This window comes from Ruegeria sp. AD2(2025) (genome assembly GCF_056542385.1).
Window position 1 is genome coordinate 1 of sequence record NZ_JBQFZS010000016.1, and the last position, 53621, is coordinate 53621.

General features: G+C 61.9%; 58 protein-coding genes and 2 tRNA genes. 27 read left to right on the forward strand and 33 right to left on the reverse strand.

What is annotated here, in order from left to right:
• The 5 genes from ACR1XV_RS20135 to ACR1XV_RS20155 all read left to right on the forward strand — a co-directional run.
• The coding region (locus ACR1XV_RS20135) for a hypothetical protein (protein WP_480534643.1) at positions 1-211 on the forward strand (211 nt) is incomplete at its 5' end.
• 244 nt (positions 212-455) lie between these two features.
• Positions 456-1205 carry a 5-oxoprolinase subunit B family protein gene (locus tag ACR1XV_RS20140; RefSeq protein WP_480534645.1) on the forward strand — a complete coding sequence of 250 codons (750 nt, stop codon included), beginning with the start codon at positions 456-458 and terminating at the stop codon, positions 1203-1205.
• Positions 1202-2197, forward strand: coding sequence for a 5-oxoprolinase subunit C family protein (locus ACR1XV_RS20145; protein WP_480534647.1), 996 nt, complete (start codon positions 1202-1204; stop codon positions 2195-2197). Before ACR1XV_RS20140 ends, ACR1XV_RS20145 begins: the two co-directional genes overlap by 4 nt.
• Before the next feature lie 12 nt (positions 2198-2209).
• Positions 2210-2971 carry a LamB/YcsF family protein gene (locus tag ACR1XV_RS20150; RefSeq protein ID WP_480534649.1) on the forward strand — a complete coding sequence of 254 codons (762 nt, stop codon included), beginning with the start codon at positions 2210-2212 and terminating at the stop codon, positions 2969-2971.
• A gap of 119 nt (positions 2972-3090) precedes the next feature.
• A complete protein-coding gene (locus tag ACR1XV_RS20155; protein WP_480534651.1) occupies positions 3091-4338 on the forward strand; it encodes a hypothetical protein in 1248 nt (415 codons plus the stop codon).
• Positions 4339-4406: 68 nt separating this feature from the next.
• Here the strand turns inward: ACR1XV_RS20155 and ACR1XV_RS20160 are convergent, their stop codons facing one another.
• Together ACR1XV_RS20160 and ACR1XV_RS20165 are read right to left on the reverse strand one after the other, a co-directional pair.
• Positions 4407-5792, reverse strand: a complete 1386-nt coding sequence (locus tag ACR1XV_RS20160; RefSeq protein ID WP_480534653.1) for a D-alanyl-D-alanine carboxypeptidase family protein — start codon at positions 5790-5792, stop codon at positions 4407-4409.
• A gap of 281 nt (positions 5793-6073) precedes the next feature.
• Positions 6074-6775 (reverse strand): HAD family hydrolase, encoded by a 702-nt coding sequence (locus ACR1XV_RS20165; RefSeq protein WP_480534655.1) that lies wholly within the window; start codon positions 6773-6775, stop codon positions 6074-6076.
• A 94-nt stretch (positions 6776-6869) separates the two neighbouring features.
• Between ACR1XV_RS20165 and clpS the strand changes: the two genes are divergently transcribed.
• From clpS to hemF, 4 genes are read left to right on the forward strand one after another with little or no spacing between them, the layout of a single operon-like run.
• The gene (clpS, locus tag ACR1XV_RS20170) at positions 6870-7211 is read left to right on the forward strand and encodes an ATP-dependent Clp protease adapter ClpS (protein ID WP_480534657.1); all 342 of its coding nucleotides are present in this window, start codon (positions 6870-6872) and stop codon (positions 7209-7211) included.
• A 9-nt stretch (positions 7212-7220) separates the two neighbouring features.
• The gene (locus tag ACR1XV_RS20175) at positions 7221-8183 is read left to right on the forward strand and encodes a class I SAM-dependent methyltransferase (protein WP_480534659.1); all 963 of its coding nucleotides are present in this window, start codon (positions 7221-7223) and stop codon (positions 8181-8183) included.
• Between the two features lie 37 nt (positions 8184-8220).
• Positions 8221-9021, forward strand: a complete 801-nt coding sequence (locus ACR1XV_RS20180; protein ID WP_480534661.1) for an SDR family NAD(P)-dependent oxidoreductase — start codon at positions 8221-8223, stop codon at positions 9019-9021.
• Positions 9022-9026: 5 nt separating this feature from the next.
• A complete protein-coding gene (hemF, locus tag ACR1XV_RS20185; protein ID WP_480534663.1) occupies positions 9027-9911 on the forward strand; it encodes an oxygen-dependent coproporphyrinogen oxidase in 885 nt (294 codons plus the stop codon).
• A 3-nt stretch (positions 9912-9914) separates the two neighbouring features.
• Here hemF and ACR1XV_RS20190 read toward each other — a convergent pair whose 3' ends face one another.
• The 4 genes from ACR1XV_RS20190 to modA form a co-directional block, all read right to left on the reverse strand.
• The gene (locus ACR1XV_RS20190) at positions 9915-10322 is read right to left on the reverse strand and encodes a hypothetical protein (protein WP_480534665.1); all 408 of its coding nucleotides are present in this window, start codon (positions 10320-10322) and stop codon (positions 9915-9917) included.
• 121 nt (positions 10323-10443) lie between these two features.
• On the reverse strand, positions 10444-11541 hold the full coding sequence (gene modC, locus ACR1XV_RS20195; RefSeq protein ID WP_480534667.1) for a molybdenum ABC transporter ATP-binding protein: 1098 nt from the start codon (positions 11539-11541) through the stop codon (positions 10444-10446).
• Positions 11538-12230, reverse strand: coding sequence for a molybdate ABC transporter permease subunit (modB, locus tag ACR1XV_RS20200; RefSeq protein ID WP_480534669.1), 693 nt, complete (start codon positions 12228-12230; stop codon positions 11538-11540). Before modB ends, modC begins: the two co-directional genes overlap by 4 nt.
• 4 nt (positions 12231-12234) lie before the next feature.
• Entirely contained in the window at positions 12235-12987 is a 753-nt protein-coding gene (gene modA / locus ACR1XV_RS20205; RefSeq protein WP_480534671.1) for a molybdate ABC transporter substrate-binding protein, read from the reverse strand.
• A gap of 186 nt (positions 12988-13173) precedes the next feature.
• Here modA and ACR1XV_RS20210 point away from each other — a divergent pair, with 186 nt between their 5' ends.
• The 3 genes from ACR1XV_RS20210 to ACR1XV_RS20220 all read left to right on the forward strand — a co-directional run bounded on the left by ACR1XV_RS20210 (position 13174) and on the right by ACR1XV_RS20220 (position 16110).
• Complete coding sequence (locus ACR1XV_RS20210) at positions 13174-14427, forward strand: aminotransferase class V-fold PLP-dependent enzyme (RefSeq protein ID WP_480534673.1); 1254 nt, start codon at positions 13174-13176, stop codon at positions 14425-14427.
• Positions 14428-14505: 78 nt separating this feature from the next.
• A tRNA-Val gene (locus ACR1XV_RS20215) sits at positions 14506-14581 on the forward strand.
• Between the two features lie 191 nt (positions 14582-14772).
• Positions 14773-16110, forward strand: a complete 1338-nt coding sequence (locus ACR1XV_RS20220) for a hypothetical protein (protein ID WP_480534675.1) — start codon at positions 14773-14775, stop codon at positions 16108-16110.
• Here the strand turns inward: ACR1XV_RS20220 and ACR1XV_RS20225 are convergent.
• Positions 16105-16341: a hypothetical protein gene (locus ACR1XV_RS20225; protein WP_480534677.1), complete on the reverse strand. Its 237-nt coding sequence runs from the start codon at positions 16339-16341 to the stop codon at positions 16105-16107. The two genes, ACR1XV_RS20220 and ACR1XV_RS20225, sit on opposite strands and share 6 nt — an antisense overlap.
• Before the next feature lie 212 nt (positions 16342-16553).
• Entirely contained in the window at positions 16554-16814 is a 261-nt protein-coding gene (locus ACR1XV_RS20230) for a hypothetical protein (protein WP_480534678.1), read from the reverse strand.
• A gap of 350 nt (positions 16815-17164) precedes the next feature.
• Here ACR1XV_RS20230 and ACR1XV_RS20235 point away from each other — a divergent pair, with 350 nt between their 5' ends.
• Positions 17165-17617: a hypothetical protein gene (locus ACR1XV_RS20235; protein ID WP_480534680.1), complete on the forward strand. Its 453-nt coding sequence runs from the start codon at positions 17165-17167 to the stop codon at positions 17615-17617.
• A 22-nt stretch (positions 17618-17639) separates the two neighbouring features.
• On the opposite strand, the gene ACR1XV_RS20240 is transcribed toward ACR1XV_RS20235, so the two are convergent.
• From ACR1XV_RS20240 to ACR1XV_RS20250, 3 genes are all read right to left on the reverse strand, one after another.
• A tRNA-Arg gene (locus ACR1XV_RS20240) sits at positions 17640-17716 on the reverse strand.
• Positions 17717-17738: 22 nt separating this feature from the next.
• The gene (locus ACR1XV_RS20245) at positions 17739-18215 is read right to left on the reverse strand and encodes a GNAT family N-acetyltransferase (protein ID WP_480534682.1); all 477 of its coding nucleotides are present in this window, start codon (positions 18213-18215) and stop codon (positions 17739-17741) included.
• Positions 18216-18527 (reverse strand): ETC complex I subunit, encoded by a 312-nt coding sequence (locus ACR1XV_RS20250; RefSeq protein WP_480534684.1) that lies wholly within the window; start codon positions 18525-18527, stop codon positions 18216-18218. It lies immediately after the preceding gene.
• A gap of 259 nt (positions 18528-18786) precedes the next feature.
• Here ACR1XV_RS20250 and uvrB point away from each other — a divergent pair, with 259 nt between their 5' ends.
• Complete coding sequence (gene uvrB / locus ACR1XV_RS20255) at positions 18787-20973, forward strand: excinuclease ABC subunit UvrB (RefSeq protein ID WP_480534686.1); 2187 nt, start codon at positions 18787-18789, stop codon at positions 20971-20973.
• Between the two features lie 48 nt (positions 20974-21021).
• On the opposite strand, the gene ACR1XV_RS20260 is transcribed toward uvrB, so the two are convergent.
• The 3 genes from ACR1XV_RS20260 to ACR1XV_RS20270 all read right to left on the reverse strand — a co-directional run bounded on the left by ACR1XV_RS20260 (position 21022) and on the right by ACR1XV_RS20270 (position 22528).
• The gene (locus ACR1XV_RS20260; RefSeq protein WP_480534688.1) at positions 21022-21429 is read right to left on the reverse strand and encodes a hypothetical protein; all 408 of its coding nucleotides are present in this window, start codon (positions 21427-21429) and stop codon (positions 21022-21024) included.
• A 268-nt stretch (positions 21430-21697) separates the two neighbouring features.
• Positions 21698-21988 carry an antibiotic biosynthesis monooxygenase family protein gene (locus ACR1XV_RS20265; protein ID WP_480534690.1) on the reverse strand — a complete coding sequence of 97 codons (291 nt, stop codon included), beginning with the start codon at positions 21986-21988 and terminating at the stop codon, positions 21698-21700.
• A gap of 186 nt (positions 21989-22174) precedes the next feature.
• Positions 22175-22528 carry an MmcQ/YjbR family DNA-binding protein gene (locus ACR1XV_RS20270; RefSeq protein ID WP_480534692.1) on the reverse strand — a complete coding sequence of 118 codons (354 nt, stop codon included), beginning with the start codon at positions 22526-22528 and terminating at the stop codon, positions 22175-22177.
• An 80-nt stretch (positions 22529-22608) separates the two neighbouring features.
• On the opposite strand from ACR1XV_RS20270, the gene ACR1XV_RS20275 reads away from it, so the two are divergent.
• The gene (locus tag ACR1XV_RS20275) at positions 22609-22839 is read left to right on the forward strand and encodes an aspartate aminotransferase (protein WP_480534694.1); all 231 of its coding nucleotides are present in this window, start codon (positions 22609-22611) and stop codon (positions 22837-22839) included.
• 60 nt (positions 22840-22899) lie between these two features.
• Here the strand turns inward: ACR1XV_RS20275 and ACR1XV_RS20280 are convergent, their stop codons facing one another.
• From ACR1XV_RS20280 to ACR1XV_RS20290, 3 genes are all read right to left on the reverse strand, one after another.
• Entirely contained in the window at positions 22900-23292 is a 393-nt protein-coding gene (locus ACR1XV_RS20280; protein ID WP_480534695.1) for an excalibur calcium-binding domain-containing protein, read from the reverse strand.
• Positions 23293-23358: 66 nt separating this feature from the next.
• Positions 23359-23766, reverse strand: coding sequence for a universal stress protein (locus tag ACR1XV_RS20285; RefSeq protein WP_480534697.1), 408 nt, complete (start codon positions 23764-23766; stop codon positions 23359-23361).
• 65 nt (positions 23767-23831) lie between these two features.
• Positions 23832-24158, reverse strand: coding sequence for an antibiotic biosynthesis monooxygenase family protein (locus ACR1XV_RS20290; RefSeq protein WP_480534699.1), 327 nt, complete (start codon positions 24156-24158; stop codon positions 23832-23834).
• Between the two features lie 131 nt (positions 24159-24289).
• Here ACR1XV_RS20290 and ACR1XV_RS20295 point away from each other — a divergent pair, with 131 nt between their 5' ends.
• The gene (locus ACR1XV_RS20295) at positions 24290-24976 is read left to right on the forward strand and encodes a hypothetical protein (protein ID WP_480534701.1); all 687 of its coding nucleotides are present in this window, start codon (positions 24290-24292) and stop codon (positions 24974-24976) included.
• 6 nt (positions 24977-24982) lie between these two features.
• On the opposite strand, the gene ACR1XV_RS20300 is transcribed toward ACR1XV_RS20295, so the two are convergent.
• The 4 genes from ACR1XV_RS20300 to ACR1XV_RS20315 all read right to left on the reverse strand — a co-directional run bounded on the left by ACR1XV_RS20300 (position 24983) and on the right by ACR1XV_RS20315 (position 30137).
• Complete coding sequence (locus ACR1XV_RS20300) at positions 24983-27268, reverse strand: glycosyl hydrolase family 28-related protein (protein WP_480534703.1); 2286 nt, start codon at positions 27266-27268, stop codon at positions 24983-24985.
• Positions 27269-27394: 126 nt separating this feature from the next.
• Positions 27395-27796: a DUF4864 domain-containing protein gene (locus ACR1XV_RS20305; protein ID WP_480534705.1), complete on the reverse strand. Its 402-nt coding sequence runs from the start codon at positions 27794-27796 to the stop codon at positions 27395-27397.
• Between the two features lie 48 nt (positions 27797-27844).
• Positions 27845-29419 carry a lysine--tRNA ligase gene (locus ACR1XV_RS20310; protein WP_480534707.1) on the reverse strand — a complete coding sequence of 525 codons (1575 nt, stop codon included), beginning with the start codon at positions 29417-29419 and terminating at the stop codon, positions 27845-27847.
• Positions 29420-29648: 229 nt separating this feature from the next.
• Positions 29649-30137 carry a hypothetical protein gene (locus ACR1XV_RS20315; protein WP_480534709.1) on the reverse strand — a complete coding sequence of 163 codons (489 nt, stop codon included), beginning with the start codon at positions 30135-30137 and terminating at the stop codon, positions 29649-29651.
• Between the two features lie 201 nt (positions 30138-30338).
• Between ACR1XV_RS20315 and ACR1XV_RS20320 the strand changes: the two genes are divergently transcribed.
• Positions 30339-30761 carry a tellurite resistance TerB family protein gene (locus tag ACR1XV_RS20320; RefSeq protein WP_480534711.1) on the forward strand — a complete coding sequence of 141 codons (423 nt, stop codon included), beginning with the start codon at positions 30339-30341 and terminating at the stop codon, positions 30759-30761.
• On the opposite strand, the gene dacB is transcribed toward ACR1XV_RS20320, so the two are convergent.
• From dacB to ACR1XV_RS20335, 3 genes are all read right to left on the reverse strand, one after another.
• A complete protein-coding gene (dacB, locus tag ACR1XV_RS20325) occupies positions 30758-32239 on the reverse strand; it encodes a D-alanyl-D-alanine carboxypeptidase/D-alanyl-D-alanine endopeptidase (protein ID WP_480534713.1) in 1482 nt (493 codons plus the stop codon). The two genes, ACR1XV_RS20320 and dacB, sit on opposite strands and share 4 nt — an antisense overlap.
• A 67-nt stretch (positions 32240-32306) precedes the next feature.
• The gene (locus ACR1XV_RS20330; protein ID WP_480534715.1) at positions 32307-32927 is read right to left on the reverse strand and encodes a nicotinate-nucleotide adenylyltransferase; all 621 of its coding nucleotides are present in this window, start codon (positions 32925-32927) and stop codon (positions 32307-32309) included.
• A gap of 32 nt (positions 32928-32959) precedes the next feature.
• Complete coding sequence (locus ACR1XV_RS20335; protein ID WP_480534717.1) at positions 32960-33343, reverse strand: MOSC domain-containing protein; 384 nt, start codon at positions 33341-33343, stop codon at positions 32960-32962.
• Between the two features lie 225 nt (positions 33344-33568).
• On the opposite strand from ACR1XV_RS20335, the gene ettA reads away from it, so the two are divergent.
• Together ettA and ACR1XV_RS20345 are read left to right on the forward strand one after the other, a co-directional pair.
• A complete protein-coding gene (ettA, locus tag ACR1XV_RS20340; protein WP_010442471.1) occupies positions 33569-35236 on the forward strand; it encodes an energy-dependent translational throttle protein EttA in 1668 nt (555 codons plus the stop codon).
• Between the two features lie 17 nt (positions 35237-35253).
• Positions 35254-35568 (forward strand): hypothetical protein, encoded by a 315-nt coding sequence (locus tag ACR1XV_RS20345; RefSeq protein ID WP_480534719.1) that lies wholly within the window; start codon positions 35254-35256, stop codon positions 35566-35568.
• Between the two features lie 75 nt (positions 35569-35643).
• On the opposite strand, the gene ACR1XV_RS20350 is transcribed toward ACR1XV_RS20345, so the two are convergent.
• On the reverse strand, positions 35644-36171 hold the full coding sequence (locus tag ACR1XV_RS20350; protein WP_480534721.1) for an REP-associated tyrosine transposase: 528 nt from the start codon (positions 36169-36171) through the stop codon (positions 35644-35646).
• A 328-nt stretch (positions 36172-36499) separates the two neighbouring features.
• On the opposite strand from ACR1XV_RS20350, the gene ACR1XV_RS20355 reads away from it, so the two are divergent.
• Both ACR1XV_RS20355 and ACR1XV_RS20360 read left to right on the forward strand, forming a co-directional pair.
• Positions 36500-36706, forward strand: coding sequence for a cold-shock protein (locus ACR1XV_RS20355; protein ID WP_170378838.1), 207 nt, complete (start codon positions 36500-36502; stop codon positions 36704-36706).
• Between the two features lie 166 nt (positions 36707-36872).
• Positions 36873-37427 (forward strand): L,D-transpeptidase, encoded by a 555-nt coding sequence (locus ACR1XV_RS20360; protein ID WP_480534723.1) that lies wholly within the window; start codon positions 36873-36875, stop codon positions 37425-37427.
• Here ACR1XV_RS20360 and ACR1XV_RS20365 read toward each other — a convergent pair.
• Both ACR1XV_RS20365 and ACR1XV_RS20370 read right to left on the reverse strand, forming a co-directional pair.
• On the reverse strand, positions 37424-38038 hold the full coding sequence (locus ACR1XV_RS20365) for an SOS response-associated peptidase (RefSeq protein ID WP_480534725.1): 615 nt from the start codon (positions 38036-38038) through the stop codon (positions 37424-37426). The genes ACR1XV_RS20360 and ACR1XV_RS20365 overlap by 4 nt on opposite strands.
• Positions 38039-38048: 10 nt before the next feature.
• Complete coding sequence (locus ACR1XV_RS20370) at positions 38049-38669, reverse strand: arylesterase (RefSeq protein ID WP_480534748.1); 621 nt, start codon at positions 38667-38669, stop codon at positions 38049-38051.
• A 68-nt stretch (positions 38670-38737) separates the two neighbouring features.
• On the opposite strand from ACR1XV_RS20370, the gene ACR1XV_RS20375 reads away from it, so the two are divergent.
• On the forward strand, positions 38738-39433 hold the full coding sequence (locus tag ACR1XV_RS20375; protein WP_480534727.1) for an ABC transporter ATP-binding protein: 696 nt from the start codon (positions 38738-38740) through the stop codon (positions 39431-39433).
• A complete protein-coding gene (locus ACR1XV_RS20380; RefSeq protein WP_480534729.1) occupies positions 39430-41958 on the forward strand; it encodes an ABC transporter permease in 2529 nt (842 codons plus the stop codon). Before ACR1XV_RS20375 ends, ACR1XV_RS20380 begins: the two co-directional genes overlap by 4 nt.
• A gap of 2 nt (positions 41959-41960) precedes the next feature.
• On the opposite strand, the gene ACR1XV_RS20385 is transcribed toward ACR1XV_RS20380, so the two are convergent.
• Positions 41961-42407, reverse strand: a complete 447-nt coding sequence (locus ACR1XV_RS20385; RefSeq protein WP_480534731.1) for an RrF2 family transcriptional regulator — start codon at positions 42405-42407, stop codon at positions 41961-41963.
• Positions 42408-42501: 94 nt separating this feature from the next.
• Here ACR1XV_RS20385 and ACR1XV_RS20390 point away from each other — a divergent pair, with 94 nt between their 5' ends.
• On the forward strand, positions 42502-43071 hold the full coding sequence (locus tag ACR1XV_RS20390) for a gamma-glutamylcyclotransferase family protein (RefSeq protein ID WP_480534733.1): 570 nt from the start codon (positions 42502-42504) through the stop codon (positions 43069-43071).
• Between the two features lie 145 nt (positions 43072-43216).
• Here the strand turns inward: ACR1XV_RS20390 and gltX are convergent, their stop codons facing one another.
• Positions 43217-44542 carry a glutamate--tRNA ligase gene (gene gltX / locus ACR1XV_RS20395; protein ID WP_480534735.1) on the reverse strand — a complete coding sequence of 442 codons (1326 nt, stop codon included), beginning with the start codon at positions 44540-44542 and terminating at the stop codon, positions 43217-43219.
• A 206-nt stretch (positions 44543-44748) separates the two neighbouring features.
• Between gltX and ACR1XV_RS20400 the strand changes: the two genes are divergently transcribed.
• Complete coding sequence (locus ACR1XV_RS20400; RefSeq protein ID WP_480534737.1) at positions 44749-45681, forward strand: MBL fold metallo-hydrolase; 933 nt, start codon at positions 44749-44751, stop codon at positions 45679-45681.
• Positions 45682-45685: 4 nt separating this feature from the next.
• Here the strand turns inward: ACR1XV_RS20400 and ACR1XV_RS20405 are convergent, their stop codons facing one another.
• The 3 genes from ACR1XV_RS20405 to ACR1XV_RS20415 all read right to left on the reverse strand — a co-directional run bounded on the left by ACR1XV_RS20405 (position 45686) and on the right by ACR1XV_RS20415 (position 49375).
• The gene (locus ACR1XV_RS20405; RefSeq protein ID WP_480534739.1) at positions 45686-47017 is read right to left on the reverse strand and encodes an NAD(P)/FAD-dependent oxidoreductase; all 1332 of its coding nucleotides are present in this window, start codon (positions 47015-47017) and stop codon (positions 45686-45688) included.
• A gap of 150 nt (positions 47018-47167) precedes the next feature.
• Positions 47168-47434 carry a hypothetical protein gene (locus tag ACR1XV_RS20410; protein ID WP_480534741.1) on the reverse strand — a complete coding sequence of 89 codons (267 nt, stop codon included), beginning with the start codon at positions 47432-47434 and terminating at the stop codon, positions 47168-47170.
• A gap of 282 nt (positions 47435-47716) precedes the next feature.
• Positions 47717-49375, reverse strand: coding sequence for an NAD+ synthase (locus tag ACR1XV_RS20415; protein ID WP_480534743.1), 1659 nt, complete (start codon positions 49373-49375; stop codon positions 47717-47719).
• A 150-nt stretch (positions 49376-49525) separates the two neighbouring features.
• Between ACR1XV_RS20415 and ACR1XV_RS20420 the strand changes: the two genes are divergently transcribed.
• On the forward strand, positions 49526-51016 hold the full coding sequence (locus ACR1XV_RS20420) for an MORN repeat-containing protein (RefSeq protein WP_480534750.1): 1491 nt from the start codon (positions 49526-49528) through the stop codon (positions 51014-51016).
• Between the two features lie 7 nt (positions 51017-51023).
• Here the strand turns inward: ACR1XV_RS20420 and ACR1XV_RS20425 are convergent, their stop codons facing one another.
• Positions 51024-51689, reverse strand: coding sequence for an SDR family NAD(P)-dependent oxidoreductase (locus ACR1XV_RS20425; RefSeq protein ID WP_480534745.1), 666 nt, complete (start codon positions 51687-51689; stop codon positions 51024-51026).
• 279 nt (positions 51690-51968) lie between these two features.
• Here ACR1XV_RS20425 and ACR1XV_RS20430 point away from each other — a divergent pair, with 279 nt between their 5' ends.
• Positions 51969-53537, forward strand: coding sequence for a 2-isopropylmalate synthase (locus tag ACR1XV_RS20430; protein WP_480534746.1), 1569 nt, complete (start codon positions 51969-51971; stop codon positions 53535-53537).
• Positions 53538-53621 lie beyond the last annotated feature (84 nt).

Consider the following 53621-nt stretch of genomic DNA (forward strand, 5'->3'; position numbering starts at 1 on the left):
ACCGTCTCTCCGATGCGTCTCAACCGTCTCTCCGGCCAGTCCAGCCACCGTCTCCGGTAAGCTCCAGCACCTCAGCAGCGCCGGTGAAGGGCGTTCTAAGGTTTACCGTCAGCCTCCGCAAGAAGAAAAACACAAAATGTGCAATTTTTTTGCCGATCACGATTTTACCTATATTTATCAGATATCTAACCCGAACCAATCGCCACAATGAACCCCACCTCCGGGGCACCCCGCCTGCGGAAACATGCCAGCACCTCCGGCCCGATACAGCGAGAACACCAGATATAGTAAGGCGACACCCCCCACCCACAACAGCGCCGACTCGGATCGGGTCAGGCGATTCATCCTACGCGAGGAAAAACCCGCGATTCTGCGGCGGGTGAGACCACTTCAAAGTCTTGCGCATCGCCGCCGGATACGGTCAGGTCGCACAAAGCCTCCGACGCGGAACGATGATGACCCAAGCCGATCCCTTTCCCATGATGCGCCCCGTCGGTCTTGATGGCCTGCTGATCACGTTTGCCGATACGATGACCGAACCCTCGAACCGCGCGGCGCTGGCCTTTCGGGGCGCGGTCGAAGCGTCGCAGATGGACGGTGTGCTAGAGACCTCGGCCTCGCTGGCGTCGGCTTATATGCGGTTCGATCCGCTCAGGTTGCCTCATGCCGAAGTCGAGGCCCGGGTGGGCGGACTGCTGGACAGTCGCGACTGGTACAACGCGCCCCTGCCCGCCGGGCGACGGTTCTGGCGGGTGCCGACGGTTTACGGCACCGATCTTGCGCCGCAGCTTGAGGACGCCGCAACCGCCGCCGGGCTGACGCCCGCGCAGGCCATCGAACGGCTGAGCCAGACGCGGGTGCGGGTTCTAACCATCGGCTTTGCGCCGGGGCAGCCCTATCTTGGCCCTTTGGGCCCTGAGTTCAACATTCCGCGCCTGAAAGAGCTGACGCCGATGGTGCCCGAGGGGGCTTTGGTGCTGGCAATCTCGCAATTCGTGCTGTTTTCGGGGCCGACGCCGACCGGATGGCGGCATGTGGGCCAGACCGCGTTTCGGTGTTTTCGACCGGATATGGAGCAGAGCTTTGCGCTCAACCCCGGGGATGAGATGCAGTTCATCCCCGTCTCGCGCGATAAGCTGGAAGAGATTCGGGCGACCTGCACCGACGGGACCGGCGGCGCGACCTGCGAGGAGATCGCGCCATGACGCTGATCGTTCATCGCATCGGTCCGGCCTGCACCGTTCAGGATATGGGGCGCACCGGGTATCTGGCTCAGGGGTTGTCGCGCTCGGGCGCGGCGGATGCTCTGGCCTTGCACGAAGGGGCGGCGTTGCTGGGGCAGAGCCCGGATTGCGCCGTATTGGAGATGGCGGGGATGGGCGGCACCTTCGAGGCGACCGCCCCGACAGCCATAGCGCTGACGGGCGCGCCGATGCAGGCCAGCGTCGACGGCAGCCCCGTGATGTGGAACGCCTCGCATCAGATGGAGGCCGGGCAGCGGCTGGAGATCGGATCGGTGCTACAGGGCGGCTACGGCTATCTGCATCTGGGCGGCGGGATTGAGGTCGAGATGGTGCTGGGCTCCCGTTCGGCACATCTAACCGCCAGAATCGGACGCGCGGTTCAGGTAGGGGATACCCTGCCTGCAGCCGGAATCGGAAGAACCGGCGTGAAACTGCAGTCCGATGGCCGGTTCTCGGGCGGGCTGCTGCGGGTGGTGGCCAGTTTTCAGACGTCATTGTTTGATGACGAAACGCTAACGCGTTTCACCGACACCGATTTCCGGCGCGGAGCGCGGGCCAACCGGATGGGGATGCAGCTGGACAGCGACGGCGAGGGGTTTGCCGCAAAGGGTCAACTCAACATCCTGTCCGAGGTCATCACCCCCGGCGATATCCAGATGACCGGCACCGGCGCGCCCTTCATCCTGCTGCCCGAATGTCAGACCACCGGGGGCTATCCCCGCATCGCAACCGTCCTGCCCTGCGACCTGCCCCGCGCGGCGCAGACGCCCGCGGGCGGGCAGGTGCGGTTTCAGTTCGTTTCGCCAGAGCAGGCCATCGCGCTTCAGGCCGCGTTTGACGCCGACCTTGCGCGACTGCCGGGCCGCGTCGAGCCTCTGGTCCGCGACCCCCATGACATCCCCGATCTTCTGTCCTACCAATTGATCAGCGGAATGATCTCTGCCACCGAATAAGGAGTTACGCCCATGCCTCACGTCGATCTGAACGCCGATATGGGCGAAAGCTTTGGCCCGTGGAAGATGGGCGATGATGCGAGCCTGCTAAAGATCATCACCTCGGCCAATATCGCCTGCGGCTTTCATGCGGGCGACTGGGACGTGATGGCGCAGACGATGGCTCCGGCGGCCGAGAACGGTGTGGGTATCGGCGCGCATCCGGGTTTTCCTGATCTGCAGGGCTTCGGGCGGCGGAATATGAAAGTGCCGCATGACAGCTTGCGCAATCTGGTCCGTTACCAATTGGGTGCGGCGATGGGCGTGGCTAAGGCGGTCGGCACTGAAGTACGGCACCTGAAACTGCATGGGGCGCTGGCAAATATGTGCTCGGTCGATATCGACATGGCACGAGCCTGCTATCAGGGCGCTTTGGATGTGGACCCCGATATCATCATCATGGTTCTGGCGGCCACGAAACAGCAAGAAGCCGTGCGCGAACTTGGCTGCAAATGGGTGGGCGAGATCTTTGCGGACCGCGCTTATAACGACGACGGGACGCTAGTGGATCGGTCCCTGCCCGGCGCAGTGATCCATGACCCGGCGCTGGCAGGGCCGCGTATCCTGAACATGGTGCGCGAAGGCGCGATCATCACCGAATCCGGCAAGCGGTTGGAGACCTCGATCGACACGATCTGCCTGCACGGCGACGGCCCCACGGCGGTTCAGATCGCCCGGTCCGTGCGCGAGAACCTGATCGACGGCGGTGTCGAGGTCACCAAATTCATCCGCTGATCACCCGGGCCTAACCTGCGGCCCCCATGTCCGGGGTGTTGCCCGGGCAGGCCCAAGCGCCTAGCATGGGGCCAAGTGCATGTTCTGACTGCCACAAATCTGCGCATGGAGATGAGCCAATGTCATTCGACCTGATGTCCTATGAACCCCGGGGCGACAAGAAGAACTCGGACTTTTTCACCGAATACCTGCCGAGGATTTACGAGCGCCGCACCAGTTCAGGCATCGCCGATCAGGTCGGCGCGATGCGCGCGATTGTCATCCAGGTCGAACCCGACGCGCTGTTTGACACGCTGGTCGAGCTGTATGTGATGACGCCCTACCGCCACACGGCCAGCTATCTGGGGCGGACGCACAAGTTTTCGGTGCTGCATTCACATCCCGATTACCCGGCACTAATCGTGATGGCCCCGCTCAGCCCCGCGTTCGAGGATTTCATTCCCCGTATCAACCGCATGTACCCGCTGGCGCGCAGCACGCCGCAAACGCGCTATGTGGGTGAGATTTACGGGGCCGCCGACCTGAAGGCCCTGACTGGCACACTTGAGGATCAGAATATTCGGTTCGAATATTCTGGTGACACCGAAAACCCGTTTTATACACTGGAGGGCTTCCGCTTTACCACGCCGTCGGATTTCACCTGCAATCGGGTGGGATACTCGACACTGGATTTCAACGACACCGACAGTCTGGGGCTGGGCGACCGGGTGCTGCTGAGCGATGCCGAACAAGCCCGGCTGGATCAGGCAGCAGGTTTTGGCGCAGACAGCAAGATCGCGCCTCTGATGCTGGGCATCGACCATCTGGCCACGCGGGTGCTGGCGGGGGAACGCGAGGACGCGATCCTCGAATTTCTGACCATGGTGCCCTATTACTTTTGGGGCGCGTACAACATCTTCGACATGAACTCGTCGACCAACGTGAACCGCAACGCCAATGTGGATGACGACAAGAAGTCGCCCGCGAAAGTGTTCACCGCCAACAACACGCCCTCTTTCGTGAATTCCTTCGCCAAGCTGCCGATGCCCACCGAGGATTTCGTACGCAATTTCGGGCGCCGCCTGCATCATATGGCGGTCGAAATTCAGGACGGCGATCACGGCGCGGGCGAAAAGAACGTCGATTTCGTCGTGAACACGCTGAAAGACAAAGGTGTGCCCTTCCTCGCGCATGTGGTGGGGGAATGCAAAGACGATCCGAACCTGAAACAGATCTTCTCGAAACACTCGAAACATACGCTGCTGATCACCGAGTATATCGAGCGGTGTCACCACTATGACGGCTTCTTTACCAAGGACAATGTGGCCGCCCTGACAGCCGCCGCCGGGCAGGATGAGCAGTATCAGCATGGCCATGTGTTCGACTGATCAGACATAAAAAATGGGCTGCGAGAGTATCGCAGCCCAGAGCCATCCAGGAGAGAATATGCCGGGTCTTATGACGGCCCGATCATGAAACAGGTGACATTGCGCGCCTGCAGCCTGCGGCAGGCCAGATCGGCCTGTTCGCGGGTCATGCCCTGAAATGTCGCGTCAAAGCCGCGCGCGCTCTGGTTCACTTTGCGCAGCGTGCCTTCCAGCGTCGTCATTTCCGACAGGGCGGTTTTCAGCAGGACCTTCTCGGCCTCGTATCGCGTGGTATAGCGGCCCACATTGACGCCCCACAGATGCCCGCCGGATGTGGACAGGCGGGTGACGACCTCGGGCTCGGGTTCGGGCTGCGGCGCAGGTTGGGCCGAGGCCAGAACAACCTCGTCGGGCCGCGCTTCGGGGCGGGTTGCATCGTTGGGGGCAATATCCGCCGCCGCGATGGCTGCGGCAATGCCGTCCTTAATCCGCGCGCCGTTTTTCTCGGCGGTATCTGCGACCGAACCGGCAACCTGAACTGCCGCAACCGGACGCAGGACCGGACGCAGCACCGGACGCAGGCTGGACTTGGGTGGACCGGCTTGCGCGACCTGAACGGTCCCGCCGATGCCGGTGTTGCCCGCATAGGCAGGCCGCGCCGGTTTACGGATCGGCGCACGCGAGGGGGCACGGCGGAAACCCATATCCAGCAGTTCAGCAACGCGTGCATTGCGCGAGGCACCCGATTTGCCGCCAAAGACGGTGGCGATGATACGTTCATCCTTGCGCTTGGCCGAGGCCACAAGGTTGAAACCGGCCGCGCGTGTATACCCTGTCTTGATCCCGTCCGCGCCACGATAGGCGGCCAGCAAACGGCGGTTGGTGTTCGGAACGGTCTTGATCCCGGCATGGGTCGATTGGCGCGAGAACAGGTTGTAGTATTGCGGGTAATCATACAGCAGATGACGGCCCAGTGTGGTCATGTCGCGTGCTGTCGACAGGTGGCCCGATTCGGTCAGGCCATGAGCATTCTTGAAGGTGGTCCGGCTCATCCCCATCGCCTTGGCGGTGCGGGTCATGCGGCGCGCAAATGCGGCCTCGGACCCGCTGAGCGTGATCCCGATGGCCGTGGCAGCGTCATTGGCCGATTTCACCGCCGCCGCGCGGATCAGATAACGGAACGCAATCCGCTGCCCCGCCCGAAGACCCAGTTTCGAGGGCGGCTCGGCCGCGGCTGCCTTGGTGATGCGGACCTGTGTGTCCAGCGTGATCTCACCATTCCGGACCGCCTCAAACGCGATATACAGCGTCATCATCTTGGTCAGCGAGGCCGGGTGCAGCCGCGAATCCGCATTGCGCGAATGCAGCACCTCACCGGTGCGCGCGTCGATCACCATGGCCGCATAGGGGGCCGCGATACCGGGAAGTGGTGCAAAAGAAAGCAACCACAGAAATGCTATAAGGAATAAGCCCATTCGGGCCGGAACTGTCCGCCGAATCTGCACGATCTTTGCCTCTGTCTGCCTCGCACCGCCGGGTTTTCCCGGTCGGCAATTCTTATTGTAATACCAATCAGGCTAACACAGAGACGCCCTTAAAGAAACTGAAAGCTGCGTGACCGGGGATCATATTTCTCGCCCGCAGCGCCCTATATCTGGTGGTTCAAAACGCAGCGCACACCAGACCGGCGATTGCGCCGAAATTCAGGCAGGCGACACCTTCGATTTTCCGGAAACTGCGGCGAAACGGCAACAGATCAGGAAATCCCGCCCACCAGCGCCGCCAGATCCCCCAGATCGCGCAGTTCGCGAAACCGGGGATTCGTCACCGGCGCTTCGGCCTGCTCGATCTCCCACACCAGCCCATGAGGCACATGCACCCCCCAGCACCCGGCCTGAATCGGGGCCACCACATCCGAGCGCATCGAATTGCCCACCATCATCGACGCCGCAGGGCCATCCCCGTGCTGGGTGAAGATCGCGCTGTAGGTTTGCGCGGTTTTCTCCGAGACGATCTCGACCCCGTCAAACAGCTCTCCCAACCCCGATTGGGCCAGCTTGCGTTCCTGATCGATCAGATCGCCCTTGGTGATCAGCAGAACCCGGTGCGTCGCGGCCACCGCCTCGATCGCCTCGCGGGCGTGGGGCAGCAATTCGATGGGATGGGCCAGCATCTCTTGCCCCGCTTCGATCAACTGCCGGATCACCTGTGCCGGAACCCGGTCCTCGGTCACTTCGATGGCGGTTTCGATCATCGACAAGGTAAAGCCTTTGATCCCGTAGCCATAGTGCCGGATGTTGCGCTTTTCAGCGGCCAACAGGCGTTCCATCAGATGATCCCGCTCGGCATGATCGGCCAGCAGCGCGGCAAAGTGATCTTGTGTCAGTTGAAAGAACCGCTCGTTATGCCACAATGTATCATCGGCATCGAACCCGATTGTGGTCAGTTTGTCCTGCATCGCGATTCCGACTCGTTGCTCTTTTCTCTGGCCATGGTGACGTTATATAAGCCCTCAAACAAACCCGAAGCGTGAATCGGATTCTCTGACAGCAATGCGTGAACACCAGTGGATCATGTCTGACAAGGACGATCAGGACGACGACACGTCGGTCCTGCTGCAAACGCGCCCCAAGACCAAGCGCCCGCCGCTGTATAAGGTGCTGCTGCTGAATGACGACTATACGCCGATGGAGTTTGTGGTGCATGTGCTGGAACGCTTTTTCGGCATGACCCACGCGCAGGCGTTCGAGATCATGCTGACCGTGCACAAGAAAGGTGTCGCGGTGGTCGGCGTCTTCAGCCACGAAATTGCCGAGACCAAGGTCGGACAGGTGATGGATTTCGCCCGCCGCCATCAGCACCCGCTGCAATGCACCATGGAACGCGAAGAATAACGCGCGGCCATGTCTCCTCGCCTCGATCTTGCCTTGAACAGCGGGCTTTGCCTGTCGCAACCGCTGAGCGTGCTGGCCCCGACAATTGATCACGACCTGTCGGACCTGCCGCGCGAGACGCAGGTGGTGCAGCCGTTCAAGCCGTTTCATGATCATTTCGCCGCCCAAGGTTTTGACGCAACGCCCGAAGCGGATGCGCCCTGTCAGGATGCCATCGTCTTTCTGCCGCGCGCCAAGGCACTGGCGCGAGCGCTGGTGCATCAGGCCTGCAGCCGCGCCAGCGGCATGATCGTTGTGGACGGCGCCAAGACCGATGGCATCGACAGCCTGCTGAAAGACATCCGCAAACGGGTTGCGGTCGAAGGGCCGATCTCGAAGGCGCATGGCAAGATTTTCTGGTTCCAATCCAACGCCGAGGCCTTTGCCGACTGGGCCGCGCCCAAGGCCCAGATGGTCGATGGTTTCCGTACGGCACCAGGCGTGTTTTCCGCTGATGGTGTCGATCCAGCCTCGGCCCTGCTGCTGAAATCGCTGCCCGCCAAACGCGGAACCCGCATCGCCGATCTGGGCGCGGGCTGGGGATTTCTGTCCGCCAGCCTAGCCCATGACAAGCTGCACGCCCTGCATCTGGTCGAGGCCGACCACACCGCCCTCGCCTGCGCCCGCACCAATGTCACCGATCCGCGCGCGCAGTTCCACTGGGCCGACGCCACCACATGGCGCGCGCCCGAGCCGCTGGACATGGTGGTCATGAACCCGCCCTTCCACACCAGCCGCAGCGCCGATCCGGCGCTGGGTCAGGGCTTTATCGCCAGCGCGGCACGCAATCTGACCCGCAATGGCAGCCTCTGGATGGTCGCCAACCGCCATCTGCCCTACGAGACCACGCTGACCGAGACCTTCGCGCGTGTCGAAGAGATCGCCGGGGACAACCGGTTCAAGGTCTTCCATGCCTCTCGCCCTCGGGCGTAACCCCCGCTAACCTGCGCCAGACCTCAGGAGGATTCGCATGTCCTTTTCCATCGCGGGCAAGACCGCAATCGTTACCGGCGGTGCCAGCGGCATCGGGCTGGCCATCGGGCGGCACTTTGCCGACGCAGGCGCCAACGTCATGTTCGCTGATATGGACGAAAAACGTCTGGCCGAAGAACTGGGCGAACAGGCCGACGACAGCAACATCCGCTATTTCGCGGGCGACCTGCGCGAAAAGCTGACGATTGCCAACCTGCTTTCGGCGACGCTGGATGCGTTCGATCAGGTTGATATCCTGATCAACGGCGCGCGACAGGTGATCCCTTCGGACCCGCTGGATGCCGACGACGATTCAGTGCGCACGCTGTTGAACCAGAACCTGATGCCTGCGCTGCGGCTTAGCCAGGTGGTAGCCAAGCGGTTCATCAAGCAGGCAGGGGACAACGATGAGCACCCTGCGGGCTCGATCATCAACCTGTCGTCGATTGCCGCCCGGCGCACCCATCCCGACCTGATGGCCTATTCCGTGTCGACCGCCGCGCTGGACCAGATGACCCGGTCGTTGGCCGTGGCGCTGGCCCCAAACCGCATCCGCGTAAATTCCATCGCTCTGGGCTCGGTCATGAGCGCCTCGCTGCAATCCACCCTGAAAGAAAACCGCGACTTCCGCGACGATATCGAGAAACACACGCCGCTGGCCCGCATCGCCGCCCCGAACGAACTGGTCGAAACCGCACAATTCCTAGCCTCCGACGCGGCGGGTTTCATGACCGGGCAGATCCTGACCATCGACGGTGGCCGCACCCTGCTGGACCCCGTCGCAGCCCCGGCGCATTGATCCCCATGTTTGACACCGAAAAAAGCACCGCATCCGCCTGGTTCCGCCAGTTGCGGGATGAAATTGTCACGGCCTTCGAAGGGCTGGAGGACAGCCACGACACCGGACCCTTCTCGGACGCCAAAGCGGGCCGGTTCGAGGTTAAGGAAACCACGCGGCAATCCGACGATGGCTCGGACGCGGGCGGTGGGCTGATGTCGGTGATGCGCGGGGGCCGCGTGTTCGAGAAAGTGGGCGTCAACGTCTCGACCGTCTATGGCACGCTGGGTGATCGCGCGCAGGCCGCGATGGCGGCGCGCAAGGGCATTCCGGGGATGAAGGATGACCCACGCTTCTGGGCCTCCGGCATCAGCCTTGTGGCACATATGCAGAACCCGCATGTGCCTGCGGTTCACATGAACACGCGCATGTTCTGGACCCCGCATGCCTGGTGGTTCGGTGGCGGCTCTGACCTGAACCCCTGCATCGAATATGACGCCGACACCACCCATTTCCACGCCACCCAAAAGGCGCATCTGGACCCGCACGGGCCGGGGCACTACCCGCGCCTCAAGGACTGGGCGGATGAGTATTTCTATATCCCCCACCGCAAACGCGCGCGCGGTGTGGGCGGCATCTTCATGGATGATTACTGCACCGGCGATTGGCAGGCGGATTTCGACCTGACGCAGGATATTGGCCGCGCCTTCCTGCCCGCCTTTCTGCCGCTGGTCGAAACACGCCGGGTGCAGGGCTTCTCGGACGATGACAAGAACACCCAGCTTGTTCATCGCGGGCTCTATGCCGAATACAATCTGGTCTATGACCGGGGCACGAAATTCGGGCTGGAAACCGGCCATGACCCGGATGCGGTGCTCATGAGCCTGCCGCCGCTGGCCAAATGGGTCTGAGCCTCAGAACCCGAAATCCAGCAGGTTGTCATAGCAATACCCCTGCGCAGTCGCGGCGGTCATATTGGCCCCGACGGTCTTGACCGTGACCGAATAGGTCTCGGACGTATCGCCCCCCTCGGGCGGCGTCAGCGAAAACTGCACGGTGCGCACCCCCCGCTCATAGGGTTTCGAGATATAGATACGTTGCGTGGCCGAGGTCCGCAGGGTGCGGATTGCGTAGTCTCCGATCCCGCACCAATAGGCGACGGGGGCCGAGGTCCCGCTGGCCGAAACCTCATATGTGCCGTCCTGCAACGGCGTCACCGTGGTCTTGAACCCGGGCCGCAAACCGACGCCAAAGCCCGCCGCCTGCACCGCGACAGGGGTCAGGGCAATCAGAAACAGGCAGGCAGGTTTCAGAAATCGCATATCCATATACCTCTTACGCGCCATATCCCCTGGCGGGAAACGCCCCGGGGCAGGCCATTGACCTAACATGACAATATAACCGGCCCCGGCGCAACGTCCATGCTGCGCGGGCCCGGGGATGTCAGGGCAGGTCGACCCGCCCGCCCACATCCTGCGGGGCCAGCGCCACGGTCTTGATCACCGCATGGCACGGGCCGCCGATCTGCAACCCCAGCGCCGCGACCGAGCGGCGCGTCATCCGCGCCAGCACTACACCCGCCGGGGTACGCACCGACACGATGGCCCCGGGGCCGTCGCCCGACCGGATCGCCTCGACGGTGCCCTCAAGGATGTTCAGCGCTGAAAGACCCTCGGGCTTGCGGTTGGACAGGATCACATCCTGCGCCGGGATACGGATGCGCAGCGCGTCGCCCACCCGGTGCGGCAGGCGCGGCAGGAACAGGCGGGTCCCGCCCGCGTCAATCTCGCTCAGACCGTCATCATGATGGCGGACGACCCGCGCCTGCAGCAGCGCCCCCACCGCCCGAATGCCCGCCGGGGCCACCGACGGGTCGGCCAGCACCTCATGTGCCGGTCCATGGCGCAGCGCCCGCCCGTCCTGCAGCGCCACGACCGAGGTGGCCAGCCGCGCAACCTCGGCCGCCGAATGGGTGACATAGAGGATCGGCACCGCGACCTCGTCCCGCAGCCGCTCGAAATAGGGCAGGATCTCGGCCTTGCGCGCATCGTCCAGCGCCGCAAGCGGTTCATCGGCCAGAATAAGGCGCGGGCTGGCCAGCAGGGCGCGGCCAATGGCGACGCGCTGCTTCTCGCCGCCCGACAGCATTGCGGGGCGGCGGTCCAGCAGATGGCCGATGCCCAGCATCTCGATCACGCGGTCGGGGCTTTCGCGCTGCGCCCCCCGCGGGGCGAACCAGCGGCCATAATTCAGGTTCTGGCGCACGGTCAGATGCGGGAACAGGCGGCCTTCCTGAAAGATATAGCCCAGACGCCGGCGATGCGGCGGCAGCCATGCCCCCCGGTCGGTGTCGAACAGAACCCAGTCATCGACCGCCACGCGCCCGGCCTGCGGTCGCAACAGCCCCGCCACCGCATTCACGACCGTGGTCTTACCCGAGCCCGACCGCCCGAACAGGACCGTCACACCCGACGGCGCGTCGAAATCCAAATCCAGCGCGATCCCCGGCAACTGGTGGTGCAGGCGGACAGACAGGCTCATGATCCGCCCACCCGATCCGCCACGCGGCGACCCACATATTCCGACAGCAGCAGCGCGCCCATGGCGATGATGATCGAGATCACCACCAGCCGCGTCGCCGCCGCCTCGCCCCCCGGCACCTGCAGAAACGCATAGACCGCCGAGGGCAGCGTCTGCGTCTGGCCGGGGATGTTCGAGACAAAGGTGATCGTGGCCCCGAACTCTCCCATCGCCTTGGCGAAGGCGAGGATTGCACCAGCAATCACCCCGGGCAGAATCATTGGCAGCGTCACGGTTGCAAAGACCATCAGGCGCGAGGCGCCCAGCGTGGCCCCGGCCTGTTCCAGCTTGGGATCCACCGCCTCGATCGACAGCCGGATGGCGCGCACCATCAGCGGGAATGCCATGATCCCTGCAGCCAGCGCCGCGCCGGTCCAGCGAAAGGCAAAGACAATGCCCAGCTCGGCCAGCGGCCCGCCCAACGGCCCCTGAATGCCGAAGGTCAAAAGCAGCAGATAACCGGTCACCACCGGCGGCAGGATCAGCGGCAAATGCACCAGACCGTTCAACACCTGCCGTCCCGGGAACCGCCAGCGCGCCAGCGCATAGGCCACGAAAATCCCAAGCGGCAGCGTCACCAGCGTCGCCCAGAAGGACACGCGCAGCGACAGGCGCAGGGCTTCCATCTCTGCCGGTCCCAGCCAGCCCATCGCTTTACCCTTCGGGCAGGGAGAAACCCTGCCTCAGAAATTCCGCCCGCGCCGCATCCGATTGCAGATAGGCCAGAAACGCCTGCGCGCCTGGCTTCGCCGATACCGTCAGAGACGCCGGATAGATAATCGGAGGATGCTGATCCGCCGGGATGTCCCCGATGACCACCACCCGATCCTCGGCCCGCGCGTCCGAACGGTAGACGATCCCCAACGGGGCCGCCCCCGCCGCCACCAGCGCCAGCGCGGCGCGTACGTTGTCCGTCTGCGCGATCTGGCCCTGCACATCATCCCACAGATCCAGCCCCTGCAGCGCCGCCTTGCCGTAGATCCCCGCAGGCACCGCATCCACCAGCGCCATGGCCAGATAGCCGTTGCCCAGCCGGGTGGTCAGATCGAAACCCGACCCGACCTCGGCCTGTTGCGCGCCCGGCGCGCCAATCAGGACCAGCCCGTTGCCCAGCAGATCGACACGCGACGCTGCATCAATCAGCCCCTCTTGCGCAAGCACATCCATCCACTCCTCATTGGCCGAGATAAACAGATCCGCCGGAGCCCCCGCCTGTATCTGCCGCGCCAGCACCGACGAAGCCGCATAAGACACCGTAACCTTGTGCCCGGTTTCATCCTCGAACCCCGGCGCAATCGCATCCAGCGCGGTCTTGAGGCTAGACGCCGCGAAAACCAGCACACCCTCGGCCCGGACCGGGGCTACAAACAGCGCGCAAACAGCCAAAGCCGCGAGCAGACAGCGCATCTTGTGCCTCCGGTTCAAAGGGTTGCAATCCCCTTGGGCATATCGGAGGCGGCACGGGGCAGGCAAGGCCCTTTGCCCGCCCGACCATGGATGCGACCCGAACGGCACGCATTTGTGTCGCAATCGGGATTGATCCCCGCCCCACTTCAGGCCGATGCTGAGCCGATCACAGACAGGACCCGCCCCATGTTGCACCAGACCCCCGGCCTTATCGACGAAATCCGCGCGCGCTTTGCCCATGTGGACGCCTGCCCGTTTCAGGGCCCGCGCATCTTCTTTGAAAACGCAGGCGGGGCGCTGACGCTGAATTCGGTGGTCGAGACCTCGGCCAAATTCGCGGCGATCCCGGACAATCAGGGGCGAGACAACGCGGCCAGCCACGCGCTGGTCGAGATCATCAATCGCGCCAAGGCGGACCTGTCGGTCTTCATGAACGCGCCGACGGGGCAGTTCTTCGTTGGCGAAAGCGGCACCGAGCTGTTGTTCCGCATGATCCGCACCGCCTGCGTGAATGCGCCTGCGGGCGGCAAGGTGATCGGCAGTTCGATCGAACACCCCGCCAGCCGCAGCGCCGCCCGCCGCTGGGCCGGAATCGCCGGGCTGGACTACATCAACGTGCCCCATGACGACGCGACCGGGCTGGTAACGGCCGAAGATTACGCAAAGCACATGACGCCGGATGTAGCGGTGGCGACGATTCTGCACGCCTCACCCGTGACCGGCATGGGCATGGACGTGGCCGCCATCTCGCAGGCCATCCGCGCGGTTGCGCCCGAGTGTTTCATCATCGTCGACGGCATCCAGCACGCCGCCCACGGGCAGATGGATATCGACAGCTACGGCGTCGACGGCTATGCGATCTCGCCCTACAAAGTGTTCTCACGCCACGGATATGGCATCGCCTGGATTTCAGACCGCTTCACCGCCCTGCCCCACGACCAACTGATCGACGCCCCGGCTGAAGGGTGGGAATTCGGCACCCGCGACACCGGCGCTTACGCCACCATGTCCGACGTGATCGGCTATTTCGACTGGCTGGGCGGGCAGGTCTCGGACGAGGCCGACCGCGGTGACCGCATCCGCGCCGCCGGTCGCGCGATCCACGCCTATGAGACCCACCTGACCGACGCCATGATCAACGGCACCGGCAACCTGCCGGGCCTGCGCAACATGGACCACATCACCATTCTGGCCGGCGCCGACAACCCCGCGCGCGAAGGTCTGGTCTCGATCACCGTACAAGGCACGCCCTCCGCCGACGTCGTGACCCGCCTGAACCAACAGGGCATCCGCACCCATACCCGCAAGGCGGACCACTACAGCGGCAACGTGCTTGCACCGCTTGGCCTGAGCGACTGCATCCGCATATCGCTGTGTCACTACAACACCGAACATGAGGTCGCCCAGCTTCTGGCCGCACTCAAGGACATGGGCCCCTGAGGGCGACATGAGATAACGCAAGAAATTCTGCCCCACCCTCTTGCACCTGCGCACGGGCTTGGCTACATGACCCCTCACGGGTGATTAGCTCAGTTGGTAGAGCGCTTCGTTTACACCGAAGATGTCGGGAGTTCGAGTCTCTCATCACCCACCATCCCCACTGTCGGTATTGTTCGCAGCACCTTACAGCGCTGGTGCTTGCCCTTTGCGGTATGTAAGCCGCAGAATACGGGAATAATGTGCCAACTGCCGGCAAACGGACAGAAGAGTTGCAGGCCGTCTAAATACACGCAATGATTGTTTTGCATTCAAAACCGCAAAACAAAAAGATCGAGTATTTACAACATGAAGCCAGCCGACCTGCCCGAAAACGTCATTCAGGGCGAACAAGCCCGTTTGTTTCCCGTCCTAGCCACAACCTCCAAAGAAGGCCGCACAACGGCGATCATTCTGGCCTGTCTGACATTCGTGCAGGAATTCGGAGCGAAACTCCTGAGCAGCACAGGCCAGCGGCTTGGGTCCCGCGCTAAACTGACCAGCTATACCGAGGTCGTCTTCCGGAACCAGTCCTCGAAGGGCGGTGATCGCCCCGACGGGCTGATCGTGGTTACGGTGGGGTCCCGCCAGTGGAAGGCGCTGGTCGAGGCCAAGGTCGGAGCCGCCGAGTTGCAGGCCGAGCAGATCGAGCGCTACCGAGCCATTGCAAAGGAAAACAAGCTGGATTGCGTGATCACGATCTCGAACCAGTTCGCCACCTCTCCGGACACGCACCCGCTGGAAGAGGTGCGCAAGAGTCGGTCCAGAATTCCGGTGTTCCACTGGTCTTGGACGCATGTTCTCACGACCGCTGATCTGCTGCTCAGCACCGATGAGGTGTCAGACCCCGAACAACGCTTTCTGCTGAACGAGCTGCACCGCTTCCTCAGCCATGAAAGCGCGGGGGTGCGTGGCTTTGACCGGATGCCCAAGGAATGGTCGGACCTCAACAGGCTGGTTGCCAGCGGCGGTGTCATCCCGACAAAATCGGCCGAGGCAAATACGGTCATCACCGCCTGGCATCAGGAAACCCGCGACCTGTCGCTGATCCTCAGCCAGATGACCAAGACGACCGTGTCCGAAAAGCTGCCGCGCAAGCATCAGGGCGACCCTGCGCAGCGGCAGAAAGATGAATATGCCGAATTGAAGGAGACCTATATGCTCAGGTCAAACCTGACTGTCCCCGACGCTGCGGCCCCGGTCGAGATCGTCGCCGACCTGATGCGTAAGGTGGTCAGCGTGGGCATGACGCTGCGCGCGCCCGACGACCGCAAGACGACGAAAGCCCGGCTGAACTGGCTGCTGCGCCAGATCAGGACCGACCAGACCGAGGATCTCTACGTCCGGTTGCTCTGGCCCGGCAAAAGCGACCCGACGCAGAAACTGGTCTCGGATCTGAGGGAAAACCCCGATATCTGCGACGAGGGCAAACAGCATCTGGTGGCGCACGGGTTTCACGTGTTCCTCAGCCGCAGCCTTGGCGGGCGATTCGCCCAGCAGCAGAACTTCATCACCGATCTCGAGACCATCGTACCGGATTTCTACGGGCGCGTGGGGGCCGACCTGCGGGCCTGGCAAAGGCCCGCCCCACGCATTCGTCAGGACAGCGTCGGCGATGAGGATGAACAGGACACAGCGGCCCTATGATCCACACGCCTTGCCACGCTCGATAGCGGCAAGCTGGTCGAACATCTCTGCCCGCTGCGCGGCTGACAGGCTCGCGGGCAGGTACATCCGCACCGCACCGCTGCCGCAAGGCATGTCGAAGACAAGCTCGGCCGTGCGCGCGGCCGAGGTCATGGTCAGCTTGCCGACCCGACTGATGGCATCGTCGCCGGAGTAACCTCCGGCGGTGAAAATACTCTGACCATCTGGCATTGCGAACCCTCCCTGTCTGCCTGAACCTTATGTGGGAAGGCCGGGCGCATTGTCCAAATTAGGTTTTGTTAACAATGCGTCAGACGGCATCAGGCCCTGCCGCCCGGTTTCTGCCCTGCACGGGTCTTGCAGAACTAAAAATGGGCGGCCAGCGCCGCCCATCCATGGATTGGGTAAACTTCGGCTATGCGGCGCCGTCTAATTGCGCCGCGCTAGCGCCCGTCGAACTTGTCGAGCGCCGACGGATAGTTCCGGTCATTCCGCTCATCGCCGTTCGAGCTCTTGGACGAACGCGTACCGCCCGAGAAGCTGCCGGCATTCGTGGTGTCGGCACCGTTACCCCAGCCGTTATCTCCTTTTTTGGTCTCCGAAGGCGGATCAGGATCTTCGACCTCTTCCAGCGCAAGAACGGGCGCCGTGAACGCCAGAGACGCGGCGATAAAGCTGACAATAGCAAGTTTGGAATTTTGCATAATAAACCCCCAAAATTAGTTAACATGACACGGCCATGAACTCGAGACCGCGGGGCCAGCCTAGCGCGCCTGGATTGAACCCAACAGGAATGCGCCGTTCATGTTGCGTTAATCTTTCACCAGCCCGTTAGGGGCTTTCGGCGCCAACAACCCATCGGCTCAGCGCTTGATCGGGCTTTGCTGGCCAAACGGCAACGTGGTCTGACTATTCCGGTCAAGAAAAGCGGACGGGGCGTTTCGAACAAGATGGCTTCGCCAGCGCTTCATGCCAAGGAAAAACGGCACCCCGAACTGCAGTCGCCAGTCGGCCACCCGGCCTAGCACCCTGCAAAATCGAGACGAAATATGCTATGCTGGACGCGCTGATATTTAAGCAGTTTTCTTACCTTCGCATTCAAGCAGGAGAATTTTCCATGTACGTCAAGGCCCTATCTGTTTTTGCCGCTGCATTTTTCATCACCTGTTCAGCCCCTGACGGCGCCTCGGCCCAGCAATTCATGACTCAGGAACAGCTGCTGCTGGCCATTCCGGGATCAACCCTGCAGGGCAAGGACAAGAAGGGCGTGCCATGGGCGCAGGCCTATGCCTCGTCCAATGGCGGCAAGAAGAAAAAGGGGAAGATCGCTGGGAACTACGACGGCTCGATCTTTGAATCGAAATGGTATGTCGACGGCAACACGTGGTGCGAGGATTGGGGCAGCGGCAGCGAATGCTGGAATGTCGAACAGCTCGACCCCAATACCTTTCAGATGTGGAAGCTGAACGGCACCAAACACAACAAACCCTGGCGCAAGCAGAAGTGACGCTGACTGGGTGCGTGAAACATGGCGATCCCTGAAGGACTCGAACCCTCAACCTGCTGATTAGAAGTCAGCTGCTCTATCCAGTTGAGCTAAGGGACCGCTTGCGCCCTTCTTGCGGGTTTTAGCGGCGGGGTTCAAGAGCCAAGCGCATGAAGGCGCTGTTGGGGTCGTCCTCGTAGCCGAAGATTGGCGTGCAGTAAGAATATCCAAGGTTTTCATACAACCTGCGCGCGGCGTTGTATGCGGGCAGGTGCGCGGCACCGGTTTCAAGAACCAGGGCCGAGACGCCTTCGGACCGGGCCAGATCGGCCAGGTGGTCCATCATGACGCGCGCCAGCCCGCGCCCTCGTGCCTTGGACAGGATGTGGACCGATTTCACCTCGGCCGTACCATCCGGCAAAGATTTCAGCGCCCCGCAACCCAGCGGAAGGTCATCTTCGAACAGGGCCCAGAACCGCATCCCGTCACCCGTCAGGGCGTGGGCATCCATTGTATGATTGCTCTCGGCGGGCCCTGCGGTTTCGCTATGGGCAAAATGCGCTTCGACGACCGGCCGCAATGCGTCCGATGTCGGGTCAGCAAGCCTGATGTCGATCACTTAGTGGGTCCAGGGACCACGACGGTTGGTGGCGAAATTCTCACCATAGCCCCCAGCGCGCAGGTTCGGCTTGCGCTTGTGCGGTTCGCTGACCTGCGCATCAATCCCGTTGTCTTTGGCGTAGTCCAGCGCTTCTTCCTTGCTGTCGAATTTCAACCGCACCTGCGTCTGCGTGTCCGATGACGAGGTCCAGCCCATCAGCGGATCAACCTCGCGCGCCGAAGCCGGGGCATATTCCAGAACCCACTTGCGGGTCTTGGCCATCCCCGAGGTCATCGCGTTTCGCGAAGGCTGGTAAATCCGTGCGCGCATGTCGCCTCTCCGTACTCACTTGGCTGGCCCCGTTTATGCGCCACAGCGCGACCGGGGACAAGATGACAAATGTCGCGGTGCGCTGATGTCAGAACCTGTCATCAACCCGCGCTAGACCGGGCGCAATCCAAACACGGGGACAGCACGTGCCGCAAAAGTGCAGAAGAATACACGGATGCAGCCCGCATGACCCCCGATCCCCCCTTGCAGATGGACAAAATAAGAACAAATGTAAGGGCCTGATCCCCGGAGCCTGCCTATGCCCTACGCCCATTCCGACAAGACCCAGCTGACCGCCGACGATGTCCGCGCACGCCTGAAACTGGAAGGCGGCAAGCGTTTCGTGATGCATACGGAGTTCAACGCGGCAGGCGACCAGCCGACGGCGATCAAGGAACTGGCGCGCGGCGTTCTGGACGGTGAGCGTGATCAGGTTCTGCTGGGCGCGACAGGCACGGGCAAAACCTTCACCATGGCCAAGGTGATCGAGGAAACCCAGCGTCCCGCCATCATTCTTGCGCCCAACAAGACATTGGCGGCGCAATTGTACGGCGAATTCAAAGGCTTCTTTCCCGAGAACTCGGTGGAATACTTCGTCTCGTACTACGACTACTACCAGCCCGAGGCCTATGTGCCGCGCAGCGACACCTACATAGAAAAAGAATCCCAAATCAACGAACAGATCGACCGGATGCGTCACTCGGCCACCCGCGCCCTGCTGGAACGCGATGACGTGATCATCGTCGCCTCGGTGTCCTGCATCTATGGTATCGGCTCGGTCGAGACCTACGGGGCAATGACGCAAGACCTGAAGGTCGGGAATGAATACGACCAGCGGCAGGTGATGGCGGATCTGGTCGCCCAGCAATACCGCCGCAACGATCAGGCGTTTCAGCGCGGCTCGTTCCGGGTGCGGGGCGATTCACTGGAAATCTGGCCCGCCCACCTTGAGGACCGCGCGTGGAAGCTGTCCTTCTTCGGCGAAGAACTGGAACAGATCACTGAGTTCGACCCGTTGACCGGCCAACGCGCCGCGACGATGGAGCATGTGCGCGTCTACGCGAATTCGCACTATGTGACGCCGAAACCGACGATGCAGCAGGCGATCATCGGAATCAAAAAGGAGCTGCGCATCCGGCTTGATCAACTGGTGGGCGAAGGCAAACTGCTGGAAGCCCAACGTCTGGAACAGCGCACCAACTTCGATCTGGAAATGCTCGAGGCCACCGGCGTCTGCAACGGGATCGAGAACTACTCGCGCTACCTCACAGGCCGCGCCCCGGGCGAACCGCCCCCAACCCTGTTCGAATTCATCCCCGACAACGCCATCGTCTTCGCCGACGAATCCCATGTCTCGGTCCCGCAGATCGGCGGCATGTACCGGGGCGACTATCGGCGCAAATTCACGCTGGCCGAGCACGGCTTCCGCCTGCCGTCCTGCATGGACAACCGCCCGCTGAAGTTCGAGGAATGGGACGCCATGCGCCCGCAATCCGTCTTTGTCTCGGCCACCCCGGCTAAGTGGGAGATCGAGCAAACCGGCGGTGTCTTCACCGAGCAGGTCATCCGCCCCACCGGCCTTCTGGACCCCGAGGTTGAAATCCGCCCCGTCTCGATGCAGGTGGACGATCTGCTGGACGAGGTGCGCAAGGTCGCCGCCAACGGCTTCCGCACGCTGGTCACGACGCTCACCAAACGCATGGCCGAAGACCTGACCGAATACCTGCACGAACAGGGCATCAAAGTGCGCTACATGCACTCGGACATCGACACGTTGGAACGCATCGAAATCCTGCGCGACCTGCGGCTGGGCGCCTTCGACGTGCTGGTCGGCATCAACCTGCTGCGCGAAGGCTTGGACATTCCCGAATGCGGGCTGGTCGCCATTCTGGACGCTGACAAAGAGGGCTTCCTGCGCTCGGAAACCTCGCTGATCCAGACCATCGGCCGCGCCGCGCGAAACGCTGATGGCCGGGTGATAATGTATGCGAACAAGATCACTGGCTCGATGGAGCGCGCGCTGAACGAGACCAACCGCCGCCGCGCCAAGCAGCTCGCCTATAATCAGGAACACGGCATCACGCCCGAGACGGTAAAGAAGAATGTCGAGGACGTTCTGGCCGGTCTCTACGAAGGCGACGTCGACATGAACCGCGTCACCGCCACCATCGACAAACCGATGCACGGCGCGAATCTTGAGGCCCATCTGAACGGCCTGCGCGACCAGATGCGCAAAGCCGCCGAGAACCTGGAATTCGAAGAGGCCGCAAATATCCGGGATGAGATCAAACGTCTGGAAGCGGTCGACCTCGCCGTCGCCGACGACCCCATGGCGCGCCAATGGGCGGTCGAGAAGGCGTCCGAGGATGCGGTGAAATCGCGCGGCCGGTCAACGGCTGGCAGGCCGGGGCAAAGGGGTGGGAATGTGAAAAGGCGGAAGCGGTAGGATATCAAGCGGAGAAAGAACACCTATCACCGCTTGACCTTATTCGTATCAGTAGCTCACCCACCAATCATGCAGGTTGCGCTTACCTTCGCTGAACCGCAGATCGCGCCCAAGGAAGTATACTTTAGAGCAACGCTCGGGTCCACCAGATGTCTGAGACTGCCGACAGAGTTCGTTTCCCTTTACGGACCAGGTCCCCTTGTCCTCCCAGGACCCATCAAACGCAGAAGACGATTGCGTGCCGTTTTTCTTGAACGTCCAACTCCAATTGGAACTCTTCAGAGTTTTTCCAGAAACTATCTTCTCAATGGATGCGCCATCCATTTGCTTGGCACCCAGTTCGTTGAGTTGCGAAACCTTGGTCGCCTCAAGAAATGCTTTGTTGCTGTCTGCCTGAACAGCGCCGCCCAGCCCGAATGACACCACCATGAGCGCTGCAACTTTGAAAAAATCCATAAACAATACCTCCAAGAAACTACACGACGCGACTAAATAGTCTTGCCGCTTAAAGCCTAGCACAGTGTACTCAAATATCGAAAGGGGCCTTGTTTTCGGGATGGTCACAGCTTTACTTCTCTTGATCTCAACCACCTAAACTTCAAAGCCGCATCAAGCGTAGGATGGGTTTCCAACCCATCACCCCGAGGCAGCCTAGACGCATGATGGGGTAAAACCCCATCCTACACCGCCACAAAAAAGGGCGGGGAAACTCCCGCCCTGTCGCTCACCCCTTGTCCCAATGGGCAATCACATCATACCCAACCGGCGTCGGCGGACCTTCCATGAATTCGGCGAAATGGCCCCACAGCTCGGCCACCTTGGGCGCGTTTGCGTTCGAGGTCGCCTCGCTCTCGACCACCGAGACCACATAGCCCGAGCCGTCCTCGTTCATCACATTGGTAAAGCTGTGCATGCCAGGCATGCCCATGATTTCGGATTTCAGTTCATTCATTTTCGCCGTCGCCGCCTCGCGCGTGCCGGGCTTCATTTTGTATTGGGTAATACGTGCAAACATAACGTTCCTCCCTCGTCTGGCGAAATTGTCATAGGGCGCGACCGGAATGATCCCGCCGCGCGCAACCTAGCATGGAGGCACGAAATCTCGCATTGATACTTGTTGATTCAGGGTATTTTCAACCTGACACCTCAGCCGGGTCACCCCCCCGACACTTCAAGGTTGCAGCCCCAACCTGTTACAAGGCTAAATCCCCAACTCGGCCCGCGCCTTCTTGGTCAGTTTCGCCACCACCAGATCATAAGACGTCACGATATGCTCGCGCAGCGAGGCATCGCTCATGCCCCGTTCCTCATAGACCTGCAGCCATTTCATCCCCCGCGACGCCAGATATGGCGCGGGGCGGATGCCGGGTTCGTCGCTCAGCACCTCAAAAGCCAGATCGGTGGCCTTGAAGGTGAACGCATCCGCGCCCTCATGCCAGCCGCACAGCGCAAAGACCTTGCCGCCCACCTTCCACACATCCGCATTGCCCCATTGCACCACATGGGTGGTGGCCTTGAGGTCGGCGCAAAACGCGTTGAATTCATCCCGGGTCATGGGGCCACAGTGACGGCGACAAACCGCCAAGGCAAGGCCAGTTTACCCGCCCTTAACCTTGATCCGCCAAAGCTGCGCACATGCAGAACCAAAACTCTCCGCTCTCGCCCGAGGTCTGGCTGAAAGACCTGTTTGCCTCCAAGGCCGTACAACAGGGCGGCGTGATCCGCCGCAAGGCGCGCGATATCGAACGGTTCGCGGGGATGGAGCATTTCATGGCCGAGATCCACCGCCGCGGCTATCAGGTGGCCGAAAACTCGGGCCAGATCGTGATCTTCTGCAACCGCGCCCCGGTGCGCTGGCTCACCTGAGCCGCGCATCGCTTTCTTGAAAAGAAAGCGGCCCCGAAATCTTTTCAAGATTTCGGCAGCTCAGGGTTTCAGAAACTTGGCCGTCCCGACCGAACGCTGCTTGGGTACCTGAACCTCCGCCACTCCCGCAGGCGTGGGCCGCGCGCAGGCCAGACCGTCCCCATCAGGGTCATTTCGGGGATGATATCCCGGCTCGCCCACGCGAAACGGGCCGGTGCTGATCCTCCGCGAGGCATCGCAGCCCATAAGCGCCACAAGATGCACCACCGCATCATGGCGGTCATACTCGGTGACACGCATATAGACGCCGATCGCAATCAGCCCGGTCGTCACCGGCAGGGCCAGTACCATCGCCAGAATGCGCGGCACCGACAGCGCTTTCCGCCGCAGCGCCTCGGCACGGCGCTGCCGGCGCAAGCGGCGCGGGCTCAGCGGGGGATTGTCCTGTGTCATACCCCGACCCTGACAGCCCTATGTGGCAAAGCCATGGCCAAACTCACGGTCGGGCGCAAAAAAACCTCAGCGCACCACATGCACCGCGCATTTCGCGTGCCGCACCACATGAGTCGCCGTCGACCCCAGCAGCAGATCCTGCATCCCCGGCCGGTGCGAGGCCATGATGATCAGATCGGGCTTGTTCACCTCGGCCCAGTCCAGAATGGTGCGGCCCGAATGCCCCTCGATCACCAGCCCGGTGGCATTGGGCAGCCGCGCGGCCAGCGCATCCAGATCGGCCTGGATCGCCTTGCGCGCCTCGGACAGGTATTCGGCGGGCATGTACGAGATCGCGTAATCGGGAATATGCTCGACCACATGCAGCAACGTCACCTGCGCCTCGGGTGTGGCCAGCATTTCCGCCAGCTTCAGCGGGGCCGAGATATCCCGTTCGGCATCAAAGGAAATCGGGACAAGAATGTTGTGATACATGACGCACGCCTCCGTAATTGCGCAGCCATTCTGGCGCCTTAGCGGCAATCTGACCTTGATTCAGGTCAGGTATCGCCAAATGTTTCGGCCACATCGTACATGACCGGCTCAAAGCTCTTGCACAGCTCGTTCAGACGCCGGTTGCGCTCGCGCATGTCGGGGGTGCGCAGCATCGCCAGAAAATCTTCGCGCCGCTCCCATTGCGAGTAATTGGCGATCCGCGTCTGGGCGTCATTCACATGCAGACCGGCGGAAATGAACCCGGGCTGTTTCGAGATGAATGCAGCATAAGCATCAGTCAGCGCCTCTAGAAGGTCCTGGCAGGTGCCGGGGGTCATCTCGAAGGTGGTGATGACGGTCTGATAGCTGTTGGTCTTGGAAATCTGCGGCATGGGCTCCTCCTTCTTGGCTGACCCAAGCCTAGCACAGCTTTTGAAAACGCAATGTTTTTCCTGTCGGGCCCGGGGGCGCATCAGCAAAAAACTTTCTGATCGGTGACCCAAAAGCTAACGATCCGTTAACCATGTCCACCGATGCTGCGCCCATGGCACGTCTGGCGTTCATATCCGCTTTGTTTCTGACCCTCTGCGGCCCCGCGCTGGCCGGGGCCTGGCTACGCGATCAGGGGTCGGTCTTTACCGCCGCCGCGGTCACCGCCTTCCCCGATCAGGACGGGGCCTACAGGTACAAGGCGAGCCTCTATTCCGAATGGGGGTTCAGGCCGAACCTGACCATCGGGCTGGACGCAGAAGAGCATCAGGACCTCTATGGCCACGCCCTGATCTTTGCCCGCATCCCGGTGGCCGATTTCGGATCAGCCGGGCGGCTGGCGGCCGAGTTTGGCGCCGGCGCGCATCACCGGCAGCGCCGCACCTGGGCGCTCTACAAGGCCACGCTGTCTTATGGCAAAGGCATCCGGACGGGCCTCGGCGCGGGGTGGATCGCGCTGGATACGGCGCTGGAATACCGCACCCACGACGCACTGATCCGCAAGCTGGACTTTACCGCCGGCCTGTCCTCGGGGCGGCGGCTGGACCCGCTGCTGCAGATCGAAACCTCATACGTGCCGGGCCGCCCCTGGTACTGGAGCGCCCGGCCCGCGCTGATCTATCGCCCGAAAACCGGCAGCACCAGCTGGATATTCGGGGCCGAGAGGAACTCGGCCCGCGACAATACCGGGTTCAAACTTGCCCTCTGGCTCAGCTACTGACCCCGGTCAGCTGTCCATCCGCAAAATGGCCGAGACCGAGCCCTTCAGCGCCTCGGACCAGCGCAGGCGAATGTCGCGCTGACCCGATCCCTGCTTCAGCTCGACATAAGGCGCGGTATAGCGGCGCGAATTCAGCACATTCCTCAGCGACCCGATGGCCACCACCGCATCACAGCCCCGCGCCCGGCCCCCAAAGGGCAGCCGCTCTTGCGAGCTGATGGTCCAGGCCGAGGAATGCGAGCTTTGGGAATGACGCACCCGCAGCGGGCTCGCACTATGGACATCGATCCCGTGGAAGGTGTTGTTTTCAAAGCTGACATTGCTGTGGCGATCCGGGTCGAGATTGGCGAAACTGGTATCCACCCGCTCGACCCGCTGGGTATCGTCCCCGCTGACGCGGAACTTGTTGCCCGTCACCGTCAGCCCGTTCAGGAAATGCCCCGAGCCATAGGGGCGGATCACGAAATAACTGAACCAGGGGGCCACGTTGCTGGCATAGAAGATATTGTCGGTGACGCTCAGCGCGCTGAAGGAATAACCCGAACTGTAATCGGGGTCCTCGTCCCGCTCGTTGGTCCATTCGATAAAGCAGTTGTCGACATAGTTCTCGGCCACCGAGGAACTGTTATAGCCCCCGATCAGCACCAGCCCCGCGTTGCGGACACCGTTGGTCACGCCATCGCCCTGAAAGAAGTGGTTGCCCAGCACCAGATTATTGTCGCCCCCCAGCACCGCGAAATGATGAAACCGCGTCGCCCGGTTGTGGCGCAGCTTGACGTCATTGGCGTTGGAATTCAGCGCGATCGAGCTGCGATCGGCCACGTCCAGCCCCTCTTCGGTCGACAGGAACTGACACCCGTCGATCAGCATTCCCTGACAGCCATTCCCGATCGAGGTGATGCCGCGATCCTTGGGACGGCTGACAAAGCAGTCCTTCAGAACAAACGTATTGCCCCCCGGCGACAGGCGAATGGCGCTGCAGCGGCCATTGCACTGGAACTCGATCCCTTCCATGTTGAACTTCTGCACCGCGCTGAAGCCGCTGAAATCCAGCAGGTATTTGAACGCGGTAAAGGTAAAGTTCTGCGTCCCCGCCGCGTCATAAATCGGCGCGTTCAGCGTGATCTCACCGGCGTTGTCATCCTTTGAGCGCACATAGATTTCGCGCCCCACGCCGCTGCCGGTCACCAGCGATCCAACGGGGATATTGGCGATATTGGCCACGTTGGTCAGCGTACGGGAATCCGACGGATCATAGGTCGCGACCGAGGTGAAGGTCTCGGTATCCCAAGCCGCGCTGCTTTTGACATCGAACTGCCCGTTGCGCACCACCCGGCGGGTGGCATAGCCGGTGCGGTTGGGTACCGCCGCCGCCATGTCGATCGGCTCGCTCACCGACACCTTGCGCCCGCCCAGATCCAACGATTCATGGTCCGAATTGTTCAGCAGCGCCTGAAACGCCTTCTTGAAGGCCAGCGTTTCATCCCCGAAGGCCGAGATATAGGCGGGCAGATCAAAATTCTTGGTCAGCAGCAGCATCTTGTCATCGGGCATCGTCACGGTGCCATCGAATTCGATCTCGGACCCCAGAGAGGTGTTCTGATCCAACTGAAACACCCCCTGCGGCACATAAACCCTGCGCCCGTTCGCCGCCTGATCCGCCGCCTCGAACGCCGCGGAATCGTCGGTCGAGCCGTCCCCCACAGCGCCGAAATCGCGCACATCGACCACGCCGATCATGTCGCGCAGGAACACGCCGGTGATATCCTCGATCTCAAGGTCATCGACCCGCACCACGGCCCCGTTGCTGCCATCGATGTTCAAGCCAAAATAGCCATACAGCGCCGCCCGGCCCCAGGGCATGTCCACGCCCGGCCGCTGCCCGGTGCCGACGATCGCCGTGACCTCATGCACAGTGCCGTAACCCGTCAACTGCGTCGCCGGGCCCTGTTCCACCAGACCCGTCACATGCGTATCACCCGCGCCGCCAGCCCATCCCGCGATGCGCACCTCGGGCAAGGGGCCGCTAATCGCCTTCACCCGCGCCTTGATCTGCAGATAACAGCCCGGCAAAAGCTGCGTCTGACCCATATAGCGCAGCTGCTGCGTGGCCTGCGTCTTGTAGATCTCCAGACAGCCCGCAAAATCCGCATCCGCCGGAACAAATGCGCCCGATCCCGACCCGTCATAGGTCGGCGATCCCGGCGTGCCGTCGCCGCTGGACCATACCCCCAGACCATCCGCAAATGCGGGTGGCATGAACACGATACCGTCGGTGATTGCCTTGTTCATATGAAACCCCTTTCCAATCGCGCCATGCGCGCCAAAACCCGTGGCCCGGATGGTTTCCGGGCGCGAAGGTCTTGCTATCGAAAAGGGATTAACCGCCGCTCATATCACCGTGACGGTGGTGTTGCCTTACGCGGCGGGATCGGACTTGCCCAGAAGCTGCACACCATTGATCTTCCAGCCGCCTTCAAGGGGCACCATCTGATAGTCGAGGATATGCACACGGCCCTCGCCGTCCACGACCTTCACTTTCTGCCACAGGTCCCCGTTGACCTCGCGCAGGTCCAGAAACTGCACATCCGCAGGTCGCCAGACCATCGGATAGCCGCGCTGCACCATGGTCCCGAAATTCTCGGGCGTGCCGAACAGGCGCTGGATGTTGGGGCTGGCAAAGGTAAAGGCGGTGGCAAAATCATCCGCCTTGAACGCCTGTATCTGTGCCGAAATATTCGCCTCGATCTCGGCGCTTTGGGCAAACGCCCCCGAGGCCATCCCGGCACTAAAAGCAACAGCAAGCAGTAAACGACGCATGGGGCCACCTCCTGATGAAAGGGTAGCCCCACGCGGGATCAGGTCAAATCAGACCAGCTCTCCGGCCAGCGCCTTGTCGATCAGAGCGATGGTTTCAGACACGCCATAAAGCGCGATGAACCCGCCGAACCGAGGGCCCTGGCTGGCGCCCAGCAGCACTTCGTAAAGCGCGGTGAACCAGCCCTTCATCGGATCAAACCGCTCGCGCCCGATGGAATAGACCACCGATTGCAGCGCCTCATCCTCGGCGGGCCCGTCATAGGCTTCCAGCGCCGCTTTCAACGCCTCCAGCGCCTCGCGCTCTTGCTCCGTCGGCGCGCGATGCTTGCGCGTCGGTTTGACGAAATCGTTGAAGTAGCGCACCGCAAAACCCGCCGCCTGATCCAGATCGGGATGCGTCTCGGCCGTCGCTTCGGGCGCATAACGGCGAATAAAGCCCCACAGCGCCTCCTTGTCCTCGGCCCCCGAAACAGACGCCAGATTCAGCAGCATCGCAAAGGGCACCATCAACGTGGATGCGGGCACATCCCCACCGTGGATATGCCACACCGGATTGTTCAACTGCGCCTTCAGATCCTGCCCCGGATAGGCGCGCAACTGCTGATGATATTCATCATAGGCTTTCGGGATCACGTCGAAATGCATCCGTTTTGCGGTCTTGGGCTTTTGATACATGAAATAGGCCAGAGACTCGGTCGGCGCATAGGTCAGCCATTCGTCAATCGAGACGCCATTGCCGGACGATTTCGAAATCTTCTGGCCGTTCTCATCGAGGAAAAGCTCATACGAGAAATGTTCGGGCGCGCGGCCACCCAAGGCCCGGCAGATCGCGTCATAGATTTTCTCGTTGGTGGCGTGTTCCTTGCCATACATCTCGAAATCCACGCCCAACGCCGCCCAGCGCGCGCCGAAATCGGGCTTCCACTGCAGCTTGACATGGCCACCGGTGACGGGAACCGTCCATTCCTTGCCGGTCTCATCGTCAAAGGTGACCGTATAGGTCTCGGCGCAGACCTTCTTCATCGGCACATACATCACCCGCCCGCTTTCGGGATGCAGCGGCAGGAAGATCGAATAGGTCTGCTGCCGCTCCTCGCGCAGGCTTTTCAGCATGATCGCCATGATCTCGTCATAACGCTCGACCGCGCGCTTGAGCACTTCGTCAAACTGCCCGGATTCGTAGAATTCCTTGGCCGAGTAGAACTCATACTCGAACCCAAAGGTATCAAGGAACCGCCGCAGCATGGCGTTGTTATATTCACCAAAGCTCGGGTATTCGCCAAACGGATCGGGGACCGAGGTCAACGGACGCTGCAAATGCTGCTCCAGAATCTCGGGGTTCGGCACATTGGTTGGCACCTTCCGCATCCCGTCCAGATCGTCCGAGAAACAGATCAGCTTGGTCGGAATATCCGACAACGCCTCAAACGCGCGCTTGATCATGGTGGTCCGCGCCACCTCTCCAAAGGTGCCGATATGCGGCAGGCCCGAGGGGCCATAGCCCGTTTCAAACAGCACATATCCCTTCTCCGGCGCGCCCTTCTGGTACCGTTTGAGCAACCGCCGCGCCTCTTCAAACGGCCACGCCTTGGACGTCATCGCGGTTTCACGCAGGTCGGACATAGATTTGCTCCATCGGGATAAGCGCCGGACACCCCATGCACCCGGACCGGCCCCTGTTATTGTGCGGATGCAGCATGAGTCAATAAAGGCGCGGGGTTTTTCCTGTGTGCACACTTCTGGTTGCCAGCCAATGCATGGCTGATCTGATGCGCAGACCAAGATTGCATATCAGCGCGGGTTCTTGCTTGCAGCTTTGGGTGCTAAGCCGCAGCGACCGACAGACGATCGCCTAGCAGTCTTGCCCCCAGGACGCCCAGCACTGCAGTGTGTAATAGACAGAGTCGACCACCATCGTCACAGATTCAAGATGGGCGACGTCGGACCCATTCAAAGTCTGGTAATCAAACTGCAGGTCCCCGTTCTCGAGGCTCGGATTGCTCAGAGTGACGATTAACCCGACTTGCTTACCGCCGCTGGTTCCGGTCAAAGCCGCGTTGGGCGGATCGGATGCAAAGCTGTCCGCGCCCGCGCCCCAGTTTTTGACAATCGCGTCCACTGGCATGCTCATGGTGTCGCGATAAGGACGATCCGTAAAAAGAACGATCTGATCGTCAATTCCCTTCAGCACCAACTTGCCATTTTCAAGCGTCGCCGTGTCCGCGACCTCCATGAACAGCCAACTCTTCTGCTCGTCCGCGACAGCCGCAGCCGACGAGAAGACGATGCCCGCAAGCAGACCCTTAATGAGCAAATGGTTTTTCACGGTCTTCTCCTTCAATCTGATCCTCGTCGAGGCAGCCACAATTCATGGTGTGAATACTATCGGTTCATTTACCCTATGGTTGCAAGTTAAGACTGGTCTGGTCTCGACACGTCTTCGCCCCACTTTGGGACCATCCCCCAACCGAAAACAATCGGTTGAACCTCCCCGCCCCCCCTCCTATCGTGCGCCAACAGACCCAGTATGCAGGACGATCCGATGACCCAGCAGACCTCACCCTCCCTGTCCCCGCAGGATTGCCTTGTGGCGATCATGGTCGCGGTGTCAGCCTCGGACGAAAACATCCGCACCGCCGAGCTGGTCAAGATCGAGACCGCCGTGAACATGCTGCCGGTCTTCGCCGGCTATGACATCGACCGCATCCGCGTCGTCTCGCAGATCGTGTTCGACCTGTTCGAACAGGAAGAGGGGCTGGATGCGCTTTTCGGCCTGATCCGCGAAAACCTGCCCGAGCGGCTCAATGAAACCGCCTATGCGCTGGCCTGTGACGTGGCCGCCGCCGATGGCGCGCTGGCCGAGACCGAGCTGCGCCTGCTGGAAGAAATCCGCTATGAGCTGAATGTCGACCGCCTGCACGCCGCCGCCATCGAACGCGGGGCCCGGGCGCGGCACACGATCTAGCTGCCGTAGATCGACCCCCAGCGCTCAAGCAGCGCGCGCTGCAGCTTGCGCGACCTGTTGTTCCAGCCGCGCGCGCCCTGCGGCCGTTCGCGATTTGCGCGCGGGATGGTGGCACGATGATCCAGATCGGCGGTGAAGATGGCAAAGGCCATATCCGTCTTGCCATCCGCCGTGGTCAGATACCCGCCCAGACCCGAAACAAAATTCAACGTCCCCGTCTTCGCATCCACCTTGATCGGATGATCCCTGACCGGCCGCCCCTGGCTGTCGGCCAGCGTGAATGACCGCAACAAGGGCCGCAGCGTCGCCTCGTTGCCCACCGCGGCCAGCACCCTGACCAGCGCTGCAGGGTCCATGCGCGAGGCATCGCCCAAACCCGAGTGATCCTCCATCGCGATCCCGTCCGCACCAAAACTCTCTGCCGCCCATCGGTTCATCTCGGCGGCAGAGTCTGCAAGGCTCTGCGGTCTCACCCCGCGTGCCGTTGTGGCGGCCATACCGACCATCTCAGCGGTGATGTTGGTCGAGTACTTCAACATCCCCCTCAGAATACTCTCCAGCGGATCGCTCTGATGGACGACCAGCGGGGTCCCTTGCGGGGTCTGCTGGGTCACCTGAACCCGGCCCAACACAATGCCGTTCACCCGTGCCAGCGTCCGAAATACATCCCCCGTATAAAGCGCGGGCTTGCGCACCGGCAGCCAACGGGCCCCTTCGCTGCCCAGCGCACCCTTGGCCACCGTCCACCGATCCTGCCGCGCGCTTGGTTGATAGGTATAGATCGGCAGGCTGCGGTTCTCGACCTGCATCGTGGCCATATCAACAGACGGATTGTAACGGGCACTGCGCGCGTCCATGGTCACGTCATACCCGCTCCCATCCCGCTTCCACTCGAAATGCACCCGGTTGAAATTCAATGAAATCCCGCTGATCGCCGGGCTATAGCCCAGATGATCCGGTTGACCGGGGTCGATGCTGAATACATAAGGCAGCGCCCCGTCATAGACTTTGAATGCCCCGCGCACCTCGATTATCCCGGCCTCGCGCAAATTGGCCGCCATCCCGGCCAGCGCATCGGTGTCCAGCAGCGGATCACCACCGCCCGCAAGGATCAGATCGCCCTGCAGGATGCCATTCTCGACCGGACCATCCGCAATCAGCGCCGTCTCAAACCGATGCTCGGGCCCCAGCACATCCAGCGCATAAAGCGCCGTCAGGGCCTTGGCCACACTGGCAGGGGGCAGGCTTTCGCCCGCGCCATAGACCTCCAGCGGGGTGCCGGTCTTGACGTCGGCCACGGCAAAAACGACCTCCCCCTTGAGCCCCGCCGCCTGAACCAGCCGCTCGGCCCCGCTGGGCCGCGGCCCCCGCAGCACCGGCCGCAGAGAGACCGCCGGCGCCTCGGCCAGACCCGCGCCCGGCAGCGCCACGGCACCCAATCCAGCCAGAAACAAACGGCGTGAAATACGATCAACCATGGGTCTATTTGAATCCCAGAGCTTAAATGCAGACAATCACCAGATTAAGATTATGCGCTGATGGGAGTCATTCCGGCAACACCCCATCCCCCCAGATGCCGCGATTGCGAAGATCAGTTGAACTGACGTCAACCATCGGCACGTTCACGAAACACCACGCAGGCGCGTCAGCCCGCCCCAACAGATGCCGCGCCTGCCCATCAATGCGGTACTTCGCATAGATCCGCGCCGCCGGAGACATCCGGGCTGAGATCCGATCCCCCGACCGCGCCACCACACCGACGGGGACGCTATCCATGATCAACCGCCAGTCTTTCCAGCGATGAAACTGCGCCAGATTGTCGGCCCCCATCAGCCAGACAAATTTGACCTGCGGATAAAGCTGCTGCAACGCGGCCAGCGTATCCGCCGTCGCCCGCGTCCCCGTCAGCGCCTCGATATCGGTAACCTCGACCCGCGGATGCTGCATCACCGCCTTTGCTGCCGCAATCCGCTGCACCAAAGGCGCAGGCCCGCGTTCTTTCAGCGGGTTGCCGGGGGACACCAGCCACCATACCCGATCCAGCCCAAAGGCCTTCATCGCCTCGCGTGTGACATGCACATGACCCTGATGCGGCGGATCAAAAGATCCCCCCAACAGCCCCACGACCTGCCCAGGCCGCGCATATGGGATTTGGAAACGCTCCATCCCTAGCTGATGTTCAGAACTGTGCGTGGTTGTCAATCAACCGGCTGCACCACGTCGCCTAGGGCGACCCGCCCGGGCCGCACCACTTCGGCACACCATCCCCCATGCCCTCGCACGGCAGAATAGCCGCCCTTGCCCAACGCCTCCTCCATCCGACTGCACGGCGCGCAGATCACGGTAAAGCGTAAAATCGCCTCACCCACCTGCACCTCCCGCCCCTTGAGCGCCGACAGATTGATTCCGGAAACCACCAGATTGCGCCGCAGGATTTCGGGCACAACCGGCCCTTGGCCCAGATAAGACCCAATCGCCGCCAGATGCTCCTGCTGGATCAGAGTCACAGCGCGCTTGCCAACGCGAGCGCGGTCGCCGTCGAGGCCATCGGCGGTAATAATGCCTGTCTCAGTAGACAGCATTGTCACACGCCGTTCAGGTCGAACTCCGACCCACTCAAGCCGCCCCGGCTTCGCCCATCCTGCAATCAACTCTGACAGTTCTGACAAATTCCACTCCTTGTGCAATGCAGCGAATTTAGTCGCTTCAGCGTGCTAGCGAAAATCACAAAGCGACCAGCTTGCTCCGCCCGCCCCGCTCGGCTATCACACCGCCCAACCCAATTCCCCCGACCCAGAGGACGCGACATGGCCGCCTATCAATATGTCTACCACATGCAGGGTGTCTCCAAGACCTATCCCGGTGGCAAGAAGTGCTTTGAAAACATCCACCTGAGCTTTCTGCCCGGTGTGAAAATCGGTGTCGTCGGCGTCAACGGCGCGGGTAAATCGACGCTGATGAAGATCATGGCGGGCCTCGACACCGACTTCACCGGCGAGGCATGGGCCGCCGAGGGTGCAAAGGTCGGTTATCTGCCGCAGGAACCGCAGCTCGATGAATCGCTGACCGTCCGCGAAAACGTCATGCTGGGCGTGGCAGCGAAAAAAGCCAAGGTCGACCGCTTCAACGAAATCGCCATGGAGATCGCCGAGAATTACTCGGACGAACTGATGGAGGAAATGACCACCCTGCAGGACGCGATCGACGCCGAGAACCTCTGGGATCTCGACAGCCAGATCGACGTCAGCATGGAGGCCCTGCGCTGCCCGCCCGACGATGCCAACATCGCCAACCTCTCGGGGGGTGAGAAACGCCGCGTGGCGCTCTGCAAATTGCTGCTTGAAGCGCCCGACATGCTGCTGCTTGATGAGCCGACCAACCACCTGGACGCCGAGACCATCGCCTGGCTGCAACAGCACCTGATCGACTATAAGGGCACCATCCTGATCGTCACCCACGACCGCTATTTCCTGGATGACATCACAGGATGGATCCTCGAACTCGACCGTGGCCGCGGCATTCCGTACGAAGGCAACTACTCCGCATGGCTGGAACAAAAGGCCAAACGGCTAGAGCAGGAAGCCCGCGAGGACAAATCCAAGCAGAAAACCCTGCAGCGCGAATTGGAATGGATGCGTCAGGGTCAAAAGGCCCGTCAGGCCAAATCCAAGGCCCGGATCAACGCCTATAACGAGCTGGCCGAACAGTCCGAGCGCGAAAAGCTGACCCGTGCCCAGATCGTCATCCCCAACGGCCAGCGCCTTGGCGGCAAGGTAATCGAGGTCGAGGGCCTGTCCAAGCACATGGGCGACAAACAACTGATCGAAGGGCTGGACTTCGCCCTGCCCCCCGGCGGCATCGTCGGCGTCATCGGCCCCAACGGCGCGGGTAAATCGACCCTGTTCAAGATGCTCACTGGTCAGGAACAACCCGACAGCGGCACCATCACGTTGGGCGACACGGTCGAGCTATCCTATGTCGACCAGTCCCGCGATGACCTGAAAGACAACGACACCGTGTGGGAGGCGATCACCGGCGGCGCCGAAATCATCCAACTGGGTGACGCACAGGTCAATTCCCGCGCCTATTGCTCGTCCTTCAACTTCAAGGGCGGAGATCAGCAGAAAAAGGTCTCGCTGCTATCCGGCGGTGAACGCAACCGCGTCCACATGGCCCGCCTGCTGAAAGAGGGCGGCAACGTCCTGCTGCTCGACGAACCGACCAACGACCTCGACGTCGAAACCCTGCGCGCGCTGGAAGACGCACTGGTCGATTTCGCCGGCTGCGCCGTCGTCATCTCGCACGACCGCTTCTTCCTCGACCGGATTTGTACGCATATTCTGGCCTTTGAGGGCGACGCCCACGTGGAATGGTTCGAGGGCAACTTCGAGGATTACGAAGAGGACAAAAAGCGGCGGTTGGGGCCTGATGCGCTAGAGCCCAAGCGGTTGAAGCATAAGAAGTTTGCGCGGTGAGGAAGTGAGATAAGGCGATGGGTGGCTGTAAATATATACTTCACGTTTTTGCAGTGGGTTTCGCCCTTTCACTTACTTCTGTCCCTGTTGAAGCCGATTCTAACACTGCAGCAGCGCAGGAAAAATATGTCCTCTACTTGTCGAGGGATGACATGACACCATCGCAGAACGAAGTTCTTGCCGAATGCATGATCGAAAGGCTCTCGACTATGGGCAAGAAAATTTTGCTGTTGGCAAATTCGGAACGCGATGCAGAGATCGCTATGCTCGCTGCAGGACACAATCCTGCTGATGATGATTGCCTTGCAAAAGCTATGGCTGAGACACCGTAGGATGGGTGCTCGCACCCATCACTTCTCAACACTCCAATATACAACCGCATAAATTGATGGGTGAAATCACCCATCCTACGGCTCCCCAAACGCCCCTTCGGTGACAACACCGCTCCACTCCGGATCAACCCGACCCGCGTGGATATCACGATGGATCGACGAATACGGCCAATCGGTTGGATGCGCCACCAACCCATGTTTCACCGGATTGCCCCAACAATATGCCATATGATTGCGGTAATCTCGTTCGTCGCGGATACAATGCTCCCAATATCGGCGTTGCCAAATCCCGCGCTCCTGTTTGGCAACCTTGGACTCGCTTCGCGGACCAAATTCGCCGACGGCGCGCACAAATCGGCTTTTGATTAATCGCCACCGCGTCGAATAATCTGCATCCCCCGGCGGCAATGTCCACACCGCATGCAAATGATCCGGCAACACCACAAAAGCATCACACCAGAACGGTCGCTCTCTCTGCGTCACCGCAAAGGCCGCGCGCAGATGTGCCACCTCACGCACCAACAAATCCGACGAACGGTCGGCCAGAGACACGGTGAAAAAATACTTGGCCCCGGGAATACGTACCCGTCGATAATCGCCCATGCCCCAACCTGATCACGACGAGGGTTAACGGATTCTAAAGGCCCGCCCAGCCCGTCGGAGCAATAACTCCACCCTATGAATCACCCGAAAACCGATAACCAAACCCATCGGCGGAATTTTGTACAAGACAGACAATCGCCCCTCAAACCCTTGTACAAACCCTACAATCCGCCCTTGCCACACCGCCTGACCGATGCCATATCCAAGAGGCTTACGTTTTTCTATTTCGACCCACTGTCTCCTTCCACGGCGCTCAGTCACTCGATCCAGACCGACGACGCCAGGCTGCCGCAACCCCGTGGGCAGCACCAAACAGGAGACAACGGATATGCCCGCAGGCACCGTAAAATGGTTCAACACCACCAAAGGCTACGGCTTTATCGCACCCGAAGATGGCGGCAAAGACATCTTCGTACACATCTCGGCTGTCGAGCGTTCGGGCCTCACCGGCCTGGCCGACAACCAGAAAGTCACGTACGAGCTGCGCTCGGGTCGTGACGGCCGCGAAAGCGCCGACAATATCGAACTGGCCTAAGCCGTTCAAAGGGCAGGGTTTTTCCCTGCCCTTTTTCGGTGCCACACCGTTTGTGTGGCATGCAGAATACATCACATTTCAGTTATGCCACCCCGGCGATTGACCAAATCGGCTATCATTTCGAAACTAGCGTCATGATTTATTTGGTCATTTAGGGGAACAACCCATGTTCACACGCCGCGTTTTTCTGGCCGGAACTGCTGCCAGCCTGCTGCCGGGCTTTGCCTGGGCCAAAAAGGCTGTGGAATACGATCCAACACCGCAAGTCGTTAGAATCAAAAAACAATTCCAACCCGGTCAATTGCTGGTCGTGCCCCGATCCTTCTATCTGTATTACGTGACCGAGCCGCGCAAGGCGGTCCGCTACGGTTGTGGCGTCGGCAAGGCGGGGCTCGAGTTTACGGGCACCGCCACCATCGACGTCAAGAAGGAATGGCCCACCTGGCGGCCCACCAACGAGATGATCGAGCGTGATCCGGTCGCCTATGCCCGCTTCAAAGACAACGACTATGTCCAACCCGGCGGAGGCGATAACCCCTTGGGCGCGCGGGCTTTGTACCTGTTCCAGAACGGCGTTGACACCTATTTCCGCATCCACGGCACGACCCAGCCGCAGACCATCGGGCGGGCAGCGTCCAATGGCTGTATCCGGATGCTGAACGAGCATGTCATCGATCTTTATAATCGGGTTCCCATCGGAACCGTGGTGACGGTGGTCTAAGGGGCCGACCAGTCCACATCATCGGCCTGCTCAATTTGCAACCGCCCGTCGGGCCACGGGCGCGCGAGTTCTTGCGCCTGTTCCTCGGTTCCGGTCAGCCAAACCTGCACCGCATCGCGATCCAGCAGAACCCCCATCCGGTGATGAATGGGCTCGACATCCGCGTTCGGCGCGCAGGTCACGGCGGCCACCTGATCGACGCGCAGCCCGCCGGGTGCGGTCCAAACATCTGTAATCGCGGCAAAATACAGAATCGATCCATCCTTGGCCGCGATGCGCCACGCGGTTTTGCGCCGTTTCTCTCCGGTCCATTCATACCAGCCATCCACGGGAATGACCGCCCGCCCGACGCCATCAAAGGCGCTTTTGTCAAAGACGGTTTCGGAACGGGCATTGATGATCGTCTCCATAACCGGACGCCCGCGGGCATTGACGCGCCCCACCGGGATCATGCCCCAACGCATCAGCGACAGCCCCTCCGACGTCGACACCACGACCTCTTGTCCCGGCTGAATGTTCCGACGCGGGTGCTGCGGCGGCAGATCATCCGCGACACCCAGAGCCTCGGCGATCCCCGAGATCGGCCGTGTCAGAAAGAACCGTCCGGGCATCGCGCCCCTCCTATTTTGCGGCCTCCTCGGCGAGCACCAGCACCTCCGGCCCCAACGCCTCGACGATCAGAGACACGCCTTGCGCATTTGGGTGAATCCCATCCGGCTGCATGTATTGACGCGCTGCCGCCGGATCGCCAGCAGCTGTGAGGCCCGCAAAGAAACTCTCGGCATAAAGGGCATCGAACTGCTGCGCCAACTCGGGGTACATGGCATCAAAACGCCGCTTGTAGTCGGCCCCGTAATTGCCCGGGGCCTGCATTCCGATCACCAAAACCTCTACCCCGGATGCATCGGCGGCGTTCAGAATGGTTGTAAGGTTGGCGCGTGAGACATCCGGATCGATCCCACGCAGCAGATCATTGCCCCCCAACGCCATGATCATCCCGTCGACCTCGGGCGTCAGAGTCCAGTCCACGCGCGCGGCCCCTCCGGCAGTGGTGTCGCCCGAGACACCTGCGTTGATCAACCGCACGTCGGCCCCCTGATCCTGCAACCAGCGTTGCAGTTGCGGCACGAACCCATCCTGTTCGGGCAGGCCGTAGCCCTGCGTCAGCGAATCCCCCAGCGCTGCGATCACAATCGGCTCGGCCATCGCGGCACAACCGCAACAGATCAGCGCGACGGGCATCAAAGCCTTGCGCAATTTCCGTTTCACGCCATATCCCAATGGACCACACTCCCTTGCCAGGCGGACTGATGACGACACCTGTTCTTACCCTCCAAGATGCCGCTTTATCGCTGGATGGCAATGCCGGGCGCGTGGATATCCTGCATGATATCTCGCTGACCGTGAACAAGGGCGAGACGCTGGGGCTGGTTGGCCCTTCCGGTTCGGGCAAATCCTCGCTGCTGATGCTGATGGGCGGGCTCGAGCAAGCCACGGCCGGAACCGTCAGCGCCTTGGGCCATGATCTCGGCACCATGGGCGAAGATGCTCTGGCCCGGTTCCGACGCGATGCGATGGGGGTGGTGTTTCAGAACTTTCACCTGATCCCGACGATGACAGCGCTGGAAAATGTCGCCACCCCGCTGGAGCTGGCGGGCCACAAAGATGCCTTTGCGCGCGCCGAGGCCGAGTTGGACGCCGTTGGCCTGTCCCACCGCCGTGATCACTACCCGGCGCAACTGTCCGGGGGCGAACAACAACGCGTTGCGCTGGCCCGTGCGGCAGCCCCGCGCCCGCAGATCCTGTTGGCGGATGAGCCCACGGGCAATCTGGACGAAACCAACGGGGCTGCGATCATCGACCTGTTGTTCGGGTTACGTGACCGTCACGGCGCGACGCTTATTCTGGTCACCCATAGCCATACTTTGGCGCAGAAATGCGACCGTGTCATACGGCTGCGGGATGGCCGGATCGCCGAAGACACTCAACGCGAGGCAGCCGAATGAGCTTGCGCCTAGCTGGGCGTCTGGCACGGCGCGAGCTGCGCGGCGGGCTGCATGGGTTCCGGGTGTTTCTGGCCTGCCTCGCCCTCGGGGTCGCCGCGATTGCGGCAGTGGGGTCGGTCCGGCAAGCGATCCAAACGGGGCTGACGCAGGAAGGGGCCGCGTTGCTGGGTGGCGATGCGCAGCTGGAATTCACCTACCGCTTTGCCGATGATCAGGAACGCGCGTGGATGGAAAGCACGGCGCAAGCGGTCTCGGAGGTGGTTGATTTCCGCTCCATGGCTGTCACCGGCGATGGGGATCAGGCGCAGCGTGGTCTGACTCAGGTGAAGGCGGTGGATGACGCCTATCCGCTGCTGGGCGCGGTGCGCCTGCAGCCTCCGATGCGCCTGTCCGATGCTTTCGCCGGTACCGACGGCCTGCCCGGCGCGGTGATGGACCCGGCTCTGATCGACCGTTTGGGCCTTGGCATCGGTGACCGGTTCGCCCTTGGAACACAATCCTTCATCCTGATGGCCGCGCTGGAACACGAGCCGGACGGCGCGGCCGATGGGTTTGCTCTGGGGCCCCGTACTCTGGTCCGCACACAGGATCTGCAGTCCTCTGGCCTGCTTGCGCCGGGCACGTTGTTTTCCACCAAATACCGGCTTGACCTGCCGCCGGACGCAGAACTGGCTCAGCTGGCCGCGCGGGCCGGGCAATCCTTTGATGGCACAGGGATGCGCTGGACCGATGCCCGCAACGGCGCGCCCGGCATCTCTGAATTCGTGGGCCGCCTGAGCGCCTTTCTGGTCCTCGTCGGCCTCTCGGGCCTCGCGGTCGGAGGGATCGGCGTCTCCGCCGCCGTTCGCGCCTATCTGTCCGAGAAAACGGAAACCATCGCCACCCTGCGCACGCTTGGAGCGGATCGGGCAACGATCTTTCAGACCTATATGATCCAGATCGGAGTGCTCTCGGGCATCGGCATCCTGCTAGGCCTCCTCATCGGAGGCGCGATCCCGCTGTTAATCGCCCCCATCATCGAAACCCGCCTGCCCGTCCCCGCGGTCTTTTCGCTCTATGCCCGCCCCTTGGCCGAGGCCGCACTTTACGGCGTGCTGACCGCCTTCCTGTTCACCCTCTGGCCGCTGGCCCGCACCGAAGAGGTGCGCGCCGCGACCCTGTTCCGTGACGCGCTGTCAACCGCGCGCAGCCTGCCGCGCCCGGTCTACGTCGCGGCGACGGCCGTCGGTCTGGCCCTGCTGATCGGCGCAGCCGCGTGGTTCAGCGGATCGACATGGCTGACGCTCTGGACCAGCGGTGGATTGGCCGGAGCGCTTGTCCTTCTGGCGCTGTCGGCCCTCCTGATCCGCAGGCTGGCGCGGATCGGCACGCCTTGGGCAAGGGGCCGCCCGGCGCTGCGATGGGCCTTGTCCGCAATCTCGGACCCGCGTGAAGGGGCATCTTCGGTTGTCCTGTCGCTGGGCCTCGGGCTGTCGGTTCTGGCCGCGGTCGGACAAATTGACGGAACCCTGCGCAACGCCATCTCAGGCAACCTGTCCGACGTGGCCCCGTCCTATTTCTTCGTCGACATCCAGAAAGACCAGATGCCGGGTTTCACCAAGCGATTGGAAACCGACCCCGCTGTCAGCCGCATCGAAAGCGCGCCGATGCTGCGCGGGATCATTACCCGGATCAACGGACGGCCTGCCCGAGACGTGGCGGGCGATCACTGGGTTCTGGACGGCGATCGAGGCGTCACCTATTCGGACCAGCCGCCCCAGAACGCGCGCATCACCGACGGCACATGGTGGCCCGACGACTACGCGGGTCCGCCACAGGTCAGCTTTGCCGCTGAAGAGGCTGCCGAGATGGGTCTGAAACTGGGCGATGAACTGACAGTGAATATCCTCGGCCGCGACATCACCGCCGAGCTGACATCCCTGCGCGAGGTCGACTTTTCGACCGCAGGCATGGGGTTCATCATGTCGATGAACCCACAGGCCCTTGCCGGGGCACCCCACAGCTTCATCGCGACCGTCTATGCCGAGGAACAGGCCGAGGCCGCAATCCTGCGCGATCTGGCCGGGCAGTTCCCGAATATCACCGCGGTCCGGGTGCGCGATGCTATTGACCGCGTATCCGGCCTGCTGGCGGGGCTTGCCGCTGCCACGTCTTATGGCGCAGGCGTGTCGCTGCTGACCGGATTTCTGGTCCTGATCGGAGCCGCCGCCGCTGGCGAACCCGCGCGCCGGTACGAGGCGGCAATCCTGAAAACGCTGGGCGCAAACCGGGGCCGCATCCTGCGCAGCTTTGCCCTGCGCGCGATCCTTTTGGGGGCGGCTGCGGGCTGTGTTGCGCTGCTGACCGGCATCCTGGGCGGTTGGGCGGTGGCCACCTATATCTTCGATACCGGGTTCACGATCATCTGGCCCTCGGCGCTTGGCATCGTGCTTGCCGGAATCGTGGTGACTCTGGGCGCAGGTTTGGCTTTCGCGCTACGCCCACTCTCGGTCCGGCCAGCGCGCATCCTGCGCGCCAGCGATTGATCTCAGCGGGTGCAGGTGACGGGTTGCAAGATTTTCAGCAACTGGTCGTTGTCGCACACCAGCGCATCCAGCGTGATTTCATCAAGCGAGGCATAGAACACCTCGGCCGCGTCCTGCAGCGCCAGACGCAACCGGCAGGCATCGGTCAGCGGGCAGGTGTTATCGGCATCCGCGAAACACTCGGCAATCGGCAGACCGCCCTCGACATGGCGAAAGACCGAGCCGATGCGGATCTGATCCGCAGCCCGGGCCAGCGTCATGCCCCCGTTGCGACCACGCTGCGTGCTCAGATACTCCAGCTGGCTCAGCTGGTTGATCACTTGGGCCAGATGGTTTTCCGAGATGTTGCACACTTCGGCGATCTCGGATTTGGTGACCAGCCGATCCTGATGGGCGGCGCAATACATCAGCAGGCGCACCGCAATGTTTGTCCGTTTGGTAATCCGCATGTGGACCTCCCAAATTTCAAGATGCTGCCTTATTGCATGTCTCGTAAAAAGACTGTTTGACATACATCAATCGTCACCGAAGGATATGGCCCCCATGGCAGACCCTTATTTCTTTGGCTATGGAAGCCTCGTAAACCTGTCGACCCACGACTTTCCCGACCCTAGACCGGCACGGCTGAAAGGCTGGTGCCGCGCCTGGAGGTACACCGATCTGCGCCCGGTTGCCTTTCTGACTGCAATCCCGGACCCGGAGTCGGAAATCGACGGCATGATCGCGCATGTCCCCGAGGATGACTGGGCCGCACTGGATGAACGCGAATGGGCCTATGACCGTATCCCCGCCACGCAGGCCATCACGCACCCGCTGACACACGCAGTCGACATCGCAGTCTACGCCGTCCCGCAGCACAAGCATATCAAGCCCGACCAGCGGCACCCCCTGCTGCTCAGCTATCTCGATGTGGTGGTTCAGGGATATCTGCGCGCCTACGGCTCCGATGGCGCCGACCGCTTCTTTGCAACCACCGAAGGTTGGGACACCCCAATCCTGAACGATCGCGCCGCGCCCAGATATTCCCGCCACCAACAGTTGCACCCGGACGAAACCCGGCTTGTCGATGACCACCTCAACCGCCTCGGCAGCAAGATCATCCACCCTGCATAGCAAAAGGTGGAGGCACAACGGCCCGCCCCTTCTTCTGTTCAAAAATACTTCCGCCAGAAGGTGAGCGGCGTCCCGGAAACTGTCCACCGGACAGTTTCAGCCTCGAACGGGCGGAGCCCCGGTCTGCGCCACAAAGCGCGTTTCCTTACCCGCGTGCGCGGATAACCTGCAGCAAGGGCAACAGAGCCGCCATCTCCGGCCCACGCTCCATACCCGTCAGCGCCTTGCGCAACGGCATGAACAGGCCCTTGCCCTTGCGGCCGGTCGCCTCTTTCACGGCCTTGGTCCAGTTGCCCCAGGTCTCACCATCGAACGGGCCTTCGGGCAGCAACGCGACCGCTTCGGCAATAAACGCGCGGTCTTCGTCGTCGATCAGAGGCTCTGCCCCGTCGCGGCACAGCGCCCACCACCCTTTGAGGTCCGCCAGCGTAGTGATATTTTCACGCGCCATCGCCCAGAACGGCTCGGCCAGATCAGCGGGTACACCCGCCTCGGCCACAGCTTCGGCCACATCAGCCAGCGGCAGCGTCTGCAGATGTTTCGCGGTCAGCGGGAACAGGTCCTGCACATCGAACTTGGTCGGGGCAGCACCGAACCGGGTAACGTCGAACCCATCGATCAACTCGGCCATATCCGCACGCAGCTCAACCGGATCGGAGGACCCCAACCGCGCCATCAGGCTCAGCAGCGCCATCGGCTGCACACCCTGCTCACGCAGATCGCGCAGGGCCAGCGTGCCCAGACGTTTCGACAGCGCCTCGCCCTGCGGGCCGGTCAGCAGCGAATGGTGTGCAAAGCGCGGGCAGGTGCCGCCCAGCGCCTCGATGATCTGAATCTGCGTCGCCGTGTTGGTCACATGGTCCGAGCCGCGCACCACATCGGTCACGCCCATCTCGGTGTCGTCCACTACCGAGGCAATCGTATAAAGAACCTGGCCGTCGCCCCGGATCAGTACCGGATCGGACACCGAGGCAGCGTCGATCGAGATATCGCCCAGAATACCATCGGCCCACTCGATCCGCTCATGGTTCAGCTTGAACCGCCACACGCCATTGCCACGTTCAGCCCGCAGCGCCTCCTTCTCAGCCTCCGACAAAGCCAGCGCCGCGCGGTCATAGACCGGCGGTTTGCCCATGTTCAGTTGCTTCTTGCGCTTGAGGTCCAGCTCGGTCGGCGTCTCGAACGCCTCATAGAACCGGCTCATCTCGCGCAGCTTGTCCGCAGCCTCGGCATACCGGTCCAGCCGCTCGGACTGGCGTTCAACGCGGTCCCAATGCAGGCCCAGCCATTCCATATCCTGCTTGATCGCGTCGACATATTCTTCCTTCGACCGCTCGGGGTCGGTGTCGTCGATGCGCAGGATGAAGGTGCCGCCAGCCTTGCGGGCAATCAGATAGTTCATCAGGGCGGTGCGCAGGTTGCCCACATGGATGTAACCGGTGGGCGACGGGGCGAAACGGGTGGTGGTCATGGAAGTCTCCTGTTGGCGCGGCTCTTGTCACAGGACGGGCGAATTGTCCAGCGAATGACGAAGGGCGGCAGGCCCCGAAGATCGCGACATAAACAAAAATTAACACGTAATGTTCAACCACGCAGCCTAACTGTGCAGGGTATAAGGTGGCCGCAGGCCCCGACTGACCTAGCTGAACCCATTATGCTCTGACAGGGAGAACGAAGATGACCATCAAGATGACCCGCCGCGCGGCCCTTGGTACGGCTGCGGCTTTGCCATTTGCAACCGCCGCTGCCCCGGTTCTGGCCGCGGGGGCCGAAACCAAGGCCAATTCGACCATCGCGAAATCGTTTCAGTTGGGGGATTTCACCGTCACCACCCTGCTGGATGGCAGCCTGCCCCGCGACGGGGCGAAAGAAATTTTCGGCGGTGGCGCATCGGATGAAGACTTTGCCAAAGTCTCGGCCGAGAACTTCATTCCCGCCGACAAGGCGCATTTCTTCTTCACGCCGACGCTGGTCAACACCGGATCAGAACTGGTTCTGTTCGACACCGGGCTTGGGCAAGGCGGCATTCAGGCCGCTCTGGCGGATGCTGGCGTGACACCTGATCAGATTGATGTGGTCGTGATCACCCACATGCACCCCGACCATATCGGCGGCATGACCACCAACGACGCTGCCACCTTTGCCAATGCGCGCTATGTGACCGCCGCGCCGGAATATGACTTCTGGGCCGCGCAGGACGCAGGCAACCGCGTCGGCGATCTGGTCGCCGCCAAGGTCACGCCGCTGGCCGAAAAGATGAGCTTTATCGGCGACGGGGGTGAGGTCGCCTCGGGCATCACCGGCATGGCCGCGTTCGGGCATACACCGGGCCATATGGTCTATCATCTGGAAAGCAACGGTCAGCGGCTGATCCTGACCGCCGATCTGGCCAACCACTATGTCTGGTCCTTCGCCCATCCCGAATGGGAGGTGCGGTTCGACATGGACAAGGCCGCCGCCACGCAGTCGCGGCGCGATGTTCTGGGCCTGCTTGCCGCCGATAAGGTGCCAATGATCGGCTATCACATGCCCTTCCCGGCCGCAGGCTTCGTCGAAACCCGCGGCGACGGGTTCCGCTTTGTTCCGGTCAGCTATCAGATGATGGGCTGACGCCCTAATATCCGGGGTCCGGTCGCACTTTCGACCCGTCCGAGAAACGGGACAGGCGAAATGCGGCCGGGTCAACACAAGGCGTGGTCTGCATCACAAGATCGGCCACCAGTCGCCCGGCACCGGGGCCAATGCCAAAGCCGTGGCCTGAAAAGCCGGTGGCGATGAACAACCCCGGCATCTGATCAACGCCCGAGATCACCGGGATCGCATCCGGGGTTACATCGATCATCCCGGCCCAGCTTTGCACGATCTCTGCCGCGTCGAGCGCGGGCAGCGCCTTTCGGGCGCTCGCCCAAGCCTGACGCAGCGCCTTTTGCGAGGGTTCAGGATCCAGCGCCCTGCAATGCTCGAACGGGGTTACATCGCTGGGCAGCCAAGTGCGATCCTGCCGCGCCTCGGTCAGCCAGCGCCGCGACAGGCGGAAACGCAAGGATCGCCATTCCTGACGGAACGCGGGCAGGAATTGCCGAGCCAGACGAAAACTGTCAGGCACGATATCAACCGTGTTCTCATGCCCGGACGCGATCGTGTACCCGCCATCCGCGCGCTTGCGGATGGCAAAATCATCGCTCCACAGCGCCGCGCCGGGACCCGGTTCAGCCGGAGACGTCCGCATCACGGTGTTCAGCACTTTCAACTGCGGCAACGCGATCCCGGCATTGCCCGCAAACAGGCGCGACCACGCGCCGCCCGCCAGAACCACATGGCTGCAGGCGACGCGACCCCGTTCGGTGAAAACCCCTGCGATGCGCCCCGCCTGCATGTCGATGCTGCGCACCGCGCAATTGGTCATGATCGCCGCGCCGCGGTCCCGCGCCGCCTCGGCTATCGCCGGGGCCGCCCATTGCGGCTCGGCTCGTCCGTCTTGCGGCATATACAGTGCCGATGGCAGGGCCATGGTGTTGTCGGGCAAAAGGGCGTCCAGTTCCGACCCAGAGACTATCCGCGCGCCGGTCTGCAACCCGTCGACATGCCGCAACCACCGCGTCAAGTTACCTGCGCTGCGCGCGTCCGACGCACCAAACAGGATGCCGGATTGGGCATAACCCGTCTTGCGCCGGGTCCGCGCCTCTAACCCCTGCCACAGGTGAATGGATTGCAACATCAGCGGAATTTCACGCGGGTCGCGCATCCCCAGCCGCACCCAGCCCCAGTTGCGCGAGCTTTGTTCGCCCGCGATACGGCCTTTCTCACAGAGCAAGACCGAGACACCCCGCTCGGCCAGTTCGAGCGCGGTTGATACGCCGATAATGCCGCCGCCAATGACGACAACATCAACAAGCTTGGGAAGGGTGAAATCAGATTCGACAGGCGTCGGAGTCGGGCCAGGCATCAACCGCTCGGGATTAGGTCATCGCAGCGGCATCCAGCCCGATTGCGGATGCACTGACAATGCGCAACACAGGCGCACCCGAAGGTTTCCCCCAACCTGTGGCCATTCGGCCAAAGTGCGGTTCAAATCGTCGCGCGGTTGCTTCGTGGCTTAGGCCGCGCCGGACAGTTGCGCCCATTTCTGGCGCAGCACATCACCAAAGCCGGGCTCGTCCTGCACGGCGGGCGTTTCCTGCGGCTGCAGCGTCGGAAACTCGGTGCGCAGCGTTGGCTTTTCAACCACCGTCGCCGGTTTCTCCTCACTCAGAATATCCGCGATTGCCGCATCCAGCGCGTCCTCGTCCAGCTCACGCGGCGCTGACTCCATAGGCTTCATTTGCATCGGAGCATGAAGCGGTTTGTCGTACCAATAGTCCATATTACCACCAATACCTTTACCGACATCCCAAACACGGATGCCTCTACCCAGTTCGACACGTCCGGCCTTCGGTCCCCGTAATGCGGGCCATCCACCGGAATGCGTCACGCTTGCCCCATATGAGGCAAACCCCGGTCACAAATGTGGCAAAAAATGGGCCAATACGCAAGCCGCCGGCGTGGAACTATCCGATAAATAAGGAAAAATGAAAAACAATGCGAAACCCAAGTCTGCATTGCCCACAATTGCTCAACAATCAGATCTGAGAGGGGCCGTTCGCCCTCAACCCCGGTCGCGCCAGCGATTCACGATGGGATAGCGCCGATCCAGCCAGAAGGCGCGCGGCGTCAGGCGCGTGCCCGGCGCAGACTGGAAGCGTTTGTATTCGCTGATATAGATCAGATGCTCGACCCGTTCTGCCTCGGCCTTGTCGAACCCGGCGGCCACGCAATCTGCGACCGAGCCATCCTGATCCACCAGAATCTCCAGAATCGCATCCAGCACCGGATAATCCGGCAGGCTGTCGCTATCCTTCTGATCTTCACGCAGTTCCGCACTGGGCGGCTTGTCGATGACCGAGGGGCGGATGACCTCGCCGTCGGGGCCCATCATCCAGTCGCGATGATTGGCATTGCGCCAGCGGCAGGTCTCGAACACGCGGGTTTTATAGAGGTCCTTGATCGGATTATAGCCGCCGTTCATATCGCCATAGATCGTCGCATAGCCCACCGCGACCTCGGATTTGTTGCCGGTGGTCAACAGCATCTCGCCAAACTTGTTCGAGATCGCCATCAGCAACAGCCCGCGAAGGCGGGACTGGATGTTTTCCTCGGTCAGGTCCGCATCCCGCCCTTCAAACAGAGGGGCCAGCGTGTCGGTCACGGCGGCCCGCCCTTGCGAGATCGGCACGAAGTCATTATGCACGCCCAGCGCCTTGGCGACCGCCTCGGCATCATCCAGAGAGCTTTGGCTGGTATATTCCGACGGCAGCATCACGCAGCGCACATTCCCGGCCCCGATGGCATCCACGGCAATCGCGGCCACCAGCGCTGAATCCACACCACCCGACAAGCCCAGAACGGCCTTCTTGAACCCGGTCTTGCCCATGTAGTCGCGCAAGGATTGCACCATGGCGCGATAATCCTGCTCCCAGACATCAGGCTGGGGCACGACCTCGCCGCGCGCAATGCGCCAGCCGTCATCGCCGCGCAGCAGGTCGATCTGCTGCACCGCCTCGTCGAAGACCGGCATCCGAAACGCCAGCTCTCCGCCCGGGTTCAGGCCGAAGGTGGCACCGTCAAACACCTGATCATCCTGCCCGCCGACCATGTTCAGATAGATCACCGGCAACCCGGTTTCGACCGTCCGCGCCACCATGTGGTTCAGCCGGATATCGTATTTGTCGCGGAAATAGGGCGAACCATTGGGGATCAGCAGGAACTCGGCCCCGGTTTCCTCGAGCGTTTCGGCCACATCCTCGTGCCAGCCATCCTCGCAGATCGGGCTGCCGATGCGGATGTTGCCAACCGCATAAGGCCCGCCTAGGGGGCCAGCATCATACAGGCGGACCTCGTCGAAGACCGTCTCGTTGGGCAGGTGATGCTTCAGAACCTTGCTGACGATCCGTCCGCCCTTGAGGATCAGATAGGCGTTGTAAAGCTTGCCGCCCTCGACCCAAGGCCCACCGATGGCCAGCGCGGGGCCATCGGCACAGTGCTCGGCCAGCGCCTCGACCGCAGCCATCGCCGCCCGGTGGAACACTGGCTTCATCACCAGATCCTGCGTGTTGTACCCGGTGATGAACATCTCGGGCAGCGCCACCAGATCGGCCTGCGCCTCGCGCCCTTCGGCCCATGCTGCGGCGGCCTTGGCGGCATTGCCGTCGATATCGCCCACGGTCGGGTTCAGCTGCGCCAGAGTGATACGGAACCGGTCGGCCATTTTGCCCTCATGCCTTCGTCAGTCTTTCAGGGATTTAGCAGATCACAGCGCAAGTAAAAGGCAAATGCGGCAAAAGCCGTTGCCCTGCCCCCGGCGGTATCCTAGTTTTGCCCCTGACCAACACCAAGATACCCGCAGGCAGGTATGACCATGAACGCCATCCGCACCTCAATTGCCGCCGCAACGCTTGCCCTGCTGACGCAGCCCGTCCATGGCCAGCAGGACGGTCAGATCGTGATCGCCGATGACGATGTCGGCGGCGTATACGAGGGCACGTTTGAAAACGGCCTGCGCCATGGCACCGGCACCTATCGGCTGCCCAGCGGGTTCGAATATACCGGCCAGTGGGCCGAGGGTGAGATCCAGGGCCAGGGGATTGCGCGTTATGCCAATGGCTCGGTTTACGAGGGCAACTTTGTCAAAGGCCGCCCCGAAGGCCGCGGCAAGATCACCTATGCCGATGGCCAGACCTATGAGGGCGACTGGTCCGAAGGGGCCATCAACGGCACCGGAATTGCCGAATACACCAACGGGATGCGTTATGAGGGCGGATTCAGCGACGCCCGACGGCATGGTAAGGGCGTGCTGACCGGCACCGACGGGTATGTCTATGACGGCGATTGGGTCGATGGCCGCAAAGAGGGGGCCGCAAAGATCACCTATGCCGACGGCAGCACCTATGACGGCGGCGTCAAGGCCGGGCAGCGCCACGGTACGGGCAACCTGAACCTGGCGGGCGGCATGACCTATTCCGGCGACTGGGTCGAGGACGCAATGACCGGCATGGGGCGGCTGGTCTACCCCAATGGCGATGTCTATGAAGGCGACCTGACCGACGGGCGGCGTCAGGGCAAGGGCAAGGTGACCTATGCCAACGGCGCGGTTTACGAAGGCGATTTCAACGATGATACGCGCCACGGTCAGGGTATCTTTACCGGTCTCGACGGCTTTCGCTATTCCGGCGCGTGGGCCAATGGCCAGATCGCCGGGCTGGGTGAGGTCACCTATGCGGACGGATCGGTCTATATCGGCGATTTTCTGGACGACCTGCAGCATGGCAAGGGCCGCACAACCTATCCCAACGGCACCGTCTATGACGGCGACTGGGTGGCGGGCGTCTTCGAGGGCTCGGGCACCGCAACCTATCCCAACGGCACGGTCTACAAGGGCCAGTTCAAAAATGCCCGCAGCCATGGCACCGGCGTTCTGACTTTCGCAAACGGCTACCGCTATGAAGGGGACTGGGTGGATGGCGTCCGGCGCGGCAAGGGCAAGGCGACCTTTCCCGACGGCACCGTCTACGAAGGGGATTTCGACAATGGTGAACGCCATGGCAAGGGCACCCTGACGCGGCCGGGCGGTTTCACCTATACGGGCGACTGGGCCGCCGGCAAGATCACCGGCTTCGGCACGGCCACCTATGAGACCGGCGATATCTACGAAGGCCATTTTCTGGAAAACAAGCGGCACGGCGATGGCACCATGCGCTATGCGGGCGGTGAGGTTGAAACCGGTGTGTGGGACAACGACACGCTGACCTCTCAGCCCCAGCAGAACGCGCCCTCACCCGCGCCAGAGGCCGTGGCCCCCGAAACCGAAGACGCGCCCGAGACGACCGGGGCGGCCACGTCTGACGGCTAAGCCGCGCCTACCACGGCACAGGCTTTCCGGCCCAGTCAAAGAAACCACCTGTATCAGCAGGCGTCAGCCCGGCGGTGACGCCCAGCAGATTGCGCGCGGCCTCGTCCGGGTCAACGGCTGGGTGCCGCCCAAGATACTTGCGGGTGAACTCCGTTCTGACCGTCCCCGGGTGCAGCGCCACGCAGATGGCGTGGTTGTGCGTCCGCGCCAGTTCGATGGCCGCCGTGCGCACGATCTGGTTCACCGCCGCCTTGGCCGCGCGGTAGCTGACCCAGCCGCCCAGACGATTGTCGCCGATCGACCCCACACGCGCTGACAGCACGCCGACCACCGCCCGCCGGTCGCGGGGCAGCAGCCGCGCGGCCTGTTTCAGAACCAGCGCCGGGCCCACCGCATTCAGCGAGAACTGATCCATCATCGCCTGCGCAGACAGGACCCGCATGGTCTTTTCCGGCCCTGCCCCGTCGATCTCGAGCGCGCCTGATGCCAGGAGGATCAAGTCAAACGGGCCCGGAATCTGCGACAGGATGCGCTCGGCCACCTCGGGCACGCGCAGATCAAACCCGTCGGCCGAACGTGACAGCCGCGAAACAGCAATCCCTTGCGCCTCAAGCCGGGCACACAGCGCGCGGCCGATGCCTCCGGTCGCGCCGATGATCAAAGCGGTTTTCATGCCCTGACAGCTAGCGGTCAACGTGGCCCGATCAACGCCGCGCGCCCGATAAACCACACAGGCGCATTTTCTTTCTTTTCATTCGCGGCGGGCGCTGTATAACCTCAACCCCATGATCAACCGCGCAGATATCCCCATGACCGACGCCGCCACCCGCGGTGCGTCGCTGCGTGGCCTACTGATCCTAATCCGCCTCTGAGCGTGCCATCCGGCGCGCCCGCTCAGAGGAGGACGCCCGCGCGCCATTGGCTTTAGGACAGAAGAAGAAAGAGAAATCCCATGACCAACGTGACCGACCAAGACCATGTCTTGATCTTCGACACCACTTTGCGCGACGGCGAACAAAGCCCCGGCGCCACCATGACCCATGCCGAAAAACTCGAGATCGCCGAACTGCTGGACGATATGGGCGTCGACATCATCGAGGCCGGGTTCCCCATCGCCTCTGAGGGCGATTTCAAGGCTGTCACCGAGATTGCGCAGCGATCGAAGAACAGCCGCATCTGCGGGCTCGCGCGCGCCAATTTCGCCGATATCGACCGCTGCTGGGAGGCGGTGAAACACGCCAGTAAGAACCGCATTCACACGTTCATCGGCACCTCTCCGCTGCACCGCGCCATCCCGAACCTGACGCAGGACGAGATGGCCGAGAAGATCCATGAAACGGTCAGCCATGCGCGCAACCTGTGCGAAAACGTGCAATGGTCGCCAATGGACGCCACCCGGACCGAGTGGGATTACCTTTGCCGCGTGATCGAGATTGCAATCAAGGCGGGCGCAACGACGATCAACATCCCCGATACGGTGGGCTATACCGCCCCGATGGAATCCGCAGACCTGATCAAGCGCCTGATCGAGACGGTTCCGGGCGCGGATGAGGTGATCTTTGCAACCCATTGTCACAACGATCTGGGCATGGCGACAGCGAACTCGCTGGCCGCTGTCGCGGGCGGTGCGCGGCAGATCGAATGCACCATCAACGGCTTGGGCGAACGCGCGGGCAACACCGCGCTGGAAGAGGTGGTGATGGCGCTGCGGACCCGCAACGACATCATGCCTTGGAATACGGGCATCGACACGACCAAGATCATGCATATCTCGCGCCGGGTGGCGACGGTGTCGGGCTTCAACGTGCAGTTCAACAAGGCCATCGTCGGCAAGAACGCCTTTGCCCATGAAAGCGGCATCCACCAGGACGGGATGCTGAAGAACCGCGAGAACTTCGAGATCATGCGCCCCGAGGATATCGGCCTTTCGGGCACCTCTCTGCCGCTGGGCAAACACTCGGGCCGCGCGGCATTGCGCGACAAGCTGGAAACGCTTGGCTACGAGGTCGGCGACAACCAACTCAAGGACATTTTCGTGCGGTTCAAGGATTTGGCCGACCGCAAGAAAGAGGTCTTTGACGATGATCTGATCGCATTGATGACGCTGGACGACGATGATGACTATCTGCAACTGGTCTCGATGAAAGTCACTTGCGGCACCGGCGGGCAGGCGGAATCGACCGTCGAGATGGAGGTCGAGGGTGCAGATGTGACCGCCACCGAATATGGCGACGGGCCGGTGGATGCGACCTTCAAGGCGATCCGGGCGATCCATCCGAACAAGGCGCATCTGCAACTCTATCAGGTCCATGCGGTGACCGAAGGGACGGACGCGCAGGCCACGGTTTCGGTGCGTCTGGAAGAGGATGGCATGATCGCCACGGGTCAGTCTGCCGACACCGATACGGTCGTGGCCTCGGCCAAAGCCTATATCCACGCGCTGAACCGCCTGATCATGCGCCGCGAAAAGGCAGGCCCCGGCGCCGATGCGCGCGAGATCAGCTATAAAGACCTGACCTGATCAACGGGGAACACTCCCGCACCCGCGGGTGCCCGGCTGCGCCGAACCCCCTTGCGGCTTTGGGCCCGGCAGCGCGCCTTTGGC

What these genes read in the sequence shown, in the direction of transcription:
- ACR1XV_RS20140 (WP_480534645.1), top strand. Translation starts at nt 456, where the DNA reads ATGACCCAAGCCGATCCCTTTCCCATGATGCGCCCCGTCGGTCTTGAT.
- ACR1XV_RS20145 (WP_480534647.1), top strand. Translation starts at nt 1,202, where the DNA reads ATGACGCTGATCGTTCATCGCATCGGTCCGGCCTGCACCGTTCAGGAT.
- ACR1XV_RS20150 (WP_480534649.1), top strand. Translation starts at nt 2,210, where the DNA reads ATGCCTCACGTCGATCTGAACGCCGATATGGGCGAAAGCTTTGGCCCG.
- ACR1XV_RS20155 (WP_480534651.1), top strand. Translation starts at nt 3,091, where the DNA reads ATGTCATTCGACCTGATGTCCTATGAACCCCGGGGCGACAAGAAGAAC.
- ACR1XV_RS20160 (WP_480534653.1), bottom strand. Translation starts at nt 5,792, where the DNA reads ATGGGCTTATTCCTTATAGCATTTCTGTGGTTGCTTTCTTTTGCACCA.
- ACR1XV_RS20165 (WP_480534655.1), bottom strand. Translation starts at nt 6,775, where the DNA reads ATGCAGGACAAACTGACCACAATCGGGTTCGATGCCGATGATACATTG.
- clpS (WP_480534657.1), top strand. Translation starts at nt 6,870, where the DNA reads ATGCGTGAACACCAGTGGATCATGTCTGACAAGGACGATCAGGACGAC.
- ACR1XV_RS20175 (WP_480534659.1), top strand. Translation starts at nt 7,221, where the DNA reads ATGTCTCCTCGCCTCGATCTTGCCTTGAACAGCGGGCTTTGCCTGTCG.
- ACR1XV_RS20180 (WP_480534661.1), top strand. Translation starts at nt 8,221, where the DNA reads ATGTCCTTTTCCATCGCGGGCAAGACCGCAATCGTTACCGGCGGTGCC.
- hemF (WP_480534663.1), top strand. Translation starts at nt 9,027, where the DNA reads ATGTTTGACACCGAAAAAAGCACCGCATCCGCCTGGTTCCGCCAGTTG.
- ACR1XV_RS20190 (WP_480534665.1), bottom strand. Translation starts at nt 10,322, where the DNA reads ATGCGATTTCTGAAACCTGCCTGCCTGTTTCTGATTGCCCTGACCCCT.
- modC (WP_480534667.1), bottom strand. Translation starts at nt 11,541, where the DNA reads ATGAGCCTGTCTGTCCGCCTGCACCACCAGTTGCCGGGGATCGCGCTG.
- modB (WP_480534669.1), bottom strand. Translation starts at nt 12,230, where the DNA reads ATGGGCTGGCTGGGACCGGCAGAGATGGAAGCCCTGCGCCTGTCGCTG.
- modA (WP_480534671.1), bottom strand. Translation starts at nt 12,987, where the DNA reads ATGCGCTGTCTGCTCGCGGCTTTGGCTGTTTGCGCGCTGTTTGTAGCC.
- ACR1XV_RS20210 (WP_480534673.1), top strand. Translation starts at nt 13,174, where the DNA reads ATGTTGCACCAGACCCCCGGCCTTATCGACGAAATCCGCGCGCGCTTT.
- ACR1XV_RS20220 (WP_480534675.1), top strand. Translation starts at nt 14,773, where the DNA reads ATGAAGCCAGCCGACCTGCCCGAAAACGTCATTCAGGGCGAACAAGCC.
- ACR1XV_RS20225 (WP_480534677.1), bottom strand. Translation starts at nt 16,341, where the DNA reads ATGCCAGATGGTCAGAGTATTTTCACCGCCGGAGGTTACTCCGGCGAC.
- ACR1XV_RS20230 (WP_480534678.1), bottom strand. Translation starts at nt 16,814, where the DNA reads ATGCAAAATTCCAAACTTGCTATTGTCAGCTTTATCGCCGCGTCTCTG.
- ACR1XV_RS20235 (WP_480534680.1), top strand. Translation starts at nt 17,165, where the DNA reads ATGCTGGACGCGCTGATATTTAAGCAGTTTTCTTACCTTCGCATTCAA.
- ACR1XV_RS20250 (WP_480534684.1), bottom strand. Translation starts at nt 18,527, where the DNA reads ATGCGCGCACGGATTTACCAGCCTTCGCGAAACGCGATGACCTCGGGG.
- uvrB (WP_480534686.1), top strand. Translation starts at nt 18,787, where the DNA reads ATGCCCTACGCCCATTCCGACAAGACCCAGCTGACCGCCGACGATGTC.
- ACR1XV_RS20260 (WP_480534688.1), bottom strand. Translation starts at nt 21,429, where the DNA reads ATGGATTTTTTCAAAGTTGCAGCGCTCATGGTGGTGTCATTCGGGCTG.
- ACR1XV_RS20265 (WP_480534690.1), bottom strand. Translation starts at nt 21,988, where the DNA reads ATGTTTGCACGTATTACCCAATACAAAATGAAGCCCGGCACGCGCGAG.
- ACR1XV_RS20270 (WP_480534692.1), bottom strand. Translation starts at nt 22,528, where the DNA reads ATGACCCGGGATGAATTCAACGCGTTTTGCGCCGACCTCAAGGCCACC.
- ACR1XV_RS20275 (WP_480534694.1), top strand. Translation starts at nt 22,609, where the DNA reads ATGCAGAACCAAAACTCTCCGCTCTCGCCCGAGGTCTGGCTGAAAGAC.
- ACR1XV_RS20280 (WP_480534695.1), bottom strand. Translation starts at nt 23,292, where the DNA reads ATGACACAGGACAATCCCCCGCTGAGCCCGCGCCGCTTGCGCCGGCAG.
- ACR1XV_RS20285 (WP_480534697.1), bottom strand. Translation starts at nt 23,766, where the DNA reads ATGTATCACAACATTCTTGTCCCGATTTCCTTTGATGCCGAACGGGAT.
- ACR1XV_RS20290 (WP_480534699.1), bottom strand. Translation starts at nt 24,158, where the DNA reads ATGCCGCAGATTTCCAAGACCAACAGCTATCAGACCGTCATCACCACC.
- ACR1XV_RS20295 (WP_480534701.1), top strand. Translation starts at nt 24,290, where the DNA reads ATGTCCACCGATGCTGCGCCCATGGCACGTCTGGCGTTCATATCCGCT.
- ACR1XV_RS20300 (WP_480534703.1), bottom strand. Translation starts at nt 27,268, where the DNA reads ATGAACAAGGCAATCACCGACGGTATCGTGTTCATGCCACCCGCATTT.
- ACR1XV_RS20305 (WP_480534705.1), bottom strand. Translation starts at nt 27,796, where the DNA reads ATGCGTCGTTTACTGCTTGCTGTTGCTTTTAGTGCCGGGATGGCCTCG.
- ACR1XV_RS20310 (WP_480534707.1), bottom strand. Translation starts at nt 29,419, where the DNA reads ATGTCCGACCTGCGTGAAACCGCGATGACGTCCAAGGCGTGGCCGTTT.
- ACR1XV_RS20320 (WP_480534711.1), top strand. Translation starts at nt 30,339, where the DNA reads ATGACCCAGCAGACCTCACCCTCCCTGTCCCCGCAGGATTGCCTTGTG.
- dacB (WP_480534713.1), bottom strand. Translation starts at nt 32,239, where the DNA reads ATGGTTGATCGTATTTCACGCCGTTTGTTTCTGGCTGGATTGGGTGCC.
- ACR1XV_RS20330 (WP_480534715.1), bottom strand. Translation starts at nt 32,927, where the DNA reads ATGGAGCGTTTCCAAATCCCATATGCGCGGCCTGGGCAGGTCGTGGGG.
- ACR1XV_RS20335 (WP_480534717.1), bottom strand. Translation starts at nt 33,343, where the DNA reads ATGCTGTCTACTGAGACAGGCATTATTACCGCCGATGGCCTCGACGGC.
- ettA (WP_010442471.1), top strand. Translation starts at nt 33,569, where the DNA reads ATGGCCGCCTATCAATATGTCTACCACATGCAGGGTGTCTCCAAGACC.
- ACR1XV_RS20345 (WP_480534719.1), top strand. Translation starts at nt 35,254, where the DNA reads ATGGGTGGCTGTAAATATATACTTCACGTTTTTGCAGTGGGTTTCGCC.
- ACR1XV_RS20350 (WP_480534721.1), bottom strand. Translation starts at nt 36,171, where the DNA reads ATGGGCGATTATCGACGGGTACGTATTCCCGGGGCCAAGTATTTTTTC.
- ACR1XV_RS20355 (WP_170378838.1), top strand. Translation starts at nt 36,500, where the DNA reads ATGCCCGCAGGCACCGTAAAATGGTTCAACACCACCAAAGGCTACGGC.
- ACR1XV_RS20360 (WP_480534723.1), top strand. Translation starts at nt 36,873, where the DNA reads ATGTTCACACGCCGCGTTTTTCTGGCCGGAACTGCTGCCAGCCTGCTG.
- ACR1XV_RS20365 (WP_480534725.1), bottom strand. Translation starts at nt 38,038, where the DNA reads ATGCCCGGACGGTTCTTTCTGACACGGCCGATCTCGGGGATCGCCGAG.
- ACR1XV_RS20370 (WP_480534748.1), bottom strand. Translation starts at nt 38,669, where the DNA reads ATGCCCGTCGCGCTGATCTGTTGCGGTTGTGCCGCGATGGCCGAGCCG.
- ACR1XV_RS20375 (WP_480534727.1), top strand. Translation starts at nt 38,738, where the DNA reads ATGACGACACCTGTTCTTACCCTCCAAGATGCCGCTTTATCGCTGGAT.
- ACR1XV_RS20380 (WP_480534729.1), top strand. Translation starts at nt 39,430, where the DNA reads ATGAGCTTGCGCCTAGCTGGGCGTCTGGCACGGCGCGAGCTGCGCGGC.
- ACR1XV_RS20385 (WP_480534731.1), bottom strand. Translation starts at nt 42,407, where the DNA reads ATGCGGATTACCAAACGGACAAACATTGCGGTGCGCCTGCTGATGTAT.
- ACR1XV_RS20390 (WP_480534733.1), top strand. Translation starts at nt 42,502, where the DNA reads ATGGCAGACCCTTATTTCTTTGGCTATGGAAGCCTCGTAAACCTGTCG.
- gltX (WP_480534735.1), bottom strand. Translation starts at nt 44,542, where the DNA reads ATGACCACCACCCGTTTCGCCCCGTCGCCCACCGGTTACATCCATGTG.
- ACR1XV_RS20400 (WP_480534737.1), top strand. Translation starts at nt 44,749, where the DNA reads ATGACCATCAAGATGACCCGCCGCGCGGCCCTTGGTACGGCTGCGGCT.
- ACR1XV_RS20405 (WP_480534739.1), bottom strand. Translation starts at nt 47,017, where the DNA reads ATGCCTGGCCCGACTCCGACGCCTGTCGAATCTGATTTCACCCTTCCC.
- ACR1XV_RS20410 (WP_480534741.1), bottom strand. Translation starts at nt 47,434, where the DNA reads ATGGACTATTGGTACGACAAACCGCTTCATGCTCCGATGCAAATGAAG.
- ACR1XV_RS20415 (WP_480534743.1), bottom strand. Translation starts at nt 49,375, where the DNA reads ATGGCCGACCGGTTCCGTATCACTCTGGCGCAGCTGAACCCGACCGTG.
- ACR1XV_RS20420 (WP_480534750.1), top strand. Translation starts at nt 49,526, where the DNA reads ATGAACGCCATCCGCACCTCAATTGCCGCCGCAACGCTTGCCCTGCTG.
- ACR1XV_RS20425 (WP_480534745.1), bottom strand. Translation starts at nt 51,689, where the DNA reads ATGAAAACCGCTTTGATCATCGGCGCGACCGGAGGCATCGGCCGCGCG.
- ACR1XV_RS20430 (WP_480534746.1), top strand. Translation starts at nt 51,969, where the DNA reads ATGACCAACGTGACCGACCAAGACCATGTCTTGATCTTCGACACCACT.